Below are 57,671 nucleotides of genomic sequence, written 5' to 3' on the forward strand. Positions count from 1 at the left end.
CAGCTGCTTGCCTTCTTCCACGTTGGTACCTTCCAGGCGCACCACGACCGGAACCTTGACGCCCACTTCCTTGACTGCCGCGATGATGCCCTCGGCAATCATGTCGCAGCGGACGATGCCGCCGAAGATGTTGACGAAGATGCCTTCGACCTTATCCGAGGACAGGATCAGCTTGAACGCCTCGATGACGCGCTGCTTGTTGGCGCCGCCGCCCACGTCCAGGAAGTTCGCCGGCTCGCCGCCGTTGAGCTTGATCACGTCCATGGTGGCCATCGCCAGGCCGGCGCCGTTGACCATGCAACCGATGTTGCCGTCCATGGTGACGTAGTTGATGTCCAGCTCCGACGCGGTCACTTCGGTTTCGTCTTCCTGCGTCTTGTCGCGCATGGCGACCAGCTGCTTCTGACGGAACGCGGCGTTGTCGTCGCTGTCGAACTTGCCGTCCAGCGCGTACAGGTTGCCGTCGTCCAGGATCGCCAGCGGGTTGATTTCAACCAGCGCCAGGTCCTTTTCGTTGAACAGGCGGTACAGGTTCACCATGATGCTGGCGAACTGGCCGGCCTGCTTGGCATTCAGACCCAGCTTGAAGCCGAAATCGCGGCCGTGGTAGCCCTGCACGCCTTCGACGAAATCGACGTTGAGCGAATGGATCAGCTCCGGCGTCTCGGCGGCGACCTGCTCGATCTCCACGCCACCCTCGCTGGAGGCGATGTAGGTGATGGTCTTGGTGCCGCGGTCGACCAGGATCGACAGGTACAGCTCCTTGACGATCTCGCCGGCGGTGGTCACCAGCACCAGGTTGATCGGCAGCTCGACGCCGGCGGTCTGGTAGGTGGACATCTTGGTGCCGAGCATCTTCGCCGCTGCGGCCTTCACGTCGTCGGTGGTCTTGCAGAACTTGACGCCGCCAGCCTTACCGCGACCGCCCGCGTGGATCTGCGCCTTCACCATCCAGGGGCCCTTGCCCAGGGAATTGGCGACTTCAACCGCTTCGTCCGGGGTCGCCGCGACCTTGCCGGCCGGAACGGGGATGCCGTACTCGGCAAGCAGCTGTTTTGACTGGTATTCGTGGAAATTCATGCGTCACCGTGGGAAAAGGAAACGACCGCTGCGTGCAACGCAGACCGCCGGGGCGGCACGTCAAGAGACGCGAACGGGCCGCCTATTGTGGCCGACCACGCCGTGCGGCGCAAAAGTCGGCCGAAGTGCCCGCCGCGGGCGGCGCTTGCGCGCAGCCCGGCACTGTGCGCAAGCGCTGCGCGGGCCGCGCACCTGCCTATACTCGCGGCTTGCTCCAGCGGGGAATCGGCTTGCCATCCAGCCCATCGCTTATCGACCGGATCCAGTCCGCGCCGCAGCGCGAGCTGTACTTCTTTTCGCTGTACCGGGTGCTGGTGGCCGGGCTGATCGCCGCACTGGTATTCAGCCCCTTGTCCGACGCCATCCCGGAGCCGCGCTACCCGCGCCTGGCGGCCGGCGTGGCGATCGGCTACCTGGCGATGGCCATCCCGCTGCTGTTCCGGGGCCGCAACGAACGTCGCCTAACCGCCACCGTGCTGTGCGCGGTGATCGCCGACATCCTCGCCGCGACGCTGGCCACGCATGCGCTGCCCGGCGCCAGCGCCGGCATCGCGATGATGCTGCTGTTCAATGTCGCCGCCGCCTCGATCCTGCTGCGCCTGCGCTACGGCATGAGCATTGCCGTGCTCGCCAGCTCCGCCACCGTGCTCGAATACCTGTGGACCGTGCTGGAAGGCGGCGGCGCCACCCGCCCGATCGCCGAACTGGCGATGTTCGCCACCAGCTATGTGGCGGTGGCCTTCATCTGCGAACAGATCGCCTCGCGGGCGCGCCGCAATCAGGTACTGGCCGAGGAGCGCGGCGCGCAGGTCGCCAACCTGTACGAGATCAACGAACTGATCATCCGCCGCATGCGCACCGGCGTGCTGGTGGTCGATACGCACAACCGCATCACCCTGGCCAACGAGGCGGCGCTGGCGCTGCTCGGCGATGGCGACCAGCGCAACGCCCCGGCGGACCTGTCGCTGGCCGCGTTGATTCCCGAACTGTCGCGCCGCCTGCAGCGCTGGCGCAGCGGCTGGCGGGAGGAGGAGGCTCCGCTGCAACTGGGCGCCGACCGCCCGGAAGTGCAGCCGCGCTTCGTGCGCCTGCTCGCCGACAGCGACCTGGTGCTGGTGTTCCTGGACGATGCCAGCGTGGTGTCGCGGCGTGCCGAATCGCTCACCCTGTCGGCAATGGGGCGCTTTTCCGCCAGCCTGGCGCATGAGATCCGCAACCCGCTGGCGGCGATCAGCTACGCCTCGCAGTTGCTGGAAGAATCCCCGGACATCGGCGACGCCGACCGCCGCCTGCTGCAGATCATCCACCAGCAATGCCAGCGCACCAACGGCATCGTCGAAAGCGTGCTCGCGCTGGCCCGGCGCGAACGCGCCAACCCGGACAACCTGGACCTGGCCGCGTTCGTGCGCCGCTTCGTGGTCGAGTACCGGCAGACCCTGTCGATGGAGACCGACATCCTGGAGGCCAGCATCCAGGGCAGTGCCGTGCATGCGTTGATCGACCCCAAGCACCTGCACCAGATCCTGACCGCGCTGGTGCACAACGCGCTCAAGTACGGCCGGGTCCTGGACGAGCCGGCGCGGGTGAAACTGCGCGTCGAACGCCTGGAACGCATGGCGGTGATCGACGTCATCGACCGCGGCCCCGGCATCCCGGAGACGGTGGCCGCCCAACTGTTCCGCCCGTTCTACACCACCTCCGAGCACGGCACCGGGCTGGGCCTGTACATCGCCCAGGAGCTGTGCCGCGCCAACCAGGCGCAACTGGACTATGTGTCGGTGCCGGGCGGCGGCGCCTGTTTCCGGATCCTGTTGCAGGGGCCCAACAGCCTGCTGGGGAAATAAGCGGGACCGTGGAGTGCCGGGGGCAGGCAGGGTGCGCATCTGCTGCGAACGCGTGCCTGCGGCCAGCCGCTGCGCATCGTGCGCCCTGCCGGGCGCCGATGTTTGATCAGGTGAATCGTTAGGCCCGGACTCGACCGGCAATTGTCGACGGTCGTCGCCGTGGGCTATCGTGCGCCACATGAACGAACCGAAAAGTGCCCTGGTTGTCGATGACGAGCGCGATATCCGTGAGCTGCTTGTCCTCACCCTGGGCCGGATGGGCCTGCGCATCAGCACCGCCGCCAACCTGGCCGAAGCGCGCGAGCTGCTGGCCAACAACCCCTACGACCTGTGCCTGACCGACATGCGCTTGCCCGACGGCAACGGCATCGAACTGGTCACCGAAATCGCCAAACACTATCCGCAGACCCCGGTGGCGATGATCACCGCGTTCGGCAGCATGGACCTGGCGGTGGAAGCCCTGAAGGCCGGCGCCTTCGACTTCGTCAGCAAGCCGGTGGACATCAGCGTGCTGCGCGGCCTGGTCAAGCACGCACTGGAATTGAACAACCGCGACCGCCCGGCCCCGCCGGCGCCGCCGCCGGAACAGGCCAGCCGCCTGCTCGGCGATTCCAGCGCGATGGAAAGCCTGCGGACCACGATCGGCAAGGTGGCGCGCAGCCAGGCGCCGGTCTACATCGTCGGCGAATCGGGCGTGGGCAAGGAGCTGGTCGCGCGCACCATCCACGAACAGGGCGCCCGCGCGGCCGGCCCGTTCGTGCCGGTCAACTGCGGCGCCATTCCGGCCGAACTGATGGAAAGCGAGTTCTTCGGCCACAAGAAAGGCAGCTTCACCGGCGCGCATGCCGACAAGCCCGGCCTGTTCCAGGCCGCGCATGGCGGCACGTTGTTCCTGGACGAGGTGGCCGAGCTGCCGCTGCAGATGCAGGTCAAGCTGCTGCGCGCGATCCAGGAAAAATCGGTGCGCCCGGTCGGCGCCTCCAGCGAGTCGCTGGTGGACGTGCGCATCCTCTCGGCCACGCACAAGAACCTCGGCGACCTGGTCTCCGACGGCCGCTTCCGCCACGACCTGTACTACCGCATCAACGTGATCGAACTGCGCGTGCCGCCGCTGCGCGAACGCGGCGGCGACCTGCCACAGCTGGCCGCGGCGATCATCGCCCGCCTGGCGCACAGCCATGGCCGCCCGATTCCGCTGCTGACCCAGTCCGCGCTCGACGCGCTGGACCAGTACGGCTTCCCGGGCAACGTGCGCGAGCTGGAAAACATCCTCGAACGCGCCCTGGCGCTGGCCGAAGACGACCAGATCAGCGCCACCGACCTGCGCCTGCCCGCCCACGGCGGCCACCGCCTGGCCGCCACCCCCGGCAGCGCCGCGGTCGAGCCGCGCGAAGCCGTGGTCGACATCGACCCCGCCTCGGCTGCCCTACCCTCCTACATCGAGCAACTGGAACGCGCCGCGATCCAGAAGGCGCTGGAGGAGAATCGCTGGAACAAGACCAAGACCGCCGCGCAGCTGGGCATCACGTTTCGGGCGTTGCGGTACAAGCTGAAGAAGTTGGGGATGGAGTAGAAAAGGTGGGATTGGGATTGGGATTGGGATTGGGATTGGGGAGTGGAATTAGGGAGTGGAATTAGGAATCAGGGAGTGGAATTAGGGTTTAGGGAGTGGAATTAGTAATTAGGAATTGGGGATTGGGGATTGGGGGAATCGGGAATCGGGAATCGGGAATCGGGAATCGGGAAAACGTTACCGTTCGATAGCTCTTGCGGGGCCGAAGCGAAGTCGCTATCAGCACACGCATGGCTCGCCTTCGATTCCCCAATCCCACTCCGACGCCCGCCGCTCAGCCCTTTCACGTCGGCGCAAGAAACTGCACGAGGCAGCTCAAAGCACCACCAACCCGCAATGCAAAGCACGCTACATGCCCTTCTCCCGCCTGCGGGAGAAGGTGCCCGAAGGGCGGATGAGGGCGCTCAGTCNGCGACCTTCGGCACGCAGGTGTCTGCCGGCTTGCCCGAGTCGCTGGCGGCGATCCAGGCGCCTGTCTCTTACGCACATCTAGATGTGTATAAGAGACAGCCTTCGGTGCACTCGTCGCAACCGACTGCCTCATACAGCTCGATACCGGCAGCAATCTGCGCCGGCGTGAATCCTTCGGCCAGCAACGCATGCTCGGGCAAGGTCGACTTACGCTTGCAGTTGTTGCACAACCGCCGCGCCAGGCGCTGCGCAATCACCAACGTCACCGACGAGGTAATGTTGTACGGCGCGATGCCCATGTTCATCAAACGCGCGATGGTCTGCGGCGCATCGTTGGTGTGCAGCGTCGACAGCACCATGTGACCGGTCTGCGCCGCCTTGATCGCAATCTCGGCCGTCTCCAGGTCGCGGATTTCGCCGACCATGATGATGTCCGGATCCTGGCGCAGGAACGAGCGTAGCGCCGCCGCAAACGTCATGCCGCGTTTGACGTTCTGCTGCACCTGATTGACACCAGGCAAGCGGATTTCGACCGGGTCCTCGGCCGTAGAGATGTTGCGCGTCTCGTCGTTGAGAATGCCCAGCGCCGTATACAGCGACACCGTCTTGCCCGAACCAGTCGGCCCGGTCACCAGCACCATCCCGTAGGGCTTGTGAATCGCATCCAGGAACAGCTTCTGCTGATCCGCCTCGTAGCCCAGCTTCTCGATCCCCAGCTTGGCTGCACTGGCGTCCAGAATACGCAGCACCACCTTCTCCCCGAACAAGGTCGGCAAGGTGCTCACGCGGAAGTCGATCTGCTTGGTCTTGGACAGGTTGAGCTTGATGCGCCCGTCCTGCGGCACCCGCTTCTCGGCGATATCCAGCTGCGACATCACCTTCAGGCGTGCCGCGATGCGCTGGTTCAGCTTCACCGGCGCCTTGGCCACGTTCTTCAGCAAACCGTCGATGCGCAGCCGCACCCGGTAGTCGTCCTCATAGGGCTCGAAATGGATGTCGGAGGCTCCCCGCCGGATCGCATCCACCAGCACCTTGTTGACGAACTTCACCACCGGCGTGTCGTCACCCTTGGCATCGACCCCGGAATCCCCGCCGGCGCCCATGTCCTCGTCGCCGGCCGACACGTCCAGGTCGCCCATCCCCTCATCATCGTCCCCGAGCGACGAGCCCAACGACGCGTTGCTGGCTTGCCACTGCTCCAAGGTACGACGGATCTGGTCCTCGTCGACCAGGATCGGCTCGACCACCAGGTTGGTATGGAACTTGATGTCGTCCAGCGCCCGGGTCTGGGTCGGGTTGCTCACCCCCACGAACAACCGGTTGCCGCGCTTGAACAGCGGCAGCACCTGGTACTTCTGGAGCAACTCTTCGCTGACCAGCTTGACCGCGTTCTGATTGGCGTCGAAGACCGACACATCCATCAGCGGCATACCGAATTCCACGGCATTGGCTGCCGCCAGTTGTGCCGCCGACACCAGTTTTCTTTCGGCAAACCACTGAGGAAGCGGCACCTTGGCAGCGGCCGCCTGTTCCATCGCCGTCCGCGCAGCGGCTTCCTCCAGGGCGCCATCCTGCACAAGGCGACGAGCGATGCCGGTGATGCCAACGAGGTTAGTGGTAGCTACTGAATTCATCGTTTGATTCCCGCTGATGTCCCCATCTCCCCGATCATCGGGACGATGCTCCATATTTATACTCAGTCAACATTCTTAGATCAGTATTGACCTCGACTGGTCGCCCGGCCCGCTCTTCCACCACATCAACGCCTACGAGATTGGCCGAGGTGACCTTCCGCACAGCGGCCACATCAGACGCATTGGCCGGATCAAAGACCGGCCGGCCATGCATTCGGGTCGCGTAAATGGCTTCGCCACCAGCGTGAAGCGTATCGCGGAAGTCGCGCCGTGACATGATGACACTGTTGCCAAACAGATAGGCCTGCGGAAACTCCGAAGTTGCCGTCTTGAGTACCTCTGGAGACCCGGTGGCATTCACCAACGCTACGCCTGAATCGGACAGATGCGCGCCAACCAGGCGAAAGAACTCCTGCGAGAGAAGCATCGTCGCACCAGAACGCCAATGGAAGGTGCTGTTTACCACGATCGCATCGTAGCGCGCGCCCCCTTGTGCCCTCAACCAGCGACGACCGTCGTCGATATGGATGTGGACACGCGGATCCTGCAGGATCGGTGCGACCTGTGGGTGATCGGCGATCAACTCGAGATAGCCCGGATGGATCTCAACAACGTCCACGCGCTCCACAGTCGGGAATGATGCAATCACACGCGTCCAGCTGCCGCCGCTAAGACCGATCACGAGCACACGCTTGGGATTCGGCACAGCCGCCATGGCTGCATAGACACGATCGATCTTGTTACTGTTCAATCGCAGATCGACGTTGATGCGCCCGTCGTACACGTTGCCGCCAAATACGATGTCTCCTTGTGGGTCGGTGATCGTATGGATGATTCCTTCCTTGCGCTCCAGCAGCCAGTCGGCCTGAGCCCCCCCCGTCGCCATCACGATGCGGCTGGCAAGCGCCGGCAATGCAGGCTGGAGTACAAGTGCCGCAATCGCGACCACCACTGCAGGCACCGCCAGTGGGCGGGGGCCAGCCAGCCACATCCCTGCCACCGCAGTGACAGTGGCGACACCGACGAAAAGCTGCTCCATCGCCATCACATCCATCAGCCAGAGCGTGACGATCAGTGGACCGAGGGTACATCCCGCCACATTGGCGAAGTAGACCTTGGAGAACGACCCCCCTTTCCACGCCACTGCATCATTGCTGCCCAGATGGTGCACCACCGGGAACAATGCACTCTTCAGCGCAGCGGTTGCGATCACCAGAGGCAGCATTGCCACAGTCACGGGAAGAAAACCGATCCCCCAAGAAAACAGGAAAGGGGCGGCGATATCGACCAGCGCGGACAGCAACAGCACGAGCGACGCGCGACGCCTGATGTCCAGGACCCGGCCAACGCACAGGCGGCGCCCCAGCTGCGCTCCTACCGCGATACCCAGAAGATACAACGCGAGGATCATCGCGAAAGTCTCTGGCAGACCACCGGTCGCGAATCCCGCAAGCCGCACCCACAGCACTTCCTGCACCAGACTCGCCGCGCCCACAAGGAAAGCAACACCCCGCGGCATCCATTTCAAGCTCATGCCGCCGCCCTCCGCACCAGAAACCATCCGCCGAGGGCGACCGTTGCATTGATGGCTGCCGCCAGCCAGGTGACCTGCCGCAAATCCATGATATGAAACAGATAAAGACCGGTCCCGATGGCCCCCGATGCCGCGCCCATCGTATTGGCGAGATAAAGCGAACCTGTCGCCTCACCTACGTTGCGGACAACACGGTCCAGCAGGATCACCAGAATCGGCAAGGTCATCCCCATCAAGGTTGTCGGCACGATCAACGCAAGCAGTGCACCGAACACGACGACCCCATGCCCGAGCCCACCAGCATGCATCATGACCAGATCGATCAGAGCGACACTGCAGATGCCATAACAGGCAATACCAAGCTCCACTGCGAGAAACCATCGCAGTGGGCTCCTGGCACGGTCCGCGGCCCAGCCCCCGATCAGCGCCCCGAGCCCAAGCCCAAGCATGAATACCGAGACGATGACCGCGACAGACAGCGTGTCCGCTCCCAGACCCGAAAAAAGGACACGCTGCCAGCTCACCTGGTAGATCAATGCCGCAGCACCGGAGAGGAAAAACAACACGCCCAAGGATGAAATCCACCCCGTTTTCCCGGACACACTCGTTGATGAACCGTTCAACACGGACTCCTATTCAGTGACAGCGAGGAACATCGAGCGGCAGCGACGCGATATCGCGCGAAATACCAGGCTCTGCCGAGGAAAAATCGTGCGATTGGCGGTAGCCAGGCACGTCGATACCCGCCAATCGGGTCGTGGTATCGAAGACCATGGAGGTGGACAACATTGCGTCGGCATTCGCGCGGAGATTCCGAACGGCCTCCGGCGCGTGCTTGAGGTAGGCCTCAGATCCCCACCATAACGCCGCGACGTGATGGGTCGCTGGTGATGACTGGCCGTGCCCGCTTTCGGCGCGACAATCATCGAACAGCGCCTCGCCGTGATCGGCGACATAGAACATCCAGGATGCAGCATCAAGTTTCCCGAGCTGACCGATCAGGCCATCAAGGAAGCGATCGGTGGCGCGGATCGAGTTGTCGTATCCATTGACCAAGTACTCCTTGTGATCCGGGTCATACAAGCTGACATCGCCATATTCCAGCTTGTCCGGCAGGAAGACCGCATCCTCGGGGCGGTACCGGTCCCGATAGCGGAAATGACTACCCATTGTATGGATCACCAGGAACAGATCGCGCTGGTCGGCGGCAAGGAGACGCCTGACGTGCGGCAGCAGATCCTCGTCGCGGACGCCTGCGTGGCGATAGTCGACCGGGCTGACAAAACGCACCTCATCGGCATCCTTAGCCAGAACCGTAATAGGCGAATCATGGAACCCCATCGGCGCCTGATTGGAGAGCCACACCGTGTGATAGCCGGCTTCGCGGGCCGCCTGCAACAGCGAGCGCTCACCGAAGGTAGCTTCGAACGAACCCGGCGGCTTGCGGCTCAGAATCACGGGCACCGACAGCCGGGTGAAGGTGGCTCGCGAGTAGAACCTCGTAAAGCTGATCAGGTCATTGCGACGCGAAAGCCGAGGCGTACTGTCACGGCTGTAGCCGTTCAGCGCCCAATGATCGGCTCGACCTGTCTCGCCGATCACCAGCACATGCACACGCCGTGGCCAGCCCCCCACCACCGAGCGGCTGGCTCCGAACCGAAAGCTTTCAAGGCCCGCATCAGCAGCGACCAGTTCTCGACGCTGCCGGAAATACTCCCAGATGACCAACGGCATCCCCGTCGGGTACCCCCGCCGCAAGGCCTCCATGCGTTCCAAGGACGGCTGATCGAAAGCAGCACCCACCGGCTTCTCGTGCCAGCCTTCGAATGCAACGACGATTGCCAGCAGCGCCGCACATACGCCACCGCCGAACACTGCAAGCCGTCTGCCCGGCCATCGCAGAAGTCGCGGCGGCCGTAGCATCAGCCCTCCCCAGATCACAACAATCAAGCCCCAGCCAAACAGAAGGCGTGCAGGCACTGAGTGCAATAATGGCAAAGCTTCGCCACTGGTGGTCTCGGAGACCAGCGCGAGCGCGTTGACGTCCACCATTCCCCCGAAGCGCAGCAGCATCTCTACCTGCAGAATCGCGCCGGCGCTGATGAGTGCCAGCCAAGTGCAGGTTAGGCGCGGCAGCCTTCTTAGCAGCGAAACAGAAATACTCAACCCAGCAACTGCATACAGCACAGAGATCAGGATGCCCTCCCTGCACACAGCCAGCAGCACAGCGAGTGGCGAGAGATTCCCCACCACCAGAAGCACCACTCCAACCGGCGTATATTTCCCCCAAGACACGATGCACTGCCCCCCCACCATAAAAAGAAGCCCCGCATTGCGGGGCTTCTTTGAACACTTCGACAGAACGACTATTAGGCGCCCGAACCGCGGCATTCGGCCGGCAGGTACTTGGCCGCACTGGCAGACGTACAGGCCCACTGGATGCCGGCAGGCACAAGGGCCGGAGCGAAAGTCAGAACGACGCTCCCGGCCTTAGCCGTACCAGTGACAGTGAGAGTGCCATTGCTACACGCCAGGGAAGCAGTGTTTACCGTGGCGGTCGTAAACGTATTAACTCCACGACACGCATTAGCATTAACCGCATTCTCATTGGCAATATTCTCACTAATCGTCGCCTTGGCACCGGCGGCGAGCACAGCCATTTCAGAGACACGCGAGCGGATGGTGTAATCCTGGTAAGCCGGCAGCGCAATGGCGGCCAGGATGGCGATGATCGCGATCACGATCATCAGTTCGATAAGTGTAAAGCCTTGCTGCTTCTTCATGGATGCATCCCCTAGAGGTTGTGAGTTTACCGAAATCTCCGGCCCGGGCACTTGGCGCACCTGAGCAGGGCGTGTTGTGCGAATCGGTACATGCAGATTACGTGCCAATCAGCAGTCCCCGTTCGCTTCTTCTCCCCAGGGGCAATGATGCCAGGCATTTCGGCAAATGAAAGCTCCTCTGCCTTCAAGTGCGACCGGGATGACCATGTGACGCGCAAGGTCAGATTCCGACTACGAGTGGTCACTTCTCAAGACGCCGCAGGTCCATCGATCGATATGATGCCCTTGCCTAGCAAAAACGCTACCATCACTGCGTACTCCGGCCTGGGGATGGCTGGAATTGGGGAGCCCAACATGTCAGTCGCGCGTAGCGCCATCAAGAAGCAACCGGTCGACCGGAACACAAGCATGCTGCAGACCTTCATTTGGGAAGGGGCTGACAAGCGTGGCGTGAAGATGAAGGGAGAGCAGACAGCCCGCAATGCCAATATGTTGCGAGCAGAGCTGCGCCGTCAGGGCATCGTGCCCAGCATGGTGAAGCAAAAGCCGAAGCCCCTGTTTGGAGCGGCGGGGAAGAAAATCACCCCCAAAGACATTGCGTTCTTTAGTCGCCAGATGGCGACGATGATGAAGTCGGGCGTGCCCATCGTCAGTTCGCTGGAGATCATTGGCGAGGGACACAAAAACCCGCGAATGAGGAAGATGGTCGGCCAGATAAGAACCGATATTGAAGGCGGCTCTTCATTACATGAAGCGATCAGCAAGCATCCGGTGCAGTTTGACGAGCTCTACCGCAACCTCGTCCGCGCGGGCGAGGGCGCAGGCGTGCTGGAGACAGTGCTAGACACAGTCGCCAGTTACAAGGAAAACATTGAGGCCCTGAAAGGCAAGATCAAGAAGGCGCTGTTCTCCCCCGCCATGGTCGTTGCAGTCGCCCTCATTGTCAGCGCAATTTTGCTCATTTTTGTTGTCCCACAGTTCGAAGAAGTCTTTAAAGGGTTTGGAGCCGAACTTCCCGCATTTACGCAGATGATCGTTGCGGCATCTCGCTTCATGATCAGCTACTGGTGGCTAATGCTGCTAGTCATTGGTGGCGCGATTACCGGCTTCATCTTCTCTTACAAGCGCTCACCTCGCATGCAACATGGGATGGATCGCCTGATCTTGAAGGTGCCCGTCATCGGTCAAATTATGCATAACAGTTCCATCGCAAGGTTTGCGCGTACGACCGCGGTGACCTTCAAGGCTGGCGTGCCGCTTGTGGAAGCACTTGGCATTGTTGCGGGGGCCACTGGCAACAAAGTTTATGAAGAAGCAGTGCTGCGCATGCGTGACGACGTATCGGTGGGCTATCCAGTCAACATGGCCATGAAGCAGGTCAACCTGTTCCCGCACATGGTCATCCAGATGACCGCAATCGGCGAAGAGGCCGGCGCACTGGATGCCATGCTGTTCAAGGTTGCTGAGTATTTCGAGCAGGAGGTCAACAATGCCGTGGATGCGTTGAGCAGCCTGCTTGAACCAATGATCATGGTGTTCATCGGTACGATCGTTGGCGGCATGGTCATCGGCATGTATCTTCCGATCTTCAAACTTGGCGCAGTGGTGGGATAAGACGTAATGGCATTTCTCGACCAGCATCCCGGTCTCGGCTTTCCCGCCGCGGCCGGACTGGGACTGCTGATCGGCAGCTTCCTGAACGTGGTGATCCTGCGCTTGCCCAAGCGTATGGAGTGGCAGTGGCGGCGCGATGCGCGCGAGATCCTGGAGCTGCCGGACATCTACGAGCCGCCGCCGCCGGGGATCGTGGTGGAGCCGTCGCACGACCCGGTCACCGGCGACAAGCTCAAGTGGTGGGAGAACATCCCGCTGTTCAGCTGGCTGATGCTGCGAGGCAAGTCGCGCTACAGCGGCAAGCCGATCTCGCTCCAGTATCCGCTGGTGGAGTTGCTGACCTCGATCCTGTGCGTGGCCAGCGTCTGGCGCTTCGGCTTCGGCTGGCAGGGCTTCGGCGCGATCGTGCTGAGCTGCTTCCTGGTGGCGATGTCCGGCATCGACCTGCGCCACAAGCTGCTGCCGGACCAGTTGACCCTGCCACTGATGTGGCTGGGCCTGGTCGGCTCGATGGACAACCTCTACATGCCGGCCAAGCCCGCCCTGCTGGGCGCGGCGGTGGGCTATGTCTCGCTATGGACGGTGTGGTGGCTGTTCAAACAGCTCACCGGCAAGGAAGGCATGGGTCACGGCGACTTCAAGCTGCTGGCCGCGCTCGGCGCCTGGTGCGGGCTGAAGGGCATCCTGCCGATCATCCTGATCTCCTCGCTGGTCGGCGCCATCCTGGGCTCGATCTGGCTGGTGGCCAAGGGACGCGACCGTGCCACCCCGATCCCGTTCGGCCCCTACCTGGCCATCGCCGGCTGGGTGGTGTTCTTCTGGGGCAACGATATAGTCGACGGTTACCTGCACTTCGCAGGGCTGCGTTGACCCGGGCACGGCGATGAGCGACTTCATCGTCGGCCTTACCGGCGGCATCGCCTCCGGCAAGAGTGCCCTGGCCGCCGAGTTCGAGAAGCTGGGCGTGCCGGTCATTGATGCGGATGTCGTGGCGCGGCAGGTCGTGGCGCCCGGCCCCATACTCGATGCGATCGTGGAACGGTTTGGCACGGCCATCCTGCTACCGGATGGCACGCTGGACCGCCCGGCCCTGCGCCAGATCGTCTTTGCCGATCCGGCCCAACGGAAGGCGCTGGAAGCGATCACCCATCCGGCCATCCGCACAGAACTGCAGCGCGCCGCGCAGGAAGCCGCGGGCCCTTACACGATCGTCGCCATTCCCCTGCTGACCGAAGCGGGCGGACGAGCGACCTATGCCTGGCTGGACCGCATTGTTGTCGTCGATGTGCCGGCGTCGCTTCAGCATGCTCGCCTGATGCAACGCGACGGAATTACCGCAACACTTGCCGATCAGATGATTGCCGCGCAGGCATCCCGCGCACAACGCTTGGCGATTGCCGATGACATCGTCAGCAACGAAGGCAACACGGACCAGTTGGCGCAACAAGCGCGACGCCTGGATGCGACCTACAGGGCAATGCCACAAACGCATCGCATGGGGCACTGACGTCCACGGCCGGGCACCCACGATGCTCCCACGGTCAGCCGGCTGCCATGATCGGCGGCGAGTTCATTGGCACACGCTGCATGGCGTCCGTTCCCTCCGCGCACCGCTCCTCCGGCATGCGTGGCATGTCTCCCGGGCAGCTTGACGCAGTCGAAGCCAAGTAAACGCGCTGACACCGACCGCATTTAGTTGCTGCATTGACATTGCAAACAACCAGTAGCAATCTCCGCCTCAAGGAGCGTAGAAACTCCTCTAGTAGCGGTACCCACCTCCGTCAAACCGGTGGGTTTTTTGTGCCTGCCTGCAGGTACAAACCGACGCGATGCCTGCGTCGGGAGGGCGGCTAATACAACACNCACCTCCGTCAAACCGGTGGGTTTTTTGTGCCTGCCTGCAGGTACAAACCGACGCGATGCCTGCGTCGGGAGGGCGGCTAATACAACACTCCTTCGGGAGGAATACGCCCGCCGACTACTAGCGGTTTCTAACCTCCCGACATCCCGTCGCCGGCCGGCGACGGTGCCTGTTCTTCGAAGGAGGCGTTGTCATGGCAAATGTATCGATCGTGCAGATGGGTGGGCGTCGTCGCTCCGTGGTGCTCGCGGAGGTGAGGCGATGAGCCGGACGCCGTCTCCAACCGCCAAGCGGTCCAAATCAAATACCAAGCGCGCCGCTTCCGCCAAGCGAGCAGCCACGCCGGTAAAGGACACGCAGCCCATGCGGCTGGTGCCGTCACCCAAGTTCGATGTGGACAACCCCGACGTCGACCGTCGCCACAGGCCCCGCGTGGACGATCTGCCGCCGCGGCCACCGCGCAAGGCACGCACGCCCACGCGCTGCACGGTGGGTTATGCGTTCTACGATGCAGAACCGGGCCGGCCGCACAGCCAGCGGATTCCCAGCGTGCGCTTGCGCGGGATTTGGCTGGAGCAGTTGGGGTTCGCGGTTGGCTGCAAGCTGCAGATCACTGCGCGCGAGGGCGAATTGGTGGTGACGGTGGAGCGCGCGCCCTCGCAATGAACGAGCGACACATCATCGTAATGACATCGACATTACGGAGGAGCTACACTACATCGACCTGCAGGAGGCAACACCATGTCCACGCCAAGCACTACGCCCGGCAAGCGCGAAACCTTGAATCTCCGCATCAAGCCCGAGGAACGCAACCTGATCGACCGGGCCGCCAAGGCGCGCGGGAAGAACCGCACCGATTTCGTGCTGGACGCGGCGCGCTCGGCTGCCGAGGAAGCCTTGCTGGACCAGACCCTTATCGCGGCCAGCCCGGACGCCTACGCCGCCTTTCTGGCACGGCTGGACATGCCGCCGCAGCCGAACGCGCGCCTGCGCAAGACGATGCAGACCCCCGCTCCTTGGGAGAAGGCATGACGGTATCGGCGCCGGAACCGCTGACAGCACATCACCGGGTCGAACCGTTCGCATCGGGCGTGGAGAGCCTGGACCACTGGCTCAAGCGCCGCGCCCTGAAAAATCAGGCGACCGGTGCGTCACGGACCTTCGTTGCCTGCGAGGATGAACGCGTGGTGGCCTATTACGCCTTGGCCTCGAGTGCGGTCGCCATGGACGCGACGCCAGGCCGCTTCCGTCGCAATATGCCGGATCCGATCCCCGTGGTGGTGCTTGGCAGGCTTGCTGTCGACCAATCCCTGCACGGCAGAGGGTTTGGCCGCGCCCTTGTGCAGGATGCTGGCAAGCGCATCCTGCATGCGGCCGACACCATTGGCATTCGCGGGCTGCTCGTGCATGCACTCTCGGCGGACGCCAAGGCGTTTTACGAGCGCATCGGCTTCGAACCTTCCCCGCTGGATCCCATGCTGCTGGTCGTCACGCTGGAAGATCTGAAAGCCAGTCTGTGATCTGGTCGAGGGACGCGGTAGAAGGTGGGAGACCGTCGCGGACGGTGGTGCGCTTCATGATTACAGAACTGCAATCAATCGCCGGGTGAAGCATTGTCGGTAAAGCCCTCGCGCACGAGTGCGCTCCTACAAAAGCGCGGGTGGTTGGTTAGCGGTGGAAGGCGAGTGTTGCGATGACGCCGCGCTCCTGGCCTGGGCGCACGCTGACGCGCCAGCCGTAGAGGTCGCACAGCCGGCTGACGATCGACAGGCCAATGCCGCCGCCTTGCGAGTGGCCGGCGTGGGTGCCGCGGTAGCCACGCTGGAACAGCTTGGCGGCGTCTTCCTCGCTCAGGCCCGGGCCGGAGTCGATCACTTCCACCGCATCGGCGAGCACGCGTACGCGCACCTGGCCGTCCTGGGTGTACTTGACCGCGTTGCCGATCAGGTTGCCCAGCGCCACCGACAGAGCGGATTCGGGCGCGTCGATGACCAGGTCGCGCTCGCCTTCCAGCAGCAGCTCCAGCGGTTTGCCGCCGAGCTGGGCGCGGTGCGCGTCGATCAGCTGTTCGGCCACCTTGGCGACATTGCTGCTGCCCTGCCCGCGCTCGTTGCGCGAGAGCAGCAGCAACGAGCCGATCAGGTCGCTGCACTGCAGTTCGGCGCGCTGGATGCGTTGCAGGCGCTGCAGCATCTTCTCGTCGAGATTGGGCTTGGTGAGCAGCAGTTCGGTGGCGCCACGGATCACCGCCAGCGGGGTGCGCAGTTCGTGGCTGACGTCGGCGTTGAATTCGCGGTCACGCTGCACCACTTCGGTGAGGCGGGCCGAGTAATCGTCCAGCGCTTCTGCAAGCTGGCCCACTTCGTCGTCGGGGAAGTGCGCGGCCAGCGGCTTGGGCTCGCTGGTGCCGCCGCGGTAGGCACGCAGGCGCGCGGCCAGGTCCGACACCGGGCGCATCACCTTGGATGCAGACCACCAGCCGATCAGCAGCGAAAAGCCGCTGAACACCAGCACCGAGAGCATCAGCGTGCGCTTGAGCTGGATCTCGCCCTTGAGGGTCTGGGTCATGTCGTAGGCGAGGAAGAACCACTCGCTCGGCGTCTTGCGCACTGCCAGCTTGTACGAATACGCGTTGCCACCGTCGTCCACGCCGGAGATGGTGTGGATGCCGTCGGGCAGCTGGTACCACTCCGGCTGTTCCAGCCGCAGTGCGTCGAACTTGTCGCTCTTGACCACGCGGCCGCGCATCTGCTGCACCGGCAGATCGGGGTTGCGCAGCGGGTCGGAGTAGAACCGCTGCGCGAAGGCGTCGATATTGCGGTTCATCACGTCTTCGACCAACTGGTTTTCCACGCGCGAGCGCGCCCAGTTGGTGGCGAAGGCGAACAGCGTGGTCAGGCAGAAGCCCAACAACACGAACGACAAAATGATGCGGCTGCGCAGGCGCCGCCGGTAACGGCCGCGCTTGCGCGCCGGCCGCGCGCCGTTATTGCTTTCAGGCATCGGGCGAGGCGATGCGATAGCCGATGCCGTGACGGGTCTGGATCATCGGTACGTCGAACGGCTTGTCGACCACCGCGCGCAGGCCGTGGATATGCACGCGCAGCGAATCCGAATCCGGCAGCTCCTCGCCCCAGACGCGGGTTTCCAGCTCCTGGCGGGTGACCACGGCCGGCGAGGCCTCCATCAGCGACTGCAGGATCTTCAACGCGGTAGGGTTGAGCTGCAGCAGCTTGCCGCGGCGACGCACTTCCAGCGTATCCAGGTTGTATTCCAGGTCGCCGGTTTCCAGCACGCGGGTGTGCACGCCCTTGCCGCGACGCGACAGCGCGTTGAGCCGCACTTCCACTTCCTGCAGCGCAAACGGCTTGATCAGGTAGTCGTCTGCGCCGGAGTCGAAACCGGCCAGCTTGTTGTCCAGCGAATCGCGTGCGGTGAGCATCAGCACCGGTGTCTGCTTGCGCGCTTCGTTGCGCAGCTTGCGACACACCTCGATGCCATCCATGCCGGGCAGGTTGAGATCGAGCACGATGGCGTCGAACTCATGCACCACGGCCAGATGCAGCCCGGTCACGCCATCGGCGGCAAAATCCACCGTGTGGCCGCGGTCTTCGAGATAGTCGCCCAGATTGGCGGCGATATCGCTGTTGTCTTCGATTACTAGAATTCGCACTGGAACCTCATTCGTTAAGCTGTTTTTAGCGCTGGCGCCGAGAAATTTCGTGTTGGCTCACAGTCGTTTGATGGCCGCAATCGGCGGTGGTCAAACACTGCCTGGTCCTGATCTGCGAACCAGCTGCACGCGCGCGCCGGCAATCGGCCGGCCATCTTCGCCTGCCTTGGTCGAAATCCGGGTGACGAGCTCCTGATCGTGATGCGGGCCTGCATGTTGGCCCGGCTGCAGCGTGGCGATATCCGGCTGCGCCTCCACCACGGCTGCGATGCGATCGGGTGCCGCTGCCACCTTAGCGTGCTCATCCTGACTGATCCCGGAGTATGTCCGGCCCCTGTGCAGATCGCTACGCGGCTGCTCCGCCGGCGGGCTGCAAGGCCTGTCGGGATTGACTGCCACCGCACAGGCAGGGCTGGTCAGCAAAGCAGTCATCATGCGCAGCCGTCCAATGCCGCCTTGCCTTGCCATGCCGACGCCTCCTTGTGTGCCTGAGCGATTTAACATCAGCGAATGTAGACGCGAAGCCTGGAGGCAGCAAGCCGCCGCATAAAAAGGCCCAAGTGCGACAACGCACTTGGGCCAAAAGTTCATCCCGATCACCGTCACTGCCGAGAGCGGAGCTACGGTCGGGTGAGGCTAGCGAGGAAAGGATTAGATTTCCGTTAAATTTTCGATAACAAAATTGGCTACCCGATCAACGGATCGATTGCTCCAGGTGCTGGATGATCGCCGCCGCCACGTCCACCCCGCAGACCCCTTCCACGCCCTCCAGTCCGGGGGTCGAGTTGACCTCGAGCACCAGCGGCCCGCGCGTGGAACGGATCAGGTCCACGCCGGCCACGGCCAGGCCCAGCGCGCGCGCCGAGCGTACCGCGACCTCCTGCTCCTGCTCGGTGGCCTGGGCCACCGCGGCGCTGCCGCCCAGATGCAGGTTGGAACGGAAGTCGCCCTCGGCCGCCTGCCGACGCATCGCGGCAACCACCCGGTCACCGACCACGAAGCAGCGCAGGTCCGCGCCCTCGGCCTCGCCGATGAATTCCTGCACGATGAAATTGGCGTAGAGCCCGCGCAGCGCCTCGACCACGCCGCGCGAGGCGCTGGCTTTTTCGGTGAGGATCACCCCGGCGCCCTGTGCGCCCTCGTTCAACTTCACCACATGCGGCGGCGGGCCGAGCATCGACAGCAGGTCCTGGGTGTCGTCCGGGTTGTCGCCGAACACGGTCACCGGCATGTCGATGCCTTGCGCGGCCAGCAACTGATGCGCACGCAATTTGTCGCGCGAGCGCAGGATGGCGTCGGACGGGTTGGGGGTGTAGGTGCCCATGAATTCGAGCTGGCGCAACACGGCGGTGGCATAACGCGTGACCGATGCGCCGATGCGCGGGATCACCGCGTCGAACCCGGTGATCGGCTTGCCCTTGTAGTGCAGGCTGAAACCGTCGGCGGCGATGCGCATGTAGCAGCGCAGCGGGTCGAGGATGCGCACGGTGTGGCCACGCTTGCGCCCGGCCTCGATGAGCCGGCGGGTCGAATACAGCTTGCTGTTGCGGGAAAGGATGGCGATTTTCATCGCGGCAGGGGTACGGCGCGGCCTGGACATGGTCGGAGTCTGATGACGAAGTGACCCAAGTCCGTAGGTCTGCCGGCCGGGCGCACGGGCGGGCAGCGTCCCTGCCCTGCATGCTGCGTTCGACGGGTGTGCGACGGCCCCGAGAATGGGAGGCGGAAGCGATGCAGCACGGCAGCTGTCACACTGCAGGCACTGCATGGCTTCGATGGGCTGGATGCTAGCAGGGCGGCTGCGCGGCGCTCAAGCGCGCGCGTGCGCCCGTCGGCGCTGGTGAGGCACGGCGGACGGCTTGCCTGGCAGCAACCGCGCGGACAACGCAGCAACCGTGCGCGATGCCAGGTCAGCCCGGCGGCGTCGGTGCGCTGTTTTTTCCTCACTACGATCGGAACCGCCTGCCGGCCACGCACCGCGTCGGCCGCCCTCACGCCGCCCCGCTGTTGTCGTGACGCAGTTTGCACAGCGACACACGCAATGCTTGAGCCCCCTCAATGCCGGCATGCCGGCGCACCCGAGACTCTCAATGCGACGTCCAGCAAGCGCGGCTTACGCCAACCCCTCCCGCATCCGCCAAGGACGCCCGTTCCCGCGCGGCGCCGTCTTCGATGGCAAGGGCACCAATTTTGCGTTGTTTTCCGCGCATGCCACGCGCGTGGAACTGTGCCTGTTCGACGAGCAGGGCACCGAAGTGCGGGTGGACCTTCCCGAATACACCAACGAGATCTGGCACGGCTACCTGCCCGACGTCAAACCCGGCCAGCGCTACGGCTACCGCGTGCATGGTCCGTATGAACCGACCGAAGGCCACCGCTTCAACCACAACAAGCTGTTGATGGACCCGTATGCACGCGAGATGGATGGCGACCTGATCTGGGCGGACGAACTCTACGGCTACACCGTGGGTCACCCGGACGGCGACCTGAGCTTCGACGAGCGCGATAGCGCGCCGTTCATGCCCAAGTGCGTGGTGGTCGAAGACACCTACGACTGGGAAGACGACGCGCGCCTGTTGAAGCCGTGGAACGAGACGGTGATCTACGAGACCCATGTGCGTGGCTACACCATGCGCAACCCGCAGGTGCCGGAAGCCGTGCGCGGCACCTTTGCCGGCCTGGCACAGCCGCAGGTCCTGCAGTACATCAAGGACCTGGGCATCACCGCGGTGGAGCTGCTGCCGGTGCACGCGTACCTGGACGACCAGCATCTGCTGGACAAGGACCTGCGCAACTACTGGGGCTACAACACCATCGGCTTCTTCGCACTGAAGTCGCGCTACCTGTCCAGCGGGCATCGCGACGAATTCCGCGACATGGTCAAGGCCATGCACAAGCAGGGCCTGGAAGTGATCCTGGATGTGGTCTACAACCACACCGCCGAAGGCAGCGAGCTGGGTCCGACGCTGTCGTTCAAGGGTATCGACAATGCCAGCTACTATCGCCTCGCCGAAGACAAGCGCTACTACATCAACGACACCGGCACCGGCAATACGCTCAACCTGAGCAATTCGCGGGTGATCCAGTTCGTCAACGATTCGCTGCGCTACTGGGCCGGCGAAATGCATGTGGACGGCTTCCGCTTCGACCTGGCCACCATCCTGGGGCGCGAACCGAGCGGTTTCGACCAGCGTGGCGGCTTCCTGGACGCCTGCAACCAGGATCCGTTGCTGTCGGAGGTCAAGTTGATCGCCGAGCCCTGGGACTGCGGCCCCGGCGGCTACCAGGTGGGTCACTTCCCGCCGGGCTGGTCGGAATGGAACGACAAGTTCCGCGACAATGCGCGCGAGTTCTGGAAGGGTGAGGACGGCAAGCTGGCCGAATTCGCCACCCGCTTCACGGGGTCGGCAGACCTGTTCGATCGTCGCGGTCGCCGCCCGTGGGCATCGGTGAACTTCATCACCGCGCACGACGGATTCACCTTGCGCGACCTGGTGAGCTACAACGAAAAGCACAACATGGCCAACGGCGAGGACAACCGCGACGGCTCGTCCAACGATGGCTCCTGCAACTACGGCGAGGAAGGCGACACCGAGAACGCGGATGTGCTGCAGATCCGCGAGCGGCAGATGAAGAACCTGCTCGCCACGCTGTTGCTGTCGCAAGGCACGCCGATGATGCTCGCCGGCGATGAGCGTGCGCAGTCGCAAGGTGGCAACAACAACACCTATTGCCAGGACAACGAGATCACCTGGCTGGACTGGGAAAACGACCCGACCGATGGCCGCCTGACCGATTTCGTCAAGGCGCTGACCCAATTGCGCAAGCGTTATCCGATCCTGTCGCGCGGCCGTTTCCTCAACGGCCAGTACAACGAAGAAGCGGGCCTGCGCGATCTCACCTGGCTCAATCCGGGCGGGACCGAGATGGACGACGCGCACTGGACCGATGCCGGTGCGCGCTCGGTGGGATTGCTGCTGGAAGGCAAGGCACAGACCTCCGGCGTCAAGGAGCTGGCCAACGACGCCACCTTGCTGATCGTCATCAACGCCTACCACGAAGGCGTGACCTTCACCCTGCCCTCGAGCGACGAACCGGTGCACTGGAAGCTGGCGCTGTCGACCGACGAAGCCCTGGAAGTGGACATGATGCCGGCCGGCGCCAGCGAATTCCTGGCCCCGCCGCGCAGCGTGTCGGTGTTCGAGTGCAAGAACGACCAGTAACCCTGATGCGATAAATCAAACGCGCGGCCTGCCGGAACTCCGGCAGGCCGCGCGTTTTTTATTGCGTCGACAGAGGCAATGGATGCTTCGGCTTGAACCGGATCTGCCCGGCCTGGATTGCACGATCCGGCAGCGCCCCGACTGCGGCGCGGCACTACCGCAACACCACCGCATTGCACATCGGCCGTGGTCCCCAGGCGTCGCATGCGCCCCCGGCCAGACTTGGACCAGGCAGGAACTCAGCCCGGATACAGCGGGAATCGCTTGTCCGGATGGTTGGCCTTCCATTCCTTGTAGGAGCTGGTGCCTTCCCATGCCTTGAACGCGCGTGGGGTGCGGCCACGCCCCGACCAGGTCTCGCCGGAATGCGGAATCCAGTACTTGGCCACGACTTCGCCGGTGGACGACAACGGCCCCTTGGACTTGCCGGTCATCGCCAGCGTCGCGATCTGGGACTTCTGCTTGGCGTTGAAGCGGCTGCCGAACCGGGTCAGCACCTCGACCACCTGATCGAAGGCTTCCAGGGTCTGGGCGTACTTCAGCTGGGCTTCTTCCTGCTCGAGCTTGCGCAGCTCTTCCAGCAATTGGGCTTTGGCGGCAGCGGCGGCGGATGAAGCGGGCGGAACCTGGCGCATTGGCAAAACTGAGGTCGGAAGGGTCAACGAGTATTGCCGTTGCGCCGGCTAGCGTAAAGCGGCGGGCCGCGCCCGGGTCTGGCTGCGGTCAGCGATGGCGCAGCAAGGCATGTTCGCGGGCCATGGTGAGCACCGGACCGATGCGTCCGGCCCGGATCAGTTCACGGCAGTGCTTGCCGACGAACTCGACCCTGGGCGCCGAAAACCACTGCACCATCCGGTCCAACTCGCCGGCGTTGATGGACCAGGCATGGCAGACCGCCTCGCCCAGCTCTTCCACGCCCACCAGCCCCAGCTCGCGGATCTGCTCGGAGTCCAGCGCGAACATCTCCAGCACCTTGCCTGCGTCGTCGGGCGTGCCGTAACCAAAGCGCATCTGCTCGGTCAACCCGGTGCAGTACGCAAGGGAGGCGGCACGCGCGGATTCGGCGCGTCGTATGCCCTTGAGAAGTGCGCCGATGAGTTGAGGGTGGGTGGTCGCCATGCGTGCTCGCTCGATGATGGCTGCCACTATGCGCATCGCCGCAGGCCCGCTCAATCGGGAGGTTCCTGACCAACGGAAAGGAAGTAGCGAAGCGCTTGACCCGCGTTGGTCGTCCCCGGACGCACTGCAATCGATGTCATTCCCACGATCGAAAGAAGCAGGTCATTCGGGAATGGATCGGAGATCGCGCAATCTCCCTCCGATACAGCACACACGATCGTCGCAGATGACTGCCGGGCAGCCCGCTGGCGCAAAAAACACCGTGCTTGTATAGAACTTGAATATACACCCATGCCTTTTCTTCATTCCTCTCGCCAGAGGCCGCTAAGTGCGAGTGCGCTTTTGCACAGCTCCGAAGGTTTAGGTTTACGAGATGGAATTTCTTCAAAGGCATAGCGTGGGCAAGCGCCTGAGCGCTGCATTCGGCGTCCTGATTCTTCTTTCTGCCATGCTTGTTGCAGCGGGCCTGTGGACGATGTCCGACTCCAAGCATCAACTGGACTCGATCGTTCAAGAGCGAATGGCGAAGATCCAGGTTGCCAACGAAATGCTCGACGCCAACTCTTCGATCCTGGTGGCGCTCGGGACGTATGCAATGGTCACCAGCGATGAGCTCAACAGTGAGGCTGTCAAGACCATCAGTGACGAACGGGCCCGCTACAATGGGCTACGCGAAAAGCTCAGGGTTCTGGACACCCTTTCCTTATCGGAAGGCGGTCGCCGCGTCAGGGTCACCCTGGACGAACGCCGCACCATCGCTCGCAGCCTGACCGATCAGGTGATGGCCCTTTGCGCCGAAGGAGACCGCACGGGAGCACAAACCCTGCTGAGCGAGAAGGCAAGACCCGCCGTCCTGCTCTGGCAGAAAACGCTACGGGAGTTGGTGACTCGCCAGAACGACAGCACCCAAAAGGCCTACGCGGAAGCGCTGACGGCCATTGCAGGCGGACGCGCCATGCTCATCGGCGGCGGTGCCATCGTTCTGATCGCAAGCGCCCTGCTGGGCTGGATCATTACCCGCAGCCTCACCACGCCCCTGGCCCGTGCAACACAGGTCGCCAATGCCATTGCGCAAGGGGATCTGAGCAGCAACGCGCAAACCAGGGCTCAGGACGAGCCAGGGCGTTTGCTTCAGGCAATGCAGGTCATGCAAACGCAAATCCGCAGCCTGATGGCGGCCCAGTCAGACATGGCCAGGCGCCACGACGAAGGCGAGATCAGCTTTCTGATGGATGCCGGCGCACTTCCCGGCGACTACGGCCGCATGGCCGAGGACACCAATGCCCTGGTTGCGTCCCACCTCAGCGTGCAGTCCAACCTCGCACGCATCATGGGCCGCTATGCCATTGGCGACCTGAGTGAGGACATGCAGCAGCTGCCAGGCGAAAAAGCCGTGCTGACGCAGACCATGGATGAGGTCAAGGCCAACCTGTCCGCCATGAACCTGGAAATCAAGCAGTTGGCACAAGCTGCGGCCAATGGCGACTTCACCGCACGCGGCGACGCGGAGCGGTTCCAGTACGACTTCCGCATCATGGTCGAAAGCCTCAACCTGCTCATGGCCACCGCGGACAACAACCTGCAATCCCTGTCGTCGCTGCTGCAGTCCATCGCCGCGGGCGACCTGACAGCCCGCATGACCGGCGAGTTCAAGGGCGTCTTCGCCCAGATGCGCGATGACGCCAATACCACTGCTGCACAGCTTGCAGAGATTGTCGGACGCATCCAGCAGTCGGCGGTGTCCATCAATTCGGCAGCCAGCGAGATTGCGGCAGGCAACCAGGACCTGTCCCAGCGCACCGAACAACAGGCCGCCAACCTGGAAGAAACCGCCGCCTCGATGGAAGAGCTGACCTCCACCGTCCGTCAGAACGCCGAGCATGCGCGCCAGGCCAACCAGTTGGCGATCGGCGCCGCAGGCGTGGCATCCCAGGGCGGCGAAGTCGTCGGCCAGGTGGTCGCAACCATGAGTGGTATCGAGGCGTCGTCCAAGAAGATCGCCGACATCATCTCGGTCATCGACGGTATCGCGTTCCAGACCAACATCCTGGCCTTGAATGCCGCCGTGGAAGCGGCGCGGGCCGGCGAGCAAGGCCGCGGCTTCGCGGTGGTGGCCTCGGAAGTGCGCACCCTGGCCCAGCGCTCATCCGGCGCAGCCAAGGAGATCAAGGACCTGATCGACGACTCGGTGCAGCGCGTCGTGGAAGGCTCGGCCCTGGTGCGCAGCGCCGGAACCACGATGACCGACGTGGTCGCCAGCGTGCAGCGCGTGACCGACATCATGGGCGAAATCTCTGCAGCCTCGCAGGAACAGTCGGCCGGTATCGAGCAGGTCAACACCACGGTGACGCAGATGGACGAAGCGACGCAGCAGAACGCCGCACTGGTCGAGGAGGCGACCGCTGCAGCCCGTGCCATGGAAGAGCAAGCCACGCAGCTGACCGAGGCGGTGGCGGTGTTCAAGATCGACAGCGGGAAAGCTGTTCCGGTCCGGGCAACGTCTCCTGGAACTGCCTTCGCCGGTCCAGGCAGCAACAAGACGGCTGCGCCTTTGCAGACACCTGCAAAACGTGTCCCGCACCGCGCGCCGCGCACGCTCGAGCCCACCGCTGGCCCGACAGACGGTGCGGGTTGGCAGGAGTTCTGACCGAGCCGAAGTGGGCCCAGATTGCTGGGCCCACCGGCGTCCGGATTCGCCCCCTCATCGCGCGGGACAGGTGCTGGCACACCCTTGCCGTGCGTTTGCGGGTCCGCTATAAGCTCCCCCAAGCGGGCTTTACAGCACCGACGTAGTGACTAGGTGAGCCAGCGCTTCAGGGTCAGACCAGGAGCGGGGCGACCGTTTGTGCATCAAAGGGCAGAAATGCAACGACTGATCAATGACCTGGAAGTGCTGCTGGCAGCGTGGGATGCGCAGGCAACCAATTTCGATTCATGCGACATGCCTGCGTCTGCACTTGCCTTTCGTGAATGCCGGCGACGCCTGGGCTTGGTCCTGGCATCGCATGCCGGCGCCTTCGTCGCCCACGGGACAAAGGCCAGCGCTCCGCCCTGACGGGCGGGCATGGCCAAAGCGCTTCGCCACCCGGCCCGCCCCCCAGTGGCGAACGCCGATCCCACTGAGGGAAGGAGCGGATGCCAAGGTGCTGAACCGCTGCCCTCCGCTCGCGCCCTCCCCGGCAGTTACTTCAACGGGGCGACCGTCTGTGCGTAGGTGCCCAACGTCTCGCCTTTCGCCAGGACGTGTCCCGACGCAGCGGCAAGTACCTCGTCCCGGGTGGCACCAGGCTTGACGTCCAGCAGGGTATCGAGCGCCAGGACCTGGAAGTGATAGTGATGCGGCCGATCGCCCACTGGCGGGTGCGGCCCGTAATAGCCGACCGAACCACGGCTCGTTACTCCCTGCAGCACGCCATCGGGCTCGGTCAGACGCATCTGCTCCTGCAAGCCCTCGGGCAGCTGGGTGACCTTGGCGGGAATGTTCCAGGCCACCCAATGGACGAACGGGGTAACCGCCTTGGCATCCGGGTCTTCCATGATCACGACGTAGGACCTGGCCTTGGCAACCGCTTTCCATGACAACGCCGGCGAGACGCCATCGGCATAGTCGCTGAAGCGCTTGTCCATCGCTCCGCCGCTGGCAAACGCGGGGGCAGTCACGCTGAGCGCCCCCTTGGCGCTGGTCTCGGGCCGGGCCAGGGCGAGCGGTACCGCATTGCCCTGGTTGACCTGTTGCTCAAGCGACGCCGCTGGCGCCGCGTTGGGTTGCCCTGCTGCCGCAGCGCGGGCCGGTGCGCCCTTGGCAGAGATGCGGTAGATGACGCCGTTGGCATCGTCCGAGACCAGCAGCGCGCCGTTGGCCGTCTCCGCAAGCCCGACCGGCCGTGCAAAGTGTTTCGTGCCGCCTTCGGTCAGGAAGCCGGTCACGAATGGCTCGAAAGCGACCGGCTTGCCGTCCTCGAACCTGAGTCGCACCACCTCGTAGCCGGACGCCGGCTTGCGGTTCCACGAGCCACGGAAGGTGATGAAGGCATCGCCCCTGTAGTCGGCCGGAAAGGACGCGCCCCGGTAGAAATGGAACTGCATGGCAGCAGCGTGGGCGGTATAGCCCAGGACCATTGGTTCGCTGATGGCCGCCCACTGCTGCTTGGTCATCTCGCCCTGCGGCGTGCTCTGCGGGTTGACCCCGTCCTTGCCCCAGATATGGGGCCAACCGTATTGCTTGCCCCTGACGATGTGGTTGAGCTCCTCCGGCTGGATCTCATCGCCCAGGAAATCCATGCCCTGGTCCATGCCCCAGAACTCGCCGGTCGCAGGGTCCCAGTCGAAGCCGATGGTGTTGCGCAGGCCACTGGCAAAGATCGTGCCGGACTTCCCATCGGGCGACACGCGCAGCATCGTCGCGTGCTCGGGGTTGGTCTCGTTGCACGCATTGCAGGTCGAGCCGACGCTCAGATACAGCATGCCGTCCGGGCCGAATGCCATGGTTCGATTGGGGTGCTGCCCGCCATCCGGTAGATCGCCCACCAGCAAGCGGAGTGGCCCCAGGGTTCCGTCTTTCAGAATCGGGGCGACGAACAGTTCCTTGACCGTGACCAGGTAGAGCTGGCCGTTGCGAACCGCCAGGCCATGCGCTCCGGATCGGTTGGCCACCACCTTGGCGGGTGCGTCGAGCTTGCCGTCGTCATCGGCGTCCTTCAGCAGCAGCACATCGCCCTGATCGCGGCGGGACACATAGATGTTGCCGCCCGGGGCCACGGCGATGATGCGGGCATTCTTCAGCCCGGTTGCGAGCGGCCTGATCTGGAAGCCTGCCGGAACGTTCAGCCCCGCCATCTGACCAGGACCGGCGTCCACCTTGTCCGGCTTGAAGGTGTGCACCTGCGCCGGCACGTCGGTGCCGTCCCCTTGCTGCGCGTGTGCGTGACCGACCAACAATCCGAGCAGTGCTGCGGACACAATGCGGCGCATGTGGCTCTCCCGATGCATGAACAAGGCGCTCCAGGACTGCCGAATGGATCGGCAGCCGACCAGGTCTTTTTGCACGAGATGCGTGACGGGAACAGCAAGGCGTTGCATGCTCCTCAGTCTGGACCGACGCCGCCCACCGGCTTGCTCAATCCGCAAGGCTCAACACCACGCGACCTTCGATGGCGCCCTGGTGCATGCGGGTAAACACATCATTGATGTTTTCGAGCCGGTCGATCTGCACCGTCGCGGCCACCTTGCCCTGCTCTGCAAACTTCAGCGACTCCTGCAGGTCCAGGCGGCTGCCGACGATCGAGCCCCGCACGGTCACGCCGTTGAGCACCATGCCGAAAATGTCGAGCGGGAACGTGCCTGGCGGCAGTCCGTTGAGCGAGACCGTGCCGCCGCGACGCACCATGCCAACGGCTTGCTCGAAGGCCTTGGGCGAGACTGCCGTGACCAATGCCCCATGCGCGCCGCCGATCTCTTTCTTCAAGAATGCAACCGGGTCGTGCGTCTTCGCATTGACCGCCACAGTCGCGCCCAACCGCCGGGCGAGGTCCAGCTTGGCATCGTCCACATCGACCGCAGCCACATTGAGCCCCATCGCCTTGGCGTATTGCACCGCCATATGACCCAGCCCGCCAATACCGGAAATGACGACCCAGTCGCCAGGCTTGGTGTCGGTCATCTTGAGCCCTTTGTAGACCGTCACGCCTGCGCAAAGAACGGGAGCGATCTCGACGAAACCGATGTTCTTCGGCAAATGGCCTACATAGTCCGCGTTGGCCAAGGCGTACTCGGCAAAGCCCCCGTTGACGGAATAACCGCTGTTTTGCTGAGCCTCGCAAAGGGTCTCCCAGCCGCCCAGACAGTGCTCGCAATGCCCGCACGCCGAGTAGAGCCAGGGGATACCAACGCGATCACCCTCCTTGATGTGGTGCACGCCCTCGCCCACCGCGACGACATGGCCGACCCCCTCGTGCCCTGGAATAAACGGCGGGTTGGGCTTGACCGGCCAATCGCCCTCCACGGCATGAAGGTCGGTATGGCAGACACCACAGGCCTCGATCTTGACCAGGATATCCCCGGCCGCAGGACGCGGCACCATCACTTCCTCGATCACCAGGGGCTTGCCGAACTCTCGCACCACGGCAGCTTTCATGGTTCTGTTCATCGGTATTCCTTGTGTTATGGACCCAGTGCGTTGCGGCGCGGCCTGCCTTGGAAAGCGGCATCGATCTCCATCACTGCAAACCGATGCAACGCAGCGCCGGCGCTTGTTTTTGCCACGCCTTGCTGGTGTTTCTCGGGAAACATGGCTTGGCTGAGAAACCCTGCTGTTTCGTGTTGATGTCAATCCTTCCTGGAAGGCAAGGCTGGAGTGAAGCCTAGCGCCCTCACCCCAAGGCCGCTTTGCGCTCAATCAATTTGTCCGTAGCACGAGCGCTTTCCAGGTTACGACAGGCATGCGGCTGGATGGCGGGCACGCACACTCCGATGCACCCTGCGGAAGAGCATCAGCTTTCCGCATACGTGGAATGGTATTTCTTTAATAACCAAGCCCGAGCAGGCCGGTTTTCTCCAGTACGCACATCATCGTTGTTTTCCCACAGCCATTCGATCCGGGTTGATCGAGATCAAGGCAGCCATGTATGGTGCGATGCACCATGGGACCTGAGGCGCACATTGCCTGGCACCCCGTTGAATGCCGACGTCGCGCCGCGGCGCAAGAAAGAAAAGCTGTTGCAGGGACAACGGCGCCAGATTTTCAAGGAGTGTGGAAATGCAGCTTGGTGGAAAATCAGCAGCAGCGACCGGTTCTGCGCAAGGCAGCGAGGCTTCTTCAAGCAAGGCCTCGGACGGACACGCCATGCACGCACACGCATCGGCCCACCCGAGCCCCGCCTTCATCGCCAACGCGCAGCAAGGGTTTGCGCTGAGCGTGGTGAGTCTTACGGGAGCCCAGTGGGAAGGGCGCGTCCGCGAGGTCAGTCTTCCAGGGGAAGGGGGGCGATTTGGCGTGATGGCAAAACACACGCCCATGCTGAGCACCCTGCGCGAAGGCATGCTCCTGATCTATCCGGAAACGGGCGAGTCGCCTTTCCAGCTCTATGTGTCAGGCGGCTTCGTCGAGGTCCAGCCGACGCATGTCACCGTCCTGGCTGACCTGGCGCTGCGAAGCGAAAACCAGGACAGGGCGAAGGCCGAAGTTGCAAAGACAGCCGCAAACTCACCCATGGCAACAACGCTCACCGACGCCGCTTACGCGCAAACGCATGCCGAGCTTATGCATCACTTTGCGGCAAGCCCACGCGCAAAGCCTTGATGACTGGAACCGCTACGCATATCGCTTCAAGCAGTCTCCGCTTGTTGGACGGTCATTGAATAGGGCCCATCATGCCAAGTCGCGTCAAAGCAGCATTCCAGTATTTCAACCAAGCCGTGCCGTTCAAGCTGCCTCAGGCTTTGGTGACAACGGCGGTGCTTATCGCATTGCTGCTGCTCCCGTGCCCTGAAGGCCTGACGCCCAAGGCCTGGGGGCTGGTCGCCATTTTCCTGACCACCATCATCGCGATCATCCTCAAGGTCATGCCCATCGGGGTGATGGCGATGATGGCCATCGTCATCGTCGCGCTTTCCCAAGTCACGTCAACCAGCTCCAGGGGCGCGATCACCGATGCGCTCAGCAGCTTCTCGAGCCCGCTCATCTGGCTGATCGTGGTCGCGATCCTGATTTCCCGTGGCCTGAAGAAGACCGGCCTGGGGAATCGCATCGGCATGGTGTTCATTGCGCTGCTGGGCAAACGGACGCTGGGCATCGGCTACGGCCTGACACTCTGCGAGCTCCTGCTCGCCCCCTTTACCCCCAGCAATACCGCGCGTGGCGGGGGCATTGTTCACCCCATCATGAAGTCGATTGCCAACTCGTTCGATTCCGATCCGGCCAAAGGCACGCAAGGCAAGGTCGGCACCTACCTGGCATTGGTGAACTACCACGCCAATCCCATCACCTCGGCAATGTTCCTCACCGCCACCGCACCCAATCCGCTGGTGGTCGATTATGTGGCCAAGGCAACGAACCAACAGCTGCACCTGTCCTGGACGACCTGGGCGCTCTGCATGCTCCTACCGGGGCTGGCCTGTCTGATCGTCATGCCGCTGGCCATCTACCTGCTGTCACCTCCGGAACTGAAGGTCACCCCCAACGCGGTGGATTTCGCCAAGGGCGAATTGAAGGCGATGGGGCCGCTGACGGCGAAAGAAAAAGTGATGATCGGGACTTTCGGCCTGCTGCTGGTCCTTTGGGCGAACATACCCGCGATGATCTTCGGCCCCTCGTGGACACTGGATCCCACGGTCGTGGCATTCGTCGGCCTGTTTACGCTGATCATCACCGGCACCCTGGACTGGGACGATGTGCTTTCCGAGAAGAGTGCGTGGGATACGCTGGTGTGGTTTGGCGCGCTGGTGATGATGGCCGAGCAGCTCAACAAGCTGGGCGTGGTTGGCTGGTTCACCGAGGCCATGAAGGGCGCCATCATCGCCAGTGGAATGGGATGGAAAGCCATCGCCGGCGTGCTCGTCCTGGCCTTTGTCTTTTCCCATTACCTGTTCGCCAGCACCACCGCCCACATCAGTGCGATGCTGCTTGCGTTCCTGGGCGTGGGGGCACTGCTCATACCGCCGGATTACGTCATCCCCTTCATGCTCATGATGACCGCGTCTTCGGCGATCATGATGACACTGACGCACTATGCCACCGGGACTTCGCCCATCATCTTCGGCAGCGGCTACGTCAGCCTGGGTGCGTGGTGGAGGATCGGACTGATCATGTGCCTGCTTGAGCTTCTCATCTTCGCTCTCGTCGGCAGCACCTGGTGGAAAGTCCTTGGCTTCTGGTAGATCTTGGATCGTCCCATGAGCAGCAAGCAAGCACAGCGCCTGACGCGCCGCCTGGCAACGGCGAATTCATCGCGCAGCGTGGAGCAGCATCTGCGCATCCCGCAGGGCCTGCGACCGAGGGCTGCCAGGAAACGGCAGGACGTTTGCCTGCATGCCGCGTGGCACACCGAAACCGACGCATGGACAGATGGCATGCGGGCCGGCCGGGCGCGGCATCATCGGGAGCTTAGGGAAGTTTGATACCTGGATTGATACCTCAAGGGGCATCGCAGGGAATCGTCAATCGGCCTGAATATCCAACTCAATCAACCAGTTATGGACTGAGCACAAGCGTTGGAGCGGGCGATGGGAATCGAACCCACGTCAGTAGCTTGGGAAGCTACAGCTCTACCATTGAGCTACGCCCGCGCGGCGTTGTGAGAGTGTAGGCGGGCGCGGGTGTCGGGCGCAATGCGCGGACGTGACGAGGGCCGGTTGCCCGGCCCTCGTGTCTTGCAAGGTTGACGCCCGCACCTGTGCGGCGCGGATCAGAAGTTGCCGCTGAAGTTCACGAACAGCGTCGCATCGCGGGCGCTGCGCTGTGCGGTGGTGGTGCTCAGGCCGATGTTGCTCTGCAGGCCCCACAGGCCGGTGCGGGCGCCCAGCACGACGGTCGCATAGTTGCGGTCGAAGTTCTGGCCCGGGACGGTGTACATGCCCACGTCCGGCATCGACTGCAGCCAGGCGCTGGCTTCGGTGCCGTCCTTGAACTCGTGGTCGTAGGTCGCCTGCAGGTACGGCTTGACCATTGCGCCGTCCAGGCGCACCTGGAAGCCGATGCGGCCGACCATCGAATCGATGTCCTGATCGGCGTAGCCCAGCGCAGTGGAGCTCGCGTTGTTCTCGGTGTAGCCGTCGAGCTTGAGCTTCTGCCAGGTCAGCCCGACCACCGGGCCATACTTGACGTTGCCTTCGCCCAGCGAATAGCCGGCGTTGACCGCGGCGGTGAGGTTGCTGCCGTCCGGCGAGCCGCTGTGCACGCGCGTGGCCGGCCCGAGCTGCACTTCGCGGTCGACGTCGTAGCTGAGCCAGCTGTAGCTGACCTGAGCGTTGACCCAGACCGGGCCGGTGTACCAGCCGAAGAAACCGCCCAGCGTGGTGTCGTCCTGCTTGAAGCTGCCGTTGCGGTTGCCGAAATCGGCATCCATGCTGCCGAAGCCGGCAAAGCCGCCGAACACCAGGTCGCCAGCCGTCCAGTCCACGCCGAACAGGCCGGCCGGGGCCATGCCGTCGTACAGATCGGCGTGGTCGTAGCGCTGCATGTCGCCACGCACGCTACCCCACCAACGCAGGCCATCGGCGTCCGGCTTGCCGTCCAGATGCCAGGCCACCTGATCGGCGCGCGCGCGGCCGATGGCCTGTGCCGAATGCGTCAGCACCTGCTGCAGGCGCGGCGCTTCCAGCAGCGAGATGGCGTACTGGCCCAGGATCTGGTGGGTGGCGGTGGTCGGATGAATGCCGTCGGCAAACACATAGGTGTTCGGCGCGTTGGCGGCGACCAGGCTGGTCGGGTTGCACGCCGGCAGCGGCACGGCCGGGTTGCAGGCGGTGCTGGTGACGTTGCTGAAGCCGTAGGTGCCGGGATCGGCGACCACTTCCTGCAGGATGTGGAAGGTGTCGACCGGGATCACGCGCAGGCCCGCCGAGCGCAGGCCATTGAACAATGCGGTGTTGTAGGCGGTCGCCGCCGCAGTGCCCTGCGCCATCGCGGCGGCACCGCCGGCGCGGAAGCGCGGGGTGATGCCCACGTCCGGAATGGTCGGCACCATCACGTAGCGCGCGCCGGCGGCCTGCAAGGCGCCGACCGCACCGACCTGCGCGGTGACCGCGTTGCCGATGATGGCCTGCGCCTGGGCCGGCGCCGTGGCGGCGGCGAGCAGATCGTTGGCGCCGCCCCACACGGTGTAGAGCGCGTTCGGGTTGGCCTGGCCGCCGTTGGCGCTCAGGTAGGTGTTGATCTGGCTGGTCACCGAAGGCGCGGCGCCGAGCACGCTGGTCGAACCGGCCTGGATGCGCGCACCGCCGGCAGCGTAGTTGTCGCCGGTCTGGCCGTTGCCGTTGGGCGCGGCATTGGTGCCGTAATGGTCGGCAACGTATTCGGCCCAGACCCAGCCCGGGTTGGTGGTGAACTTGCCGGTGACCGCGCGCGAGGCGGCCGGCAGCAACGGGCTGTAGTAGCCGCTGTCGGTGAGGCTGTCACCGAAGAACACGGTCTGGTCGAACGCAGACGCGGCCATGGCCGGGGTGGCCGCAAGGGCGATGGCAACGGCCATCATGGAACGGATCGGGCGAAGAGTTGTAGCCATCGGAGTGCCTGCTCAAGTGTAGGGTGGAACTGGACCGGACCCGCATGCGTACGCCGGCGAATGGCACATGGTTCCACCCTCGCCGCCCGCGCTCACGCTGCATTGCCGCATAACGCAAAAACGCGCGCCCTGACGGCGCGCGATGCCACAATGATGACATGAACATTCAACTCAACGGCACTGCGCGCGACGTTCCCGACGACTTGCTGCTGGCAACCCTGCTGGAGCAGGAAGGTCTTGCACAGCGGCGCGTGGCGGTGGAGGTCAATGGCGAAATCGTGTCGCGCGGGCGGCATGCCACGCACCACCTGCGTGCCGGCGATGTGGTGGAGATCGTGCACGCATTGGGCGGCGGCTGATGCGGCGCGCGGGCCGGCGCAGCTGCGCGCGATCGGTGATAATTGCCTGATGACCAATACCGCCCCCTCTGATGCGCTGATCATCGCCGGCAAGCCCTACCGCTCGCGCCTGCTGACCGGCACCGGCAAGTTCAAGGATCTGGACGAAACCCGCTTGGCCACCGACGCGGCCGCCGCGCAGATCGTCACCGTGGCGATCCGCCGGGTGAACATCGGCCAGGACCCGAACGCACCCAGCCTGCTCGATGTGCTGCCGCCGGATCGCTACACGCTGCTGCCCAACACCGCCGGCTGCTACACCGCCGAAGATGCGGTCCGCACCTGCCGGCTGGCGCGCGAATTGCTGGACGGCCACAACCTGACCAAGCTGGAAGTGCTCGGCGACGAGCGCACGCTGTATCCGGATGTGGTGCAGACGCTCAAGGCCGCCGAGCAGCTGGTCGCCGACGGCTTCGAGGTCATGGTCTATACCTCCGACGACCCGATCCTGGCCAAGCGCCTGGAAGAGATCGGTTGCGTGGCAGTGATGCCGCTGGCTGCGCCGATCGGTTCCGGGCTGGGCATCCAGAACAAGTACAACCTGCTGGAAATCATCGAGAACGCCAAGGTGCCGATCATCGTCGACGCCGGCGTGGGCACGGCCTCGGATGCGGCGATCGCGATGGAGCTGGGCTGCGACGGTGTATTGATGAATACCGCCATCGCCGGGGCGCGCGATCCGATCCTGATGGCCAGCGCGATGCGCAAGGCGATCGAGGCCGGGCGCGAGGCCTTCCTGGCCGGGCGGATTCCGCGCAAGCGGTATGCATCGGCGTCCAGTCCGGTGGATGGCGTGATTGGATGAGTGGCTGGGCTGCGTTGACAGTGCAGTCGATGCGCAAGGCTTGGCGGTGTGAGGTGCCGGGTGTGGCCGTTGCCAGATCGCGCATTACTGCGAGTACCCCTCACGCCCTACCCTCACCCCAACCCCTCTCCCAAAGGGAGAGGGGCTTTGTTTTCTGATGTGACTTGACTCATGACCGATCCTTTCACCAGCGACGGCGCCAAGATGCCGCCCAAGCCCTTCACCATCGAAGAGGGACGCCGGCAGGTGCGCAGCTTCGTGCTGCGCCAGGGCCGCTTTACCCCGGCCCAGCAACGGGCATTCGATGAGTTGTGGCCACGCTTCGGCCTGGACTACAGCGGTACGCCGCGCGATCTGGATGCGGCGTTCGGCCGTCCCGCGCCCAAGGTGCTGGAAATCGGCTTCGGCAATGGGGCGGCGTTGCGCTTTGCCGCGCAGCAGGACCCCAGCCGCGACTACATCGGCATCGAGGTGCATGCGCCCGGCGTCGGCCGCCTGCTCAATGCGCTGGACGAGGATGGCAGCACGCATGTGCGCCTGTATCACCACGACGCAGTGGAAGTGCTCGAGCACGAGATCGCCGATGGCGCGCTGGACGAAGTGCGCATCTACTTCCCCGATCCGTGGCACAAGAAGCGCCACAACAAGCGCCGCCTGATCCAGCCGGCGTTTGCGGCACTGGTGGTACGCAAGCTGCGCCATGGCGGCCGCCTGCACGCGGCCACCGACTGGGCCGATTACGCCGAACAGATGTGGGACGTGCTCGACGCCACACCGGGCCTGGTCAACCGCGCCGGCCCGCGCGGCCACGTCGAACGCCCCGCCTGGCGCCCGCAGACCCACTTCGAAACCCGCGGCCAGAAGCTCGGCCACGGCGTGTGGGATCTGCTGTATGACCGGGATTCGGGAGTGGGGAGTGGGGATTCGTAACAGCGCCTTCCCGCACACTCGACGCCACAGCAGCTCACCGAATCCCCACTCCCCACTCCCGAATCCCGGCCCCTGATGGATACCGCGCTGACACTGACCAACGATATGAAGCTCGTCCTCGGGCTGGTCGGTTTCACGATGGCGATGTTTTTGTTCGAGCGCATTCGCGCCGACGTGGTGGCCTTGATCGTGCTGGTGGTGCTGGGCGTGACCGGGCTGGTGGCGCCGGAAGAACTGTTCGGCGGCTTTTCCGGTAACGCGGTGATGAGCATCATCGCCACCACCATTCTCGGTGCGGGGCTGGAGCGCACCGGTGCGTTGAATCGCCTGGCAAGCTGGTTACTGCGGCGCTCGCACGGCAGCGAACAACGCCTGATGATGATGACGCTGGCCATCTCCGGCCTGAACTCGTCCTTCATGCAGAACCCGTCGGTGATGGCCTTGTACCTGCCGGTCGCCTCGCGGCTAGCCGCGCGCACCGGGCTGACCCTGCAACGCATGTTGCTGCCGATCGCCGCGGCCATCGTGATGGGCGGCGCGCTGACCATGGTGGGCAATTCGCCGCTGATCCTGCTCAACGACCTGCTGGTGTCGGCCAACAACAACCTGCCCTCGGGCATGGCCAGCATCGAGCCGTTGACGATGTTCGCGCCGCTGCCGATCGGCGTGGCCCTGCTGATCGCCGCACTGCTGTACTTCCGTTTCTACGGCGACCGCAAGCTGATCGAGGAAGAACGCCTGATCAACGAAGGCGTCACGCCCTCGCGCACCGAGAGCTATTTCGCCAAGACCTACGGCATCGACGGCGACGTGTTCGAGCTCACCGTCAGCGCCGAAAGCCCGCTGGTCGGCATGACCCTGGGCGAGGCCGAGGCGCTGCACGACGCGCCGTTGCTGCTGGCGCTGAAGACCGGCAACGACACCCGGCTGGCGCCGCCGGCGGACATGCGCATCTGGGTCGGCAGCGTGCTCGGGGCGATGGGGCCGCGCCAGGAAGTGAACGACTTCGCACAGAATCAGTTCCTGCGCATGTCCTCGCGCCTGCGCAACCTGGGTGACCTGTTCAATCCCAGCCTTGCCGGCATTTCCGAAGCATTGATTCCGCCCAACTCGCGGCTGATCGGCAAGACCGCCGCCGAGTTGCGCCTGCGCAAGCAGAGCGGCATCAGCCTGCTGGCGATCAACCGCGACAAGCAGGTGATCCGCGAGGATGTGCGCAACGTGCCGCTGCGCGGCGGCGACATGCTGGTGTTCCACAGCATCTGGCAGGACCTGGCGCAGGCGGCGGAAAGCCGCGATTTCGTGCCGGTGACCGACTTCCCCAAAGGCGAGCAGCGCCCGCACAAGTTCAAGATCGCGATGGCGATCTTCGCCTTCACCATCCTGATCGCGCTGACCTCGCGGCTGCCGGTGGCGCTGACCTTGATGACCGGCGTGGCCTGCATGCTGGTCAGCGGCGTGCTGCGCATGGACGAGGCCTACGCCTCGATCAACTGGAAGACCATCTTCATGATGGCCGGCCTGATTCCACTGGGCTGGGCGATGGACAGCAGCGGCACCGCGGCCTGGGTGGCCGGCCATACCATCGACCGCCTGCCCGAGGGCATTCCGGTGTGGGCGCTGGAAATCAGCCTGGCGCTGCTGACCACTGCGTTCTCGCTGGTGATCAGCCATGTCGGCGCCACCATCGTGATGGTGCCGATCGCGGTCAACCTGGCGCTGGCGGCCAACGGCAACCCCACGGCATTCGCACTGATCGTGGCGTTGTCGGCGTCCAACAATCTGATGACCGCCTCCAACCCGGTGATCTCGATGGTGGCCGGCCCGGCCAACTACCAGCCGCGCGAGCTGTGGCGCGTGGGCGCACCGCTGTCGCTGATCTACATCGTGGTGATGGTGTCGATGATCAACCTGATGTTCTGGTGGGCAGCGCGCTGAACCGGCGTGATCGCCGGCGACAGCGATCGCTGCAGATACGCGCGCAGATGGAGCGACCATCGATGCTGCACGTCAGGCGCACTGCACGCCTCATCGCCAGGCACGAGACGCAGCGACGACTCCAGCTGCTGCCTGAAGCGGGCTGACGACTGCTGGCGATGTCCTGCCAGCCGCACACTGCTCCAGCCTCGGCCCGCACACCTTGCGCTGGCGCGTGTGACGCCGGCTCAGCGCGGCGACCTAGCCAAGCACCACCTGCGTCCCTTCGATGCGTACCGGCACCGCCAGCAGCGATTGGCCGCGACACGGCCCGCTGATGCATTCGCCGCCACTGAGCTCGAACGCTGCACCGTGCGCTGCGCAGACCAGGTGCCCTTCCTTGGTCTTGAGGAACTGGCCGGGTGCCCAATCCAGCCGCCTGCCGGCATGCGGGCAGACGTTCAACCAGGCGCGCACCTGGGCACCATCGCGATACAGCACCAGCGACTCCGCGCCGCCGTCCCACGTCGCTTCGACTTCCAGAAATCCGGCATCGGGAATCTGCGCCAAGTCGGCAAGCGTGGTGGGCGATGGCGAAGACATGCGGTCTGCTGCTGGAGGACGGACTGCGATTGTGGCACGCGCCTGCGTCGTGCCAACGCCATGCGGTGGCTGCCACCTACGCATCTACTGCCCTCATGGAGAAGCGCTCCGGCCGACAAGGCGAGGCGCCTGGAGCGCACCGGATGTGATGCACTTAACGAAACGGGCCATTGTTTAACGAAGTTTTCACTCAATGACATGAAACCGCAACGATACTGCGGGCCTGTTTCCTGCCCGGCAGCCCACCGCCATGCCTGCACGTCTCTTCCAATTCGGCAACCTCCACCACCTGTTTGCCCCGCGCAAGCCGCGTCACCCGCTGGTGCGCGTTGCCGCCGGCATGGCGGGTCTGGTCATCCTTGCGGTGCTGATCTTCTTCAGCGTGTTCGTGGGCGCGGCGATGATCCTGGGCGGCATCGCCTGGAAGCTGCTGAGCAAGTCGAACCGTCGCACGCCGCAGCAGACCCACGTGGTCGAAGCCGAGTACCGCGTGGTGCGCAAGCCCGCGTTGCCGTTGTCGCACTGACGCGCCACGCCACCGCCATCGGGCGCGGTGAGCATTGAATCCTGATGTCGCTGCGCGCATGCCCTGGACGGCATGCGCGCTTTCGCCTGCGCCGACGCAGACCGCGATCCCACGAACTGCCAGCCAGGCGGCGCGATGCACTCCACGCGCAGCACGGCGGTTCCGTCATGCACGGGCAAACGGCTAGACTCAGCTGCCCCGTTCCCCAAGGATGCGTGCATGACCCACGATGTGATTCCCGCCGCCGACGTCCCGCGCATTCCGGTGGTGGGTGGCGGCAACTTTCCGGTGCACCGCATCTACTGCGTTGGCCGCAACTTTGCCGATCACGCGCGCGAGATGGGCGCTACCGCACCTGCCTCCAGGGCCGAACGGGGCCAGCCGACCTTTTTCATGAAGCCTGCCGATGCGATCGTGGTCGGCCACGGCGACCGGATTCCCTATCCGCCCGGCACCAGCGAGCTGCATCACGAAGTGGAGCTGGTGGTGGCACTGGGCAGCGATGCACCGGCCGGCGTGTTGCCGGTGGATCAGGCAGAGGCGCTGATCTATGGCTACGGCGTGGGCCTGGACCTGACCCGGCGCGATCTGCAGGCCGCCGCCAAGGCCAAGGGCCTGCCGTGGGACATCGCCAAGGGCTTCGATCACTCCGCACCGATCAGCGAGCTGGTGCATGCCGGCGAGGTGGGTGCGCTGGAGGCCTTGAACCTGTCGCTGGAGGTCAACGGCCAGGTGCGCCAGCAGTCGTTGCTGGACCAGATGATCTGGAACGTGCCGGAGATTTTGCATGAGCTCTCCAAGCTCTATGCATTGCGCGCGGGCGACCTGATCTTCATGGGCACGCCGGCCGGCGTCGGCCCGCTGCTGCCGGGCGATCAATTCAGCGCACGCCTGGAAAACGTCGCCGAGCGCCACGGCATCATCGCGGGCTGACACGCCGCCCGCTACGATCACGCTGCGGCAGTTGGTCCGCGACCGCATCTGGAGTGCGCTATGGGAATGGTCAGCGAATTCAAGCAATTCGCGATGCGTGGCAATGTCATCGACCTGGCGGTCGGTGTGGTCATCGGTGCAGCGTTCGGCAAGATCGTCACCGCGCTGGTGGAAAAGATCATCATGCCGCCGATCGGCTGGGCCATCGGCAATGTGGATTTCTCGCGTCTGGCCTGGGTGCTCAAGCCTGCCAGCGTCGATGCCACCGGCAAGGAAATTCCGGCGGTGGCCATTGGCTATGGCGATTTCATCAACACCGTCGTGCAGTTCGTGATCATCGCCTTCGCGATCTTCATGGTGGTCAAGTTGATCAACCGCCTGACCCATCGCAAGCCGGATGCCCCCAAGGGCCCGAGCGAAGAAGTGCTGTTGCTGCGCGAGATTCGCGATTCCCTGAAGAACGACACGCTGAAGACACCGGGCGTGCCGTAAGCGGGCACATCCGCTGTGCAACGTCGCGCGGGAGGATGACCTTTCGCACGCAGACGGGGGACCTCGCGCTGATAAGCTCGGGGTCCCCCTTGTCGTTGGAGCCGCCCCGCATGCGTCGCCTCGCTGTTGCCATCTCTGCCCTCCTCGCTTGCGCGCCCGCGCTCGCCGCACAGACCACCATCGCCGATGGCGCACTGCGCACCGCCGCACAGCTGCGCGAACAGGCCCTGGCCGACACCACCGGCTTTGCCGTGGTGGAATCCCTGACCACCGAAGTCGGCCCGCGTATCGCCGGTGGCGAGGCCGACCCGCGCGCGGTGGCCTGGGCCAAGGCCAAGTTCCAGTCGCTGGGCTTTGACAAGGTGTGGACCGAGCCGGTGAGTTTTCCCAAGTGGCAGCGGCGCAGCGAACAGGCGGCGGTGATCGGCGCGCATGCGCAGCCCCTGCACATCACCGCCCTGGGCGGCAGCCCGGGCGGCACCGTCGAAGGCGAGGTGGTGCGCTTCGACAACCTGGCCGCACTGCAGGCCGCACCGGCCGGCTCGCTGGCCGGCAAGATCGCCTTCGTCGATTATCAGATGACCAAGGCGCGCGACGGCAAGGATTACGGCAATGGCGGCGCGGTGCGCAGCAAGGGCCCGTCGGAAGCGATCCGCAAGGGCGCAATCGGCTTTGTGATGCGCTCGGCCGGCACCGACTCGCACCGCGTGCCGCATACCGGCATCACCCGTTTCGATGACGGCCTGACGCCGGTACCGGCAGCGGCGCTGTCGGTGCCCGACGCCAACCAGCTCGCGCGCCTGGCCGCGCTGGGCAGCACGCGTGTGCGGTTGGCACTGGACTGCGGCTGGGATGGCACGGCGACCTCCTACAACGTGATCGGCGAAATCACCGGACGCAGCAAGCCCAAGGAAGTGGTGGTGATCGGCGGGCACCTGGATTCGTGGGATCTGGGCACCGGCGCGATCGACGATGGCGCCGGCGTGGCGATCACCATGGCCGCGGGCCACCTGATCGGCCAACTCAAGCAGGCGCCCAGGCGCACGATTCGCGTGGTGGCCTTTGCCAACGAGGAGCAGGGCCTGTACGGCGGCAAGGCATATGCGGCCGCGCATGGCAAGGATGCCAAGGACATGGCGCTGCATCAGATCGGCGCAGAGAGCGACTTCGGGGCCGGGCGCATCTATGCGTTCAACACCGGCTCGGCCGCACCGGAAGACTCGCGCGCCGCGACCAGGCAGATCGCCGAGGTGCTCGCGCCGTTGGGCATCGCATATGCGCCGGACAAGGGCGGCCCCGGCCCGGATGTCGGGCCGATCTCCGCCAAGGGCGGCGCATGGGCATGGCTGGCGCAGGACGGCACCGACTACTTCGACCTGCACCACACCGCCGACGACACCCTGGACAAGATCGACCCCAAGGCGCTGGCGCAGAACGTGGCGGCCTACACGGTGTTTGCATACCTGGCAGCCGAGGCCGATGGCGATTTCGGCAGTCGCGCGAAAAGCGTGCAACCGCCGAGCGAATAACTGCGACGGAAGGCGTCGCAGGCGCCCTTGTTGAGGGCGAGCGGCACGGATGACGCGCACGCGGCGCGTCGTCCGTGCCGATACCACCATCGACAGCGAATGCCAGCGGCCAGGCACGTCGCGGTACTGCAGGCCTCGAGCGTACCTGCTGCCCTTTTCGCCTCCACTCCAGGACGAGCACCCACAATGGCGGCCAAGCGCCAACGCAGTGCCAACAACGCAGCAACCTTGCTGGATGTCGCCAAGCACGCCGGCGTCTCGCCGATGACAGCCTCGCGCGTCATCAACCGTCACCCGCATGTCGGCGAGGACATGCGCGTGCGCGTGGAAGCCTCGGTGCAGGCATTGGGGTATCGCCCCAACCTGGCGGGCCGTTCGTTGCGCACCAGTGGCCTGTTGCGCATCGGCGTGCTGTACAGCAATCCCAGCGCGGCCTACCTCAATCAATTCATGCTCGGCCTGCTCGAACAGAGCAGCCTCAATGGCAGCCAGGTGCTGGTGGAAAAATGCGGTGCCATCCGCAGCCAGCGTGCCGCCACCGAACGCTTGCTGGCAGCCGGCGTGGACGGCGTGATCCTGCCTCCCCCGTTATGCGATTCGCGCCAGACCATCGCCGAACTCGATGCACGCGGCATCCCGGTCGTGGCAGTGGCCAGCGGCGCACCGATGGCGCAGATCAGCTCGGTGCGTATCGACGATTACCAGGCCGCGCGCGCCATCGTCGACCACCTGGTCGAACTGGGCCATCGCCGCATCGCCTTGATCAAGGGCGACCCCAAACACACGCCGAGCGCGCTGCGTGCCAACGGCTATCTCGACAGTCTGCAGGCTGCAGGATTGGAGATTGCGGAGAACCTGATTGCCGAGGGACTGTTCACCTATCACTCCGGGCTGCTCGCTGCGCGCAGCCTGCTGGCCCAACCCAGGCCACCGACCGCCATCTTCTGCAGCAACGACGACATGGCGGCGGCGGCGGTTGCGGTTGCACACGGACTGGGCCTGCGCGTGCCCGAGGATGTCTCGGTGGCAGGCTTCGACGACACGCCGGTCGCCACCACCATCTGGCCCGAACTCACCACCGTGCACCAACCGGTGACGGCGATGGGACGCGCGGCAGTGTCGTTGCTGGCAGATGCGATCCGCCAACGCCGCAAGGGGGATGCCGCGCAGGGCGTGCATCAGGTGATGAAGTACACCCTGGTCAAGCGCAGCTCGACCGCCGGGCCACCCGAGGAATGACGCGTTGAGGCGTCAGCGTGCAGCGAATGGGTTGAAACTGGATGCCAACGATCAACCAGGAACATTGCCTGCGCGCATCGATTCGCCACCCATCGGCAATCGCAGCGCCGCACTGCGTGCGTCGATGCAAATGACGCCGCACATCCGACGAACGCCCATGGCGGCCAGCTGCCGCCATGGGTTGACACGACATCCGGTCAGCGCGGCCAGGTGTGCCGTCCACGACGGATGGACACCGGCGTCACCGGTGTCGATCCGACCGCGTCACTTCACCGGCCTTGCGCGTACCACAGCCGATGAGGCGCTGGTCCCGGCCATGCCGTTTGCCGTCACCACATAGTCGTAGTCCGCACCGTTGGTGACGGACCGATCGACATACGACGCCGTCGCGACATTGGAACCAATCGTCGTAAACGCACCTGCAGCAGCTGCACGACGCTGCAGCGTGTAGCTGGTTGCTCCCGCTACCGGCGACCAGCTCAGCCTGACCTGGCGATCGCCGACGGTGGCAGTCAGACCGCGTGTTGCGCTCGGCGCCGCGCTCGTTGCGGGAGCGGCGACCGCGGTGCCGGCGGTTGCGATCGCCGGGTACGCGTTGTTCACCAGCTCGACGAACTGGTTATGGAACCAGGCACCGGAGATCGGCGCGCCGGCCAGTGCGCCGGTCAACACGCCATCGGCCGTGGTGTAGGTCGGGTCGCACATCCGATCGAACCCCTTGCCCTCGTTATTGGAAATGAGGGTGCTGGAGCCATCGGACTCGCCCGGTGGCTTGACCCACGCATACGCATCCAGATGCGGACCCGGAGCTGCGGTGGGGAGCGCACCAATGCCTGCCCCGCTCTGATTGCACCAGTTGCCACGGTGCAGGCGACGGTCGATGCGGCCGCTATTGACGTAGGTATTGATGTCGCTGCCAAACGCGCCGACCGGACGATTCGGCCCGCCCCATCCGTTACGGCCGGTATCGACGATAAAGCCGATCGTGCTGGGCCAGCCTGCGCCGACGAAGCCGCTGTACAGGGCCTGGGTAAAATCGGTCTCATCGAAGTAGGGATTCCACTCGTAAAATTTCGCCGACTTGATCGGCTGCCCGTTCACGCTCAACTCGGGATTGGGCAGATTGGGTTCGTTCAACGGCGTGGTATTGGCGGTGTTGGTGACAAAGCCGTCCACGCTTGCCAGGCCGGCGCTGGTTCCCTGCACCACGCGGGTATACAGCGCGATCGACGGGCCGCGATTGCTATCCCAGCCCAACCATCCGGAGTGACCGATATCCAGATAGTTGTAGGTATTGGGAATGGCGTGCAGCTTGTTGAGCGCATACTTGATGCCTTCCTCGTAAATTCCCGTGGAGTTGGCCAGCGCGCAACGCATGTCATTCAAGTTGGTGACGAGGTTTGGCAGGCTATCGGGCTCGATCACATTGACGATGCGGATATCCCTGTATTTCGGATCCGCGAAGATCGCCGCGATGACGTCGATATATTCTTTCTTGTAGCGCTCCAGCGCCGCCGGGGTCAGCGGCAATTCGCCATTGGACGCCAACGCGTGACAATCGCGGCCAGGCAGATCGTAAATGACGAAGCTGGCGGTGATCGGCGTATTGGCTTTTTTCTGCGCCAACGCGGCATCCAGGTGCCCCCGCAGACCGAGCCGCCCGGCATTCGCCGACCCGCCGGTGATCGCAGCGATACGATCCAGCCAGACCGCGGTGGGAATGGCCTTGACCCTGCCCATCTTCTCCTTCAATGGTGCACCTTTCACCTTCGCAATCGAGGCGTCGACTTTCCTGGCGTAATCGGGATTCACATACCCGCTTGCACCCACGAAGGGGTTGTCGACGCGCACCTGCGCGCAGACGCCGGCGACGAATAACGGATTCAATGCCAATAGCGATAACGCCATCGAGCGCCGGAGGTTATGACGGATACCCTTGCTGAATTTCATTGGATTCACCTTGTTTTTAATCGAATGGTGTTTATTCAAAATCCAAGAAGCGCTGCCTCGTGGCCTGCCTTGTTCCTCTTCAGGGCACCCATCAGAGATGTCCGGAGCCAATCAAACGCGCTCCGTCGGCGTCCCGCCGAAGAGCATTCGCATGGCATGACATCGACAATGTCCGCACCGACATGCAGGCCAATAGCCTGTTTGTGTGCCGTGACATCACCTAAGACCTCAGATTCATTGGAAGCGAATGCGGCCGCACCGACGTTATCGTCGCGACGATTGCCTCCGTGATATGCGGATTATCTCCAGGGAGCGATTGAGCGATCAGCGTGGAATGCTGTGCCTGCGAACGGAGTGGTCGGTTCGCCATGCGGAAACTACGCCGCACAACTGGCATAAGCAATCGTCAAACATTGCGTTTGGGCACAGATCCAAAGACTGTCCATAGCGACATTTCAACTGCAGGCATTACTGCACAAATGGATGTGCCATTACGCACAAAAAAACGGCCGCATCGCTTCCCGACGATGCAGCCGAATGGGAGGGTGCCCGACGTTGCCGTCGGGCGTCTTACAGCACCGGCACGCCGGTGACGGGAAGAAAGCGAAAGGACCGCCTGGAGAGGGACAACAGAAGATCATGTGCGACACGGGGCAGGGGTGCGCCGTGTCGCACATCGGGACATCACATCAGAAGCGCAGACGCAAACCCGCGTAGTAACGACGCTCGAAGATGTTCTGGTCGTAGTAGTGATTGGTCCACTGCGCGTAACGCCGCTCGCTTTCACCGGTGAGGTTGGTGGCTTGGGCGTACAGCGTCAGGTGATCGTTGACGTCGTAGCTGAAGGAGGCATCCAGATAGCCGACATCGTCGTTCCAGATCGCCAGCTCGTCGCCCCAGGCACCGCTGTTGACCTGGCTGAACCGCTTGCTGCGCCAGTTGTAGGCCACACGCGCCTGCAACTTGTCCTTTTGATACCACAGCACCGCATTGGCCTGGTGCTTGGAGTTGTCGCCGATCGGAAGCGTGTTGCCTTCGATGTCGGTGTTGTCGGTGTCGGCGTCGGAGAAGGTGTAGTTGATGTTGGTACCGAAGCCGCTCAGCCACCCGGGCAGGAAATCGAAGGCCTGCTGATAGCCGATTTCAAAGCCCTTGATCTTGCCGCCACCGCCATTGACGATGCGCTCCACCGGCCCACCCAGACGCACCACGCCGTCGGCATCGGGTTGCGGCTCGATGTTGGTCACCGTGGTGGGGAACGACTTCACATCGATCAGGAACGCGCCCACGCTGACCAGCGACGCATCGGAGAAATACCATTCCCACGAGGCGTTGTAGTTGGTGGCGCGATACGGGTCCAGATCCGGGTTACCGGAGCGGCCATTGAGGAACAGCACCGCATCCGAGGGCAAGGCGGGGTTGCGCGGCGGCGTGCCGTTGACGGCGTAGAAGCTCACCAACCCGCGACCGAGATCGGGCAGGTCCTGGCGCGCCACCGCCTTGTTGTAGGCAAAGCGCAGCTTCTGCGCGTCGGTGATGTCCAGCGACAGGTTGGCGGTGGGCAGCACGTCGGTGTACTGACGGTTCAGGCGATTGGTGCCGATCGCCGGGCTGACGCCATTCCATTCGACGTTGCCGATGAACACGTTGCCGCTGCTCAGGTACTGATCGATCGCCAGCTTGGTCTGCACGATGCGCGCGCCGATGTTGGCCGTCCACGGCACCGCGCTGCCGGTGCCACCTTCCAGGTTCGCCAGGAAGTACGCCGCGGTGCTCTTTTCGGTGACCTTGTAGGAATCGGCGGCCTGCTGGTAGGCCACGTTGCCCGGGTACAGGCTGTTGAGGTAGCCCACCGGGTCCTTCATGACCTGCGGGTTGATCGCCGGCAGCCCCTGGCTGCCCAGGCCGGTGACCCTGAGCGGATCGAAGTCGTTGAAGTAGGCCCAGTAACCGGGGATCGAATTGAACGGCAGCAGGCGCGCCTCGGAGACACCGCTGCAGGTATCCACGATCAGCGGATCCTTGAAGTAGTACAGCGAGCGGTTCGGGTCGGTGCAGCTGGTGGACACCGGCGACAAGTAGCGATAGGTGTCCAGCTTGACCTCGCGCTCGCCATAGCGGATGCCGAACTGGAAGCCGCGCACCACGCCCTCGTCGAACTCGAAGGTACCGTCGGCGCGGAACGCGTCCATCGTCGCTTCGATCTTGTTGCCCTGCGCCCAGGTCGACATCAGCTGCCAGTTGTCCGGGTTGGACACGTCGGTACCGAGGTTGACTGCCGGATAGGTGCCGCGGAAATCCACTGAGGCATCCACCGTCGGCAGTCCGTTGGCATTGGCCCATTGCGTGACGCCGCCGGCGCGCGTGATCTGGTCGCCGCGTGTCACCACCGCATCGGCGCGCGCTTCGTCGTAGGTACGCTGCGCATCGCCATGCACCCAACGGAACGAGGCACGGAACGGACCGCCGTCGTCGAAGCGCAGCTCCAGGTTGGTGTTGAGCGAATCCGAATCGGCCACGCCGGCCATCGAATGCGCCTGGAAGCGGTTGTAGCGGAACTGGCCGTATTCCAGCACGCCATTGGAATCGACCACCGATCCGGGCTGCAACTGGTTGGTGGCCCAGCCGGTGTGCAGCTGTGCGGCCACCGAGGTGTCCTGGTCTTCGAGCTTGGTATAGGCCGCATCGGCCAGCACCGTCCACGAATCGTTGATGTTGAACTGGAACGAGCCGTTGACGCCGGTGCGCTGGCGGTCGGTGCTGCGGTTATCCAGCTCGGTGGCGACCCAGTTGTAGAAGTAGTCGCGTGGCAGGTTGGACGGATCGGTATTGCTGCCGATGCGGCCATCGCCGTTGAAATCGAAGCCCACGTTCTGCTCGGTGGATTTCTGCGCGCCGTTGGAATACACGCTGGGGTGCTTGTTTTCCAGCGTGGCATCGGAGTACGACACCGCCAGCAACGCGCCCCAGCGCTCGGTGCGGAAACTGGCCAGACCCGAGTACAGCTCGTTGAGTTCCTGCACGCGGTCGCCGTAGGAACCTTCGACCTGGCCGCTGAAGGTCCAGCCTTCGGGCAGGTCGAACGGGCGCCGTGTCTTCAGCGACACCGTGCCGCTGATGCCGCCATCCAGGTCCGCGGCGGTCGGCGACTTGATCACGTCCACGCCGCTGAACAGCGTCGGCGGAATGTCGACGAAGTCCGGCTGCGCACGTCCGATGTTGGGTTGGCCGAACTGATCGCCGCCACCGGCGCTCAGGTACAACTCGCCATTCATCGTGGTCTGCACCTGCGGCATGCCGCGGATATTGAGCTGCGAGCCCTCGCCGGCCGAGCGCCGGATCTGCACGCCGGGCACGCGCTGCAGCGAATCGGTGATGGTGACGTCGGGCAGCTTGCCGATGTCTTCTGCAGAGATCGAGTCGATGATCTGCGCGGCGGTGCGCTTGTTCTCGATGGCCTCGGCCTGCGCGCCGCGCACGCCCTTGACCATGACCTTGTCCAGCTCGGTGACGCCGGCCGTACTGCCGGCTTCCTGCGCTGCGGCAGTTGCCGCGACCAGTGTGAGTGCAGCCGCCAGCGCGGCGGCCAGCGGGGTGTGACGCGTACTGCGATGCAACTTGTTCATGGTCCCCTCCCAGGGATGACGACAATCCACGACCGTTTCGAATGGCATTGCAGGAACGGCAATGCGGTATTGGCTGACGCGCAATCGGCGCGGCAGTGCGAACGCCGTGCAGGGGCACGGCGTGGCAACTCGTCGGCGCCGTTACGGAAGTCCGTTGGCAACGCCTGTTGATGGCTCGACATTCCAGCCGCGCACCTGCAGCGTGGCGTTGCGCAGGCTCGCCGCGGACGGGCCACGGATCTCGACCTCGCGCTGCTCGCCCGGCACCAGGCTGAGATAGTTGTCGCTGTAGTAGGCCGGCAGGATGCGTTGGCCCTGCGCGTCCACCAGGGTCAGCTTGGTATTGAGCGCCACCTGCTGCGAGGCATTGCGCACGGTGGCGCGCAGCACCGGCTCGGCCCCCTCCTGCAGCTGCGTGCTGAGCTGCAACGGCACTGCCGCCAGCGTATCCAGGCCACGCATGGCCGCCGCATCGCGCGCCACCCAGTACAAATTGCGCGAACGCACGACCGCATCGCGATCGAGCAATTGCAGCCGCACAAACCCCAGCCCGTTGGTGTCCTTGAGCAACGGCGCCAGTTGCAGCACCGGTGCCGAGACCGCAACGGGCGCGGCGTCCACGGCCTGTTCGCGCTGCTGCAGCAATGCGCCATTGCTGCTGTAGACCTCTGCACGCACACGCAGGCCACGTACCGGGTCGCTGGCATTGTTGACCACCACCACCTCGTGGCCGGGCAGGTTCATCTGCACATGCAGCATCTCCGCCGCATTGCGCACGCCGTAGTAGGCCGCGTGGGTGTCGTAGTCGTGGCTGTAGATCTGCCACATGTTGCTGGGCCAGGCTGGATGGCTCATCCACAGCAGGCGCCCGCTGTTCTTGGTCCACAGCTGCGCGTTGAAGCCTTCGAAGATGGCGCGATGGGTGTCGTAGTTGAGCAACTGCGCCTTGCGCTCAAAATCTTCCAGGCTGGTGGGCGCACCCAGCTTGTCGGTGAGCGAACGCATGAAGCTGGCGGTGTCGCCGTTACCGGACTGGTGCCAGTCGTGATAGGCCCAGGCATCGCTGATCGGCCACTGGTCCTGCGCCGCCGGGACGGAGGCCTTGAACGACTCCAGGGTGGAGAAAGAGGGCGTGCCCACTTCCACCGAAAAGCCCTGTGCCAGGGCGTTGAAGTACCCCACCGGCTCGCGGTAGTTGTACGGGCCGCTGCCCTGCAGATTGACCTGGTTGGAACTGCCGGTGTACCAGCGCGTGCCATCGAGCTCGGCCACCAGCGCATCCAGCCCTTCGTTGAGGATGGGTGCGGGCACGCCCTCGTTGCGGCCGAACCACAGCACGATGGAGGGATGGTTGCGGAAGCGCTTGATCACCTCGGCGGCATTGTCCAGGAACAGCGCCGCATCGGCCGGTTCCATGTTGTAGTTCTGGGTGGACTGCCAGAAGTCGTTGAGCACCAGCATGCCGTATTCGTCGGCCAGCTCGAAGAAGCTGGCTTCGGTGTTCTGCCCCACCCAGTTGCGCACCACGTTGAAATGCGCATCGCGCTGCAGGCGGAAGTACGGCTCCAGCCGCTCGCGCGAGACACGCTTGCGCCAGTCGTCCATGCCCCAGTTGCCGCCCTTGACGGCAATGCGCACGCCATTGATGCGGATGGCCAGGTACGGCGCCAGCGCGTCATCGCTCAGCGGCGTGACTGCCGGCGATGCCTGCGCGCCGGGATAGAACGATTGCGCATCGCCGCCGGGCACGGGGCGGATCGCACTGTGGCGGGCATCGACGATGCGTTCGCCACGCTGACGTGCCTTGTTGAAATCCACCAGCACGCGGCGCAGCGCACCGTCCTGGTCGAACAGCGACAGCTCGTAGCCGACTTCGCGAATGCCGAAGCGCAGCTGCTGCGTGTCCGATGGCGTACCGGCCACCTCGACGCTGGCCTGCACGGTATATAACGCAGGCTCGCCATAACCGTTGGGCCACCACAGGCGCGGATTGGCGATCACCAGTTCCGGCGTATCGGCGGCGCTGAGCGTGAGCGTGGTACCACCGGCCGGCACGTTGACCTGCCGCTGGATGCGCACATCGCCGATGGCCAGTTGCAGGGTGCCCTGCACCCCCGCGGCACTGTCGTTGCGCAATGGCACGCTGATTTCAAGCTCGGCACGCCGGTGATCCGTGGCCAGCCGCGTCGTCACCACCCGGGTGTCGCCGAGCGCCAGCGGCCCGGTGGCGTGCAACTGCACGTCCTGCCACAGCCCGGCGTTGCGATCGCGCACCGCCGGAATCCAGTCCCAGCCTTCGCTGGCGATGAAGGTCGGCCCGTCCAGTGCCTGCACACCGCCGTTCTCGCCCACGCCCGCGGTCATCGACTGCTCGTGCGCGATGCCCGGATGCGGCGGCGGCGAGACGCGCACGGCAATGATGTTGCGGCCAGCCTTGAGCTGCTTGCTGACATCGAAGCGGCCGCGTGCGAACGCACCGCGCGTACGCCCGACCTGGGTGCCGTTGACCCAGACCTCGCCCGCGTAGTTGATGCCGTTGAACAGCAGTTCCAGCCGCTTGCCCTGCGCTGCAGCGGGCAGATCGAAACGGCTGCGGTACCACCAGTCCTGCCGGCTCAGCGATTCGGGAATGGCCATGTTGTTGAGACCGATATCCGGGTCCGGATACACGCCCCGATCGACCAGCGTGGTGAGCACGGTGCCCGGTACGGTGGCCACGCGCCAGGCCGCAGCGCCGCCGCTGTCATCACCGCGCGACAGGCTGGCGCCGGTGGCCTGCCCAAGCTCCGGCGCCGCAGCCAGTTCCCACGCGCCGACCCGCCATGCCGCTGCATCCAGCGGCTGCAACGCGGGCGTCGGCTGTACCGGCTTGGCGACCGGCGCAGAGAAGGCCGCCGCGCTGCGCGGCAGCGTTGCGGGCGGCTGCGGTGCGACCTGGCCAGCCATCTGCCTGACCTGGACCTGCCAGGCCGGCGAGGCGTCTTCGAAACGCTGCAAGGCCGGGTCCGGCGCCTTGGCCGCAAGCTGCGCGATGGCCGGCGCATCCAGTGCAGCGGAGTGCGCAAGGAAACCGGCGATCTCGCCACCGAAGTGCTGCGTATAGACGGCGGGCTGCTCGCGTGGACCGAACATCAGCACGGGCGCGACCGCGCCCTGGCGGACCGCACCGCTGGCGACCTGGCGGCCATTGGCGTACAGCGCCAACCGCCCGCCCTGCGCCACCGCAGCCACCTGCGTCCAGGCCCCCGCAGGCAGCGCCTGCTTGCTGCGCAGCACGGTATCGGCACCCTGCACGAAGGCGAGCCGGCCGTTGTCGATCGCGAAATAACGCCCGGCCGACTTCGGATCGCCCATCCCGGCGATCAATGCCGGGCCGGCAGTCGCACGCGAGGGACGCACCCAGCCGGACATGCTCCAGTCTGCGTCGGCAGCCAGCCATGGCGCATCGGCGGCAAGCTTCTTTGCCAGCCCCATCCCGCCCGCCAGCACGCGGACATCGTATGGACCGGGCGACTGCACATCGGCGGGCGCAGCCTCCACTGCAGCCCAGGCCATGCAACCACACAACACCCACAGCGCTCCACGGCGGAACGCCTTGCGAACCAATAGCATTAGAGGCCTCTCCCAAGCTCTACTGCCAAGCAACGGTGCACACCGCGGCGACGCAACCGCCAAAGCAACCGATCGTCGCCTTGCCGTTTGCATCTCCCGTGATGCCGCCCGTGGCTGCCGCCCCTGTTTCAGCGGCCATGGTGCGAGGTAACGTTACCCCAAGGTGGATATCGACGACAACCGTTCTGCGTTAGGGTTGGCGCTCCCAGGAGGAGGGACTCATGCGAAACCTGATCCAGTCGGCATTACCGGCGGCGTGCATGCTGCTGTCTTCGATCGCGCTACCTGCAGCTGCGCAGCGTTTGCAGGTGCAATCGCCGGACGCACGTACGCAGGTGGAATTCACCCTGCGCGAGGGTGGCGTGCCAAGCTATCGCGTGCTGTATCGCAACAATGTCGTGCTCGACGACGCGCCGCTCGGACTGGACCTGGGCCGCGCCAACATCCTCGGCAAGGCGATGACGCTGCAGGGCAGCACGACCGAGACGCATGACGGCCGGTTCGACTTGGCCGTGGGCAAGACGCGTCAGGCGCGCGATCACTACCGCCAGTTGCGCGTGCAGTTGTCAGACCCCAGACAGCGACGCCTGACGGTGGAATTGCGTGCCTACGACGACGGCGTTGCGCTGCGCTACGTGCTGCCCGACGCCGGTGAGGTGCGGATTCGCAATGAGCTCACCGGCTTCGCCTTTCCCAGCGATTACCCATGCTGGACCTTGAACCTGGGGCGCTTTGGAACCAGCCACGAGGGCGAATACGATGCGATCGCCGCATCCAGATTGCGCCCGCACCATCTGCTGGAACTGCCGCTGGTCTGCCAGACCGATGCCGGCGGCACCACGCTGGCGATTGCCGAGGCCAACCTGCGCGATTATGCCGGCCTGTATCTCACCGGCCGCGAGGATGGCAGCCTGGGCGTCGCGGCGAAATTATCGCCACGCCTGGACGACCCCACGCTGGCGGTCAGCGTCGATGCCAACGGCCAGGATTTCGCCACGCCCTGGCGGGTGATCATGCTGGGCGACAGCCCGGCCAGCCTGATCGAATCCAACCTGATTTCTGCGCTCAACCCGCCGCCTGCCTTCGATGCGAGCTGGGTGCGCGCGGGCAAATCGGCATGGGACTGGTGGTCGGGCAGTCTGGCCAGCGGGGTGGCCACTCCGGGCATGAATACCGCCACGATCCAGCGCTACATCGACCACGCACAGCAGTTGAAGCTGCAATACATGCTGATCGATGACGGCTGGTATGTCGGCAGCACCGGCGACGGCCAATACAACGCAGACGCCGATATCCGCCGGCCGGTGGCGCAACTGGATCTACCGGGATTGGTCAGCTATGCACGCAAGCGCGATGTCGGCCTGTGGCTGTGGGCGCATTGGCGCGCGCTCGATGCGCACATGGACGAAGCGCTCGCCTGGTATCAGCAGCTCGGCATCAAGGGCATCAAGGTCGACTTCATGGACCGCGACGATCAGCAGATGGTGGATTTCTATCACCGCCTGCTGGCCAAGGCCGCCGAACACAAGCTGCTGGTGGACCTGCATGGCGCCTATCACCCGACCGGCCTGACCCGCACCTACCCCAATTACCTTACCCAGGAAGGCGTGCTCGGTGCCGAATACAACAAGTGGACCACGCGCATCACCGCCACCCACAACCTCACGCTGCCGTTTACGCGCATGTTGCTCGGCCCGATGGACTACACCCCGGGCGGCTTCCGCAATGTGCGCCCGGCCGAGTTCAAGATGCAACACATCGCGCCGCAGGTGATGACCACGCGCGCGCAGCAACTGGCGATGTATGTGGTCTACGAAAGCCCGTTCGCAGTGGTCGCCGACAGCCCGGAACAATACGAAAACGTGCCGGCCGCGCAGTTCCTGCGCGATGTGCCGGCAAGCTGGGACCAGACGCGCGCACTCGATGGCGCCATCGGCGAGCACATCGCATTGGCGCGGCGCAGCGGCAAGGACTGGTACGTGGGCGCGATGACCAACGAGCAGGCCCGCACGCTGACGGTGCCGTTGGCGTTCCTTGGCAAGGGCCGCTGGACCGCCACCATCTATGCCGATGGCCAGGCTCCGACGGACGTGCGGATCGACACGCGCCAGCTCACCTCCGCCGACAGCTTGCAGCTGCCATTGGCCGCAAACGGCGGTGCCGCCGTGCGGCTGCAGAAAAAGTAAGAACAGCCATGCTGATCGTGGAGTGATCGTGCACACCTTTGCGCAACGGCACACGCCGTACGCCAGGGTGTGCATGACCATCGACACGGCATCCGCTTAGCGCATGGCGCTTGCCGTGTGCCTGGTGTCACGCAATGCGTCCCTGCCGATCGATTTCTTCTTTTGGCGGTTAGGATGCGCACGCCTTCAACGCAGGCACGCGCCACCGAACGCGCTTCGGAACGCCACTGCGGACTGCAGGCGCTGTCCTGCATGGTGCGCCGCGTGCAGGCAGTCTCTTTCCGGCGCCAGGGGAAAAACCACATGACCTTCCGTTCTTATCGGCCGATGGCGATCGGCCGCGCCGTTGCTGCGCTCTGCGTTTGTGCACTGGCTCCAGCCGCTGGTGCCGCCACGCTGCTGCCGCCCCCGATCTCGGCAGCGAGCGACCACAGCATCGACATATTGATGCCACCGCTGCTGCGGACACCTGCCACGGCAAGCGTCGCACCCATCAAGCGCGATTCATTGCGCACATCCGTATCGGCATCGCACGCATTTCCGCAGGTCACGCGCGACTTCAAGCAGTTTCTGGATACGCAGGCGCAGCTCAGTTACGCCGCGCGTGGCGCCATGGCCAAGGTCGGCAACCCCGTCGCCTTTGCCGAAATGCAGCGCTATCTGTTCAACCGTTACAACGGCTTGACGGTGCTGCGCAGCGTGCAACAGGACGGCAAGGTGTTCGACTGCATTCCGCGTGAGCAGCAGCCGGCGTTGCGCGATGGCAGCGCGCCGGCGGCACCGCCCACCCTCCCAAGTAGTACGACGGTCATGCCGATCGATGCGGTGCAGCGCTGCGACGCCGGCAGCGTGCCGCTCGAACGCATCGGGCTGGCCGAGATGAGCAGGCACGCGGATCTTCACGGCTTCCTGCGTGGCACCACTCCGCGCGCGCGCGCGCCGATGCAGGCGGATGCCGCCCCGGCCGCGGCATCGATGACGCATTTCCACTCCCTCGTTTATCTGGACACTGCTGGCAGATCGGTCACAGGCGCAGGCGCCGATCTCAACCTGTGGGCGCCCGCATTACGCTCCGCCGACGAGACGCAAACCATCAGCCAGATATGGATCGCCGGTGAAGGCGCAGGCAAGCAGACGCAGACCCTTGAAGTGGGCTGGCAGATCCAGCCAGCCGCGGGCTGGGGCAACAAGCCGATCATTTTCATTTATTCCACCCAGGACGGGTACGTCAAGACGGGTTGCCATAATCTGGATTGCAGCGATTTCGTGCAGACCAGCACGCGTGCAGTCCTGGGCGCTCAGCCGGTTGCCGGATTCAGCACGGCAGGCGGCAAGCAGACCATGCTGGGCGTGGAATTCCAGAGGAATACCGACGGCAACTGGTGGCTGCGCCTGGATGGCGAGTGGATCGGCTACTACAAGGCGGCGCTGTATTCGGGCGATCTCGCCAACGGACGCGTGGCGTACGTGAGCGCAGGTGGCGAAGTCTCGACCGACAGCGGGATAGCGAGCCCGCGCATGGGCAGTGGTCAATTTGCATCAGCGGGCTATCGCCAGGCCGCGTTCCAGGCCAACCACTTCTACCGCGATGCGGCAACGGCCACCCATCCCGTGCAGCGCCTGTCGTCACTGAGCGTGAAGCAGCCTGCCTGCTACACGTTGGCGATGGCCGGTTACAGCTATCCGTATGCACTGGACGCAGGCGTCACCCGCACCAGCTTGTCGCCGGAAATGCAAAACGGCGGCTTCTACTTCGGCGGGCCGGGCTGCGCACGCTGAGTTGAATGGAGTCAATCGCGCGTACCGTGTCGGTACGCGCGATCGATCACGGCAGGTCCACGCCTGCGCACACGGCCGGGCGTGCATCCTTGAGCGGGCGCACGCCACTGCCGTCGAACTGCAATGCCGCATGCCCGGGGGCGAACGCAGGCCAGGCCGGCAGGCCCTTGGCATTCGGATTGCCATGCTGCACGAACGCGGCCCAGTAGCGTTGCAGGCTCACCGGCGGCTGGCCGATCGGCAGGTCCTTGAACAGGAACGGCAGCTCGGCGCTGTGCGTCACCTGCCCGCCCGGGGCGGCGGTATCGAACACGTAATGCCACACCGGCACGCCGAGTGCAGCCTGATGCTGGGCGACGGTCACCGCCGGGCAGCGGAAGGTCAGGTCGGTGGACAGCTGCATCGCCGCATCGCCCTGACGCGCGGCACGCAGCGCGGCCTGCGTGCGCTGCGCCTGCAGCACCGCATCGGCCTGCGCCGGATAGTCGCGGCGCAACCGCGCCTGCGCGCCCTGTTTGCCGCCGTACTCCAGCTCCTGCACCACGTAGCCGATCAACAGCGGCACCTTGGCCTGTGCA

General features: G+C 64.3%; 44 protein-coding genes, 1 tRNA gene and 1 pseudogene (2 of these 46 running past the window's edge). 25 read left to right on the plus strand and 21 right to left on the minus strand.

The genetic code is table 11. The features are described from left to right. On the minus strand, positions 1–1,080 hold the 5' portion of the coding sequence (gene sucC, locus C0541_RS15500) for an ADP-forming succinate--CoA ligase subunit beta (protein WP_064511059.1). Its footprint begins 90 nt before the window's first position; the window shows 1,080 of its 1,170 coding nt (coding positions 1–1,080); the start codon lies at positions 1,078–1,080; its stop codon lies off the left edge, out of view. A gap of 230 nt (positions 1,081–1,310) precedes the next feature. On the opposite strand from sucC, the gene C0541_RS15505 reads away from it, so the two are divergent. Both C0541_RS15505 and C0541_RS15510 read left to right on the plus strand, forming a co-directional pair. Continuing rightward, complete coding sequence (locus C0541_RS15505) at positions 1,311–2,924, plus strand: sensor histidine kinase (RefSeq protein ID WP_115049685.1); 1,614 nt, start codon at positions 1,311–1,313, stop codon at positions 2,922–2,924. A 178-nt stretch (positions 2,925–3,102) separates the two neighbouring features. Next, positions 3,103–4,497 carry a sigma-54-dependent transcriptional regulator gene (locus C0541_RS15510; RefSeq protein WP_161960095.1) on the plus strand — a complete coding sequence of 465 codons (1,395 nt, stop codon included), beginning with the start codon at positions 3,103–3,105 and terminating at the stop codon, positions 4,495–4,497. 509 nt (positions 4,498–5,006) lie between these two features. On the opposite strand, the pseudogene pilB reads toward C0541_RS15510, so the two are convergent. The 5 genes and pseudogenes from pilB to C0541_RS15535 all read right to left on the minus strand — a co-directional run. Continuing rightward, positions 5,007–6,542 (minus strand): annotated as a pseudogene (gene pilB / locus C0541_RS15515) (type IV-A pilus assembly ATPase PilB); the annotation flags it as partial. Positions 6,543–6,576: 34 nt separating this feature from the next. Further along, positions 6,577–8,103, minus strand: coding sequence for a hypothetical protein (locus C0541_RS15520; protein WP_115049689.1), 1,527 nt, complete (start codon positions 8,101–8,103; stop codon positions 6,577–6,579). Beyond that, positions 8,073–8,642: a hypothetical protein gene (locus tag C0541_RS15525; RefSeq protein WP_238601356.1), complete on the minus strand. Its 570-nt coding sequence runs from the start codon at positions 8,640–8,642 to the stop codon at positions 8,073–8,075. Before C0541_RS15525 ends, C0541_RS15520 begins: the two co-directional genes overlap by 31 nt. Before the next feature lie 70 nt (positions 8,643–8,712). Beyond that, entirely contained in the window at positions 8,713–10,275 is a 1,563-nt protein-coding gene (locus C0541_RS15530) for a sulfatase-like hydrolase/transferase (protein ID WP_115050404.1), read from the minus strand. Positions 10,276–10,445: 170 nt separating this feature from the next. Continuing rightward, entirely contained in the window at positions 10,446–10,859 is a 414-nt protein-coding gene (locus C0541_RS15535) for a pilin (RefSeq protein WP_115049693.1), read from the minus strand. Positions 10,860–11,213: 354 nt separating this feature from the next. Between C0541_RS15535 and C0541_RS15540 the strand changes: the two genes are divergently transcribed. The 6 genes from C0541_RS15540 (at position 11,214) to C0541_RS15570 (ending at position 15,854) form a co-directional block, all read left to right on the plus strand. Continuing rightward, positions 11,214–12,473, plus strand: a complete 1,260-nt coding sequence (locus C0541_RS15540) for a type II secretion system F family protein (protein ID WP_115050406.1) — start codon at positions 11,214–11,216, stop codon at positions 12,471–12,473. 6 nt (positions 12,474–12,479) lie between these two features. Beyond that, positions 12,480–13,343, plus strand: a complete 864-nt coding sequence (locus C0541_RS15545; RefSeq protein ID WP_104533847.1) for a prepilin peptidase — start codon at positions 12,480–12,482, stop codon at positions 13,341–13,343. 13 nt (positions 13,344–13,356) lie between these two features. Then, positions 13,357–13,980, plus strand: coding sequence for a dephospho-CoA kinase (gene coaE, locus C0541_RS15550; protein WP_115049695.1), 624 nt, complete (start codon positions 13,357–13,359; stop codon positions 13,978–13,980). Positions 13,981–14,595: 615 nt separating this feature from the next. Then, positions 14,596–15,000: a SymE family type I addiction module toxin gene (locus tag C0541_RS15560; protein ID WP_115049697.1), complete on the plus strand. Its 405-nt coding sequence runs from the start codon at positions 14,596–14,598 to the stop codon at positions 14,998–15,000. Positions 15,001–15,075: 75 nt separating this feature from the next. Next, complete coding sequence (locus C0541_RS15565; RefSeq protein ID WP_115049699.1) at positions 15,076–15,366, plus strand: DUF1778 domain-containing protein; 291 nt, start codon at positions 15,076–15,078, stop codon at positions 15,364–15,366. Further along, positions 15,363–15,854, plus strand: coding sequence for a GNAT family N-acetyltransferase (locus C0541_RS15570; RefSeq protein WP_115049701.1), 492 nt, complete (start codon positions 15,363–15,365; stop codon positions 15,852–15,854). The genes C0541_RS15565 and C0541_RS15570 overlap by 4 nt, the downstream gene beginning before the upstream one ends. A gap of 148 nt (positions 15,855–16,002) precedes the next feature. On the opposite strand, the gene C0541_RS15575 is transcribed toward C0541_RS15570, so the two are convergent. The 4 genes from C0541_RS15575 to rimK form a co-directional block, all read right to left on the minus strand. After that, positions 16,003–17,337, minus strand: coding sequence for a sensor histidine kinase (locus tag C0541_RS15575; protein WP_161960096.1), 1,335 nt, complete (start codon positions 17,335–17,337; stop codon positions 16,003–16,005). Continuing rightward, on the minus strand, positions 17,330–18,007 hold the full coding sequence (locus C0541_RS15580) for a response regulator transcription factor (protein WP_006448355.1): 678 nt from the start codon (positions 18,005–18,007) through the stop codon (positions 17,330–17,332). Before C0541_RS15580 ends, C0541_RS15575 begins: the two co-directional genes overlap by 8 nt. Positions 18,008–18,097: 90 nt before the next feature. Then, positions 18,098–18,475, minus strand: coding sequence for a hypothetical protein (locus C0541_RS15585; RefSeq protein ID WP_238601340.1), 378 nt, complete (start codon positions 18,473–18,475; stop codon positions 18,098–18,100). Positions 18,476–18,701: 226 nt separating this feature from the next. Next, on the minus strand, positions 18,702–19,607 hold the full coding sequence (gene rimK, locus C0541_RS15590; RefSeq protein ID WP_193725931.1) for a 30S ribosomal protein S6--L-glutamate ligase: 906 nt from the start codon (positions 19,605–19,607) through the stop codon (positions 18,702–18,704). Between the two features lie 490 nt (positions 19,608–20,097). Between rimK and glgX the strand changes: the two genes are divergently transcribed. Beyond that, positions 20,098–22,230 carry a glycogen debranching protein GlgX gene (gene glgX, locus C0541_RS15595; protein WP_115049705.1) on the plus strand — a complete coding sequence of 711 codons (2,133 nt, stop codon included), beginning with the start codon at positions 20,098–20,100 and terminating at the stop codon, positions 22,228–22,230. A gap of 239 nt (positions 22,231–22,469) precedes the next feature. Here the strand turns inward: glgX and C0541_RS15600 are convergent, their stop codons facing one another. Both C0541_RS15600 and C0541_RS15605 read right to left on the minus strand, forming a co-directional pair. Beyond that, entirely contained in the window at positions 22,470–22,865 is a 396-nt protein-coding gene (locus C0541_RS15600; RefSeq protein WP_115049707.1) for an H-NS family nucleoid-associated regulatory protein, read from the minus strand. An 88-nt stretch (positions 22,866–22,953) separates the two neighbouring features. After that, positions 22,954–23,349: a hypothetical protein gene (locus C0541_RS15605; RefSeq protein WP_115049708.1), complete on the minus strand. Its 396-nt coding sequence runs from the start codon at positions 23,347–23,349 to the stop codon at positions 22,954–22,956. 373 nt (positions 23,350–23,722) lie between these two features. On the opposite strand from C0541_RS15605, the gene C0541_RS15610 reads away from it, so the two are divergent. Together C0541_RS15610 and C0541_RS15615 are read left to right on the plus strand one after the other, a co-directional pair. Beyond that, a complete protein-coding gene (locus tag C0541_RS15610) occupies positions 23,723–25,996 on the plus strand; it encodes a methyl-accepting chemotaxis protein (RefSeq protein ID WP_115049710.1) in 2,274 nt (757 codons plus the stop codon). 216 nt (positions 25,997–26,212) lie between these two features. Continuing rightward, the gene (locus C0541_RS15615) at positions 26,213–26,404 is read left to right on the plus strand and encodes a hypothetical protein (RefSeq protein WP_115049712.1); all 192 of its coding nucleotides are present in this window, start codon (positions 26,213–26,215) and stop codon (positions 26,402–26,404) included. Positions 26,405–26,532: 128 nt separating this feature from the next. On the opposite strand, the gene C0541_RS15620 is transcribed toward C0541_RS15615, so the two are convergent. Then, positions 26,533–28,428 carry a YbhB/YbcL family Raf kinase inhibitor-like protein gene (locus tag C0541_RS15620; RefSeq protein ID WP_202975394.1) on the minus strand — a complete coding sequence of 632 codons (1,896 nt, stop codon included), beginning with the start codon at positions 28,426–28,428 and terminating at the stop codon, positions 26,533–26,535. Between the two features lie 37 nt (positions 28,429–28,465). Further along, the gene (gene adhP, locus C0541_RS15625; protein WP_115049717.1) at positions 28,466–29,494 is read right to left on the minus strand and encodes an alcohol dehydrogenase AdhP; all 1,029 of its coding nucleotides are present in this window, start codon (positions 29,492–29,494) and stop codon (positions 28,466–28,468) included. A 609-nt stretch (positions 29,495–30,103) separates the two neighbouring features. Here adhP and atpC point away from each other — a divergent pair. The 3 genes from atpC (at position 30,104) to C0541_RS20790 (ending at position 32,463) form a co-directional block, all read left to right on the plus strand. Beyond that, on the plus strand, positions 30,104–30,646 hold the full coding sequence (gene atpC / locus C0541_RS15630; RefSeq protein ID WP_238601341.1) for an ATP synthase F1 subunit epsilon: 543 nt from the start codon (positions 30,104–30,106) through the stop codon (positions 30,644–30,646). Positions 30,647–30,717: 71 nt separating this feature from the next. Further along, on the plus strand, positions 30,718–32,223 hold the full coding sequence (locus C0541_RS15635) for a DASS family sodium-coupled anion symporter (RefSeq protein WP_115049721.1): 1,506 nt from the start codon (positions 30,718–30,720) through the stop codon (positions 32,221–32,223). A gap of 15 nt (positions 32,224–32,238) precedes the next feature. After that, complete coding sequence (locus tag C0541_RS20790; protein ID WP_153064996.1) at positions 32,239–32,463, plus strand: hypothetical protein; 225 nt, start codon at positions 32,239–32,241, stop codon at positions 32,461–32,463. Between the two features lie 94 nt (positions 32,464–32,557). On the opposite strand, the gene C0541_RS15640 is transcribed toward C0541_RS20790, so the two are convergent. Then, a tRNA-Gly gene (locus C0541_RS15640) sits at positions 32,558–32,631 on the minus strand. Between the two features lie 119 nt (positions 32,632–32,750). Beyond that, positions 32,751–34,535, minus strand: a complete 1,785-nt coding sequence (locus C0541_RS15645) for an autotransporter outer membrane beta-barrel domain-containing protein (RefSeq protein WP_115050410.1) — start codon at positions 34,533–34,535, stop codon at positions 32,751–32,753. Positions 34,536–34,726: 191 nt separating this feature from the next. Between C0541_RS15645 and thiS the strand changes: the two genes are divergently transcribed. The 4 genes from thiS (at position 34,727) to C0541_RS15665 (ending at position 38,639) form a co-directional block, all read left to right on the plus strand. Further along, positions 34,727–34,927: a sulfur carrier protein ThiS gene (gene thiS / locus C0541_RS15650; protein ID WP_115049723.1), complete on the plus strand. Its 201-nt coding sequence runs from the start codon at positions 34,727–34,729 to the stop codon at positions 34,925–34,927. A gap of 49 nt (positions 34,928–34,976) precedes the next feature. After that, positions 34,977–35,771 (plus strand): thiazole synthase, encoded by a 795-nt coding sequence (locus C0541_RS15655; protein ID WP_115049725.1) that lies wholly within the window; start codon positions 34,977–34,979, stop codon positions 35,769–35,771. A 171-nt stretch (positions 35,772–35,942) separates the two neighbouring features. After that, positions 35,943–36,701, plus strand: a complete 759-nt coding sequence (gene trmB / locus C0541_RS15660) for a tRNA (guanosine(46)-N7)-methyltransferase TrmB (protein ID WP_115049727.1) — start codon at positions 35,943–35,945, stop codon at positions 36,699–36,701. A 75-nt stretch (positions 36,702–36,776) separates the two neighbouring features. Next, positions 36,777–38,639 (plus strand): SLC13 family permease, encoded by a 1,863-nt coding sequence (locus tag C0541_RS15665; protein ID WP_115049729.1) that lies wholly within the window; start codon positions 36,777–36,779, stop codon positions 38,637–38,639. A gap of 240 nt (positions 38,640–38,879) precedes the next feature. Here C0541_RS15665 and C0541_RS15670 read toward each other — a convergent pair whose 3' ends face one another. After that, positions 38,880–39,221, minus strand: a complete 342-nt coding sequence (locus tag C0541_RS15670) for a Rieske (2Fe-2S) protein (protein ID WP_115049731.1) — start codon at positions 39,219–39,221, stop codon at positions 38,880–38,882. 250 nt (positions 39,222–39,471) lie between these two features. Here C0541_RS15670 and C0541_RS15675 point away from each other — a divergent pair, with 250 nt between their 5' ends. The 5 genes from C0541_RS15675 (at position 39,472) to C0541_RS15695 (ending at position 43,940) form a co-directional block, all read left to right on the plus strand. Then, positions 39,472–39,747, plus strand: a complete 276-nt coding sequence (locus C0541_RS15675) for a hypothetical protein (RefSeq protein WP_115049733.1) — start codon at positions 39,472–39,474, stop codon at positions 39,745–39,747. A gap of 219 nt (positions 39,748–39,966) precedes the next feature. Further along, entirely contained in the window at positions 39,967–40,680 is a 714-nt protein-coding gene (locus tag C0541_RS15680) for a fumarylacetoacetate hydrolase family protein (protein WP_115049735.1), read from the plus strand. A gap of 60 nt (positions 40,681–40,740) precedes the next feature. Then, positions 40,741–41,172, plus strand: a complete 432-nt coding sequence (gene mscL, locus C0541_RS15685; RefSeq protein WP_115049737.1) for a large-conductance mechanosensitive channel protein MscL — start codon at positions 40,741–40,743, stop codon at positions 41,170–41,172. Positions 41,173–41,282: 110 nt separating this feature from the next. Beyond that, complete coding sequence (locus C0541_RS15690; protein ID WP_115049739.1) at positions 41,283–42,701, plus strand: M28 family peptidase; 1,419 nt, start codon at positions 41,283–41,285, stop codon at positions 42,699–42,701. Positions 42,702–42,887: 186 nt separating this feature from the next. Continuing rightward, on the plus strand, positions 42,888–43,940 hold the full coding sequence (locus C0541_RS15695) for a LacI family DNA-binding transcriptional regulator (RefSeq protein WP_115049741.1): 1,053 nt from the start codon (positions 42,888–42,890) through the stop codon (positions 43,938–43,940). Between the two features lie 264 nt (positions 43,941–44,204). Here the strand turns inward: C0541_RS15695 and C0541_RS15700 are convergent, their stop codons facing one another. The 3 genes from C0541_RS15700 to C0541_RS15710 form a co-directional block, all read right to left on the minus strand. Continuing rightward, positions 44,205–45,848, minus strand: coding sequence for a glycoside hydrolase family 6 protein (locus C0541_RS15700; protein WP_115049743.1), 1,644 nt, complete (start codon positions 45,846–45,848; stop codon positions 44,205–44,207). Between the two features lie 731 nt (positions 45,849–46,579). After that, entirely contained in the window at positions 46,580–49,516 is a 2,937-nt protein-coding gene (locus tag C0541_RS15705) for a TonB-dependent receptor (protein WP_115049745.1), read from the minus strand. A 141-nt stretch (positions 49,517–49,657) separates the two neighbouring features. Continuing rightward, complete coding sequence (locus C0541_RS15710; protein WP_115049747.1) at positions 49,658–53,128, minus strand: glycosyl hydrolase 2 galactose-binding domain-containing protein; 3,471 nt, start codon at positions 53,126–53,128, stop codon at positions 49,658–49,660. A gap of 221 nt (positions 53,129–53,349) precedes the next feature. Here C0541_RS15710 and C0541_RS15715 point away from each other — a divergent pair, with 221 nt between their 5' ends. Together C0541_RS15715 and C0541_RS15720 are read left to right on the plus strand one after the other, a co-directional pair. Continuing rightward, complete coding sequence (locus C0541_RS15715; RefSeq protein WP_115049749.1) at positions 53,350–55,314, plus strand: glycoside hydrolase family 97 protein; 1,965 nt, start codon at positions 53,350–53,352, stop codon at positions 55,312–55,314. 507 nt (positions 55,315–55,821) lie between these two features. Continuing rightward, positions 55,822–57,093, plus strand: a complete 1,272-nt coding sequence (locus C0541_RS15720; protein WP_238601342.1) for a neprosin family prolyl endopeptidase — start codon at positions 55,822–55,824, stop codon at positions 57,091–57,093. Between the two features lie 46 nt (positions 57,094–57,139). Here C0541_RS15720 and C0541_RS15725 read toward each other — a convergent pair whose 3' ends face one another. Beyond that, positions 57,140–57,671: the 3' end of a carboxylesterase/lipase family protein gene (locus C0541_RS15725; RefSeq protein WP_115049752.1), read on the minus strand. The gene runs 980 nt beyond the window's last position; 532 of the gene's 1,512 nt are visible here — the last part of the coding sequence; the start codon falls outside the window, past its right edge; the stop codon is at positions 57,140–57,142.

The organism is Xanthomonas arboricola, assembly GCF_003353015.1.
Taxonomy (GTDB): domain Bacteria; phylum Pseudomonadota; class Gammaproteobacteria; order Xanthomonadales; family Xanthomonadaceae; genus Xanthomonas; species Xanthomonas arboricola_E.

Excerpts from the sequence above, each read along its gene's own strand:
- thiS (WP_115049723.1), top strand. The coding sequence starts at position 34,727 with ATGAACATTCAACTCAACGGCACTGCGCGCGACGTTCCCGACGACTTG.
- mscL (WP_115049737.1), top strand. The coding sequence starts at position 40,741 with ATGGGAATGGTCAGCGAATTCAAGCAATTCGCGATGCGTGGCAATGTC.
- C0541_RS15635 (WP_115049721.1), top strand. The coding sequence starts at position 30,718 with ATGCCAAGTCGCGTCAAAGCAGCATTCCAGTATTTCAACCAAGCCGTG.
- C0541_RS15570 (WP_115049701.1), top strand. The coding sequence starts at position 15,363 with ATGACGGTATCGGCGCCGGAACCGCTGACAGCACATCACCGGGTCGAA.
- C0541_RS15540 (WP_115050406.1), top strand. The coding sequence starts at position 11,214 with ATGTCAGTCGCGCGTAGCGCCATCAAGAAGCAACCGGTCGACCGGAAC.
- glgX (WP_115049705.1), top strand. The coding sequence starts at position 20,098 with ATGCGACGTCCAGCAAGCGCGGCTTACGCCAACCCCTCCCGCATCCGC.
- C0541_RS15585 (WP_238601340.1), bottom strand. The coding sequence starts at position 18,475 with ATGGCAAGGCAAGGCGGCATTGGACGGCTGCGCATGATGACTGCTTTG.
- C0541_RS15715 (WP_115049749.1), top strand. The coding sequence starts at position 53,350 with ATGCGAAACCTGATCCAGTCGGCATTACCGGCGGCGTGCATGCTGCTG.
- C0541_RS15535 (WP_115049693.1), bottom strand. The coding sequence starts at position 10,859 with ATGAAGAAGCAGCAAGGCTTTACACTTATCGAACTGATGATCGTGATC.
- C0541_RS15510 (WP_161960095.1), top strand. The coding sequence starts at position 3,103 with ATGAACGAACCGAAAAGTGCCCTGGTTGTCGATGACGAGCGCGATATC.
- C0541_RS15545 (WP_104533847.1), top strand. The coding sequence starts at position 12,480 with ATGGCATTTCTCGACCAGCATCCCGGTCTCGGCTTTCCCGCCGCGGCC.
- C0541_RS15565 (WP_115049699.1), top strand. The coding sequence starts at position 15,076 with ATGTCCACGCCAAGCACTACGCCCGGCAAGCGCGAAACCTTGAATCTC.
- C0541_RS15665 (WP_115049729.1), top strand. The coding sequence starts at position 36,777 with ATGGATACCGCGCTGACACTGACCAACGATATGAAGCTCGTCCTCGGG.
- C0541_RS15705 (WP_115049745.1), bottom strand. The coding sequence starts at position 49,516 with ATGAACAAGTTGCATCGCAGTACGCGTCACACCCCGCTGGCCGCCGCG.
- C0541_RS15605 (WP_115049708.1), bottom strand. The coding sequence starts at position 23,349 with ATGGCGACCACCCACCCTCAACTCATCGGCGCACTTCTCAAGGGCATA.
- C0541_RS15600 (WP_115049707.1), bottom strand. The coding sequence starts at position 22,865 with ATGCGCCAGGTTCCGCCCGCTTCATCCGCCGCCGCTGCCGCCAAAGCC.
- rimK (WP_193725931.1), bottom strand. The coding sequence starts at position 19,607 with ATGTCCAGGCCGCGCCGTACCCCTGCCGCGATGAAAATCGCCATCCTT.
- C0541_RS15615 (WP_115049712.1), top strand. The coding sequence starts at position 26,213 with ATGCAACGACTGATCAATGACCTGGAAGTGCTGCTGGCAGCGTGGGAT.
- C0541_RS15560 (WP_115049697.1), top strand. The coding sequence starts at position 14,596 with ATGAGCCGGACGCCGTCTCCAACCGCCAAGCGGTCCAAATCAAATACC.
- C0541_RS15690 (WP_115049739.1), top strand. The coding sequence starts at position 41,283 with ATGCGTCGCCTCGCTGTTGCCATCTCTGCCCTCCTCGCTTGCGCGCCC.
- C0541_RS15710 (WP_115049747.1), bottom strand. The coding sequence starts at position 53,128 with ATGCTATTGGTTCGCAAGGCGTTCCGCCGTGGAGCGCTGTGGGTGTTG.
- C0541_RS15575 (WP_161960096.1), bottom strand. The coding sequence starts at position 17,337 with ATGCCTGAAAGCAATAACGGCGCGCGGCCGGCGCGCAAGCGCGGCCGT.
- trmB (WP_115049727.1), top strand. The coding sequence starts at position 35,943 with ATGACCGATCCTTTCACCAGCGACGGCGCCAAGATGCCGCCCAAGCCC.
- coaE (WP_115049695.1), top strand. The coding sequence starts at position 13,357 with ATGAGCGACTTCATCGTCGGCCTTACCGGCGGCATCGCCTCCGGCAAG.
- C0541_RS15645 (WP_115050410.1), bottom strand. The coding sequence starts at position 34,535 with ATGGCCGTTGCCATCGCCCTTGCGGCCACCCCGGCCATGGCCGCGTCT.
- C0541_RS15520 (WP_115049689.1), bottom strand. The coding sequence starts at position 8,103 with ATGGTTTCTGGTGCGGAGGGCGGCGGCATGAGCTTGAAATGGATGCCG.
- C0541_RS15670 (WP_115049731.1), bottom strand. The coding sequence starts at position 39,221 with ATGTCTTCGCCATCGCCCACCACGCTTGCCGACTTGGCGCAGATTCCC.
- C0541_RS15695 (WP_115049741.1), top strand. The coding sequence starts at position 42,888 with ATGGCGGCCAAGCGCCAACGCAGTGCCAACAACGCAGCAACCTTGCTG.
- adhP (WP_115049717.1), bottom strand. The coding sequence starts at position 29,494 with ATGAACAGAACCATGAAAGCTGCCGTGGTGCGAGAGTTCGGCAAGCCC.
- C0541_RS15680 (WP_115049735.1), top strand. The coding sequence starts at position 39,967 with ATGACCCACGATGTGATTCCCGCCGCCGACGTCCCGCGCATTCCGGTG.
- atpC (WP_238601341.1), top strand. The coding sequence starts at position 30,104 with ATGCAGCTTGGTGGAAAATCAGCAGCAGCGACCGGTTCTGCGCAAGGC.
- C0541_RS20790 (WP_153064996.1), top strand. The coding sequence starts at position 32,239 with ATGAGCAGCAAGCAAGCACAGCGCCTGACGCGCCGCCTGGCAACGGCG.
- C0541_RS15655 (WP_115049725.1), top strand. The coding sequence starts at position 34,977 with ATGACCAATACCGCCCCCTCTGATGCGCTGATCATCGCCGGCAAGCCC.
- C0541_RS15675 (WP_115049733.1), top strand. The coding sequence starts at position 39,472 with ATGCCTGCACGTCTCTTCCAATTCGGCAACCTCCACCACCTGTTTGCC.
- C0541_RS15620 (WP_202975394.1), bottom strand. The coding sequence starts at position 28,428 with ATGCAACGCCTTGCTGTTCCCGTCACGCATCTCGTGCAAAAAGACCTG.
- C0541_RS15610 (WP_115049710.1), top strand. The coding sequence starts at position 23,723 with ATGGAATTTCTTCAAAGGCATAGCGTGGGCAAGCGCCTGAGCGCTGCA.
- C0541_RS15700 (WP_115049743.1), bottom strand. The coding sequence starts at position 45,848 with ATGGCGTTATCGCTATTGGCATTGAATCCGTTATTCGTCGCCGGCGTC.